General features: G+C 72.4%; 50 protein-coding genes and 1 riboswitch (2 of these 51 cut by a window edge). Of the genes, 30 read left to right on the plus strand and 20 right to left on the minus strand.

Going from position 1 to position 57671, the window contains the following annotated elements; genetic code table 11:
* Positions 1-580, plus strand: the 3' portion of a protein-coding gene (locus ACFO60_RS29965; protein WP_380846782.1) for a Gfo/Idh/MocA family oxidoreductase. 482 nt of this gene lie to the left of the window's left edge; 580 of the gene's 1062 nt are visible here — the last part of the coding sequence; its start codon lies beyond the left edge, outside the window; the stop codon is at positions 578-580.
* Here the strand turns inward: ACFO60_RS29965 and ACFO60_RS29970 are convergent.
* Positions 531-1319 (minus strand): ATP-binding protein, encoded by a 789-nt coding sequence (locus ACFO60_RS29970; RefSeq protein ID WP_380846785.1) that lies wholly within the window; start codon positions 1317-1319, stop codon positions 531-533. The two genes, ACFO60_RS29965 and ACFO60_RS29970, sit on opposite strands and share 50 nt — an antisense overlap.
* Before the next feature lie 380 nt (positions 1320-1699).
* Between ACFO60_RS29970 and ACFO60_RS29975 the strand changes: the two genes are divergently transcribed.
* Complete coding sequence (locus ACFO60_RS29975) at positions 1700-2545, plus strand: hypothetical protein (RefSeq protein WP_380846788.1); 846 nt, start codon at positions 1700-1702, stop codon at positions 2543-2545.
* Positions 2546-2574: 29 nt separating this feature from the next.
* Here the strand turns inward: ACFO60_RS29975 and ACFO60_RS29980 are convergent, their stop codons facing one another.
* A complete protein-coding gene (locus tag ACFO60_RS29980) occupies positions 2575-2817 on the minus strand; it encodes a type II toxin-antitoxin system Phd/YefM family antitoxin (protein ID WP_380846791.1) in 243 nt (80 codons plus the stop codon).
* 190 nt (positions 2818-3007) lie between these two features.
* Entirely contained in the window at positions 3008-4270 is a 1263-nt protein-coding gene (locus tag ACFO60_RS29985) for an FAD-dependent oxidoreductase (RefSeq protein ID WP_380846794.1), read from the minus strand.
* A gap of 53 nt (positions 4271-4323) precedes the next feature.
* On the opposite strand from ACFO60_RS29985, the gene ACFO60_RS29990 reads away from it, so the two are divergent.
* The gene (locus ACFO60_RS29990; protein WP_380846797.1) at positions 4324-5016 is read left to right on the plus strand and encodes a TetR/AcrR family transcriptional regulator; all 693 of its coding nucleotides are present in this window, start codon (positions 4324-4326) and stop codon (positions 5014-5016) included.
* A 126-nt stretch (positions 5017-5142) separates the two neighbouring features.
* On the opposite strand, the gene ACFO60_RS29995 is transcribed toward ACFO60_RS29990, so the two are convergent.
* On the minus strand, positions 5143-6060 hold the full coding sequence (locus ACFO60_RS29995; protein ID WP_380846800.1) for a tyrosine-protein phosphatase: 918 nt from the start codon (positions 6058-6060) through the stop codon (positions 5143-5145).
* 200 nt (positions 6061-6260) lie between these two features.
* Here ACFO60_RS29995 and ACFO60_RS30000 point away from each other — a divergent pair, with 200 nt between their 5' ends.
* The 6 genes from ACFO60_RS30000 to ACFO60_RS30025 all read left to right on the plus strand — a co-directional run bounded on the left by ACFO60_RS30000 (position 6261) and on the right by ACFO60_RS30025 (position 13815).
* Positions 6261-7136 (plus strand): hypothetical protein, encoded by an 876-nt coding sequence (locus ACFO60_RS30000; RefSeq protein WP_380846803.1) that lies wholly within the window; start codon positions 6261-6263, stop codon positions 7134-7136.
* 274 nt (positions 7137-7410) lie between these two features.
* Complete coding sequence (locus ACFO60_RS30005; protein WP_380846806.1) at positions 7411-9069, plus strand: ABC transporter ATP-binding protein; 1659 nt, start codon at positions 7411-7413, stop codon at positions 9067-9069.
* Positions 9066-9629 carry an ECF transporter S component gene (locus tag ACFO60_RS30010; protein ID WP_380846809.1) on the plus strand — a complete coding sequence of 188 codons (564 nt, stop codon included), beginning with the start codon at positions 9066-9068 and terminating at the stop codon, positions 9627-9629. Before ACFO60_RS30005 ends, ACFO60_RS30010 begins: the two co-directional genes overlap by 4 nt.
* Before the next feature lie 4 nt (positions 9630-9633).
* Positions 9634-10458 carry an energy-coupling factor transporter transmembrane component T family protein gene (locus tag ACFO60_RS30015; protein ID WP_380846812.1) on the plus strand — a complete coding sequence of 275 codons (825 nt, stop codon included), beginning with the start codon at positions 9634-9636 and terminating at the stop codon, positions 10456-10458.
* Positions 10446-11771 carry an amidohydrolase family protein gene (locus ACFO60_RS30020; RefSeq protein ID WP_380846815.1) on the plus strand — a complete coding sequence of 442 codons (1326 nt, stop codon included), beginning with the start codon at positions 10446-10448 and terminating at the stop codon, positions 11769-11771. Before ACFO60_RS30015 ends, ACFO60_RS30020 begins: the two co-directional genes overlap by 13 nt.
* Positions 11772-11850: 79 nt before the next feature.
* Positions 11851-13815 (plus strand): sensor histidine kinase, encoded by a 1965-nt coding sequence (locus ACFO60_RS30025; RefSeq protein WP_380846818.1) that lies wholly within the window; start codon positions 11851-11853, stop codon positions 13813-13815.
* On the opposite strand, the gene ACFO60_RS30030 is transcribed toward ACFO60_RS30025, so the two are convergent.
* The 5 genes from ACFO60_RS30030 to ACFO60_RS30050 all read right to left on the minus strand — a co-directional run bounded on the left by ACFO60_RS30030 (position 13816) and on the right by ACFO60_RS30050 (position 18209).
* Positions 13816-14487, minus strand: a complete 672-nt coding sequence (locus ACFO60_RS30030) for an HAD family hydrolase (protein ID WP_380846820.1) — start codon at positions 14485-14487, stop codon at positions 13816-13818.
* A 195-nt stretch (positions 14488-14682) separates the two neighbouring features.
* Positions 14683-15729: a polysaccharide deacetylase family protein gene (locus ACFO60_RS30035; RefSeq protein ID WP_380846822.1), complete on the minus strand. Its 1047-nt coding sequence runs from the start codon at positions 15727-15729 to the stop codon at positions 14683-14685.
* Positions 15730-15938: 209 nt separating this feature from the next.
* On the minus strand, positions 15939-17171 hold the full coding sequence (locus ACFO60_RS30040; RefSeq protein WP_380846824.1) for an MAB_1171c family putative transporter: 1233 nt from the start codon (positions 17169-17171) through the stop codon (positions 15939-15941).
* A complete protein-coding gene (locus ACFO60_RS30045; RefSeq protein ID WP_380846826.1) occupies positions 17168-17695 on the minus strand; it encodes a hypothetical protein in 528 nt (175 codons plus the stop codon). Before ACFO60_RS30045 ends, ACFO60_RS30040 begins: the two co-directional genes overlap by 4 nt.
* Positions 17696-17732: 37 nt before the next feature.
* On the minus strand, positions 17733-18209 hold the full coding sequence (locus ACFO60_RS30050) for an XRE family transcriptional regulator (protein ID WP_380846828.1): 477 nt from the start codon (positions 18207-18209) through the stop codon (positions 17733-17735).
* Positions 18210-18401: 192 nt separating this feature from the next.
* Here ACFO60_RS30050 and ACFO60_RS30055 point away from each other — a divergent pair, with 192 nt between their 5' ends.
* Complete coding sequence (locus tag ACFO60_RS30055; protein ID WP_380846830.1) at positions 18402-19826, plus strand: DEAD/DEAH box helicase family protein; 1425 nt, start codon at positions 18402-18404, stop codon at positions 19824-19826.
* An 84-nt stretch (positions 19827-19910) separates the two neighbouring features.
* Here the strand turns inward: ACFO60_RS30055 and hrpA are convergent, their stop codons facing one another.
* From hrpA to ppgK, 3 genes are all read right to left on the minus strand, one after another.
* The gene (gene hrpA, locus ACFO60_RS30060) at positions 19911-23801 is read right to left on the minus strand and encodes an ATP-dependent RNA helicase HrpA (RefSeq protein WP_380846832.1); all 3891 of its coding nucleotides are present in this window, start codon (positions 23799-23801) and stop codon (positions 19911-19913) included.
* 200 nt (positions 23802-24001) lie between these two features.
* Entirely contained in the window at positions 24002-24433 is a 432-nt protein-coding gene (locus ACFO60_RS30065) for an ATP-binding protein (RefSeq protein WP_380846834.1), read from the minus strand.
* Between the two features lie 165 nt (positions 24434-24598).
* Entirely contained in the window at positions 24599-25351 is a 753-nt protein-coding gene (gene ppgK / locus ACFO60_RS30070; protein ID WP_380846835.1) for a polyphosphate--glucose phosphotransferase, read from the minus strand.
* A gap of 61 nt (positions 25352-25412) precedes the next feature.
* On the opposite strand from ppgK, the gene ACFO60_RS30075 reads away from it, so the two are divergent.
* Positions 25413-26447: a serine hydrolase gene (locus tag ACFO60_RS30075; RefSeq protein ID WP_380846837.1), complete on the plus strand. Its 1035-nt coding sequence runs from the start codon at positions 25413-25415 to the stop codon at positions 26445-26447.
* On the opposite strand, the gene ACFO60_RS30080 is transcribed toward ACFO60_RS30075, so the two are convergent.
* Positions 26423-28393, minus strand: a complete 1971-nt coding sequence (locus tag ACFO60_RS30080) for an aminotransferase class I/II-fold pyridoxal phosphate-dependent enzyme (protein ID WP_380846840.1) — start codon at positions 28391-28393, stop codon at positions 26423-26425. The genes ACFO60_RS30075 and ACFO60_RS30080 overlap by 25 nt on opposite strands.
* 270 nt (positions 28394-28663) lie before the next feature.
* On the minus strand, positions 28664-30097 hold the full coding sequence (locus ACFO60_RS30085; RefSeq protein WP_380846843.1) for a cation:dicarboxylate symporter family transporter: 1434 nt from the start codon (positions 30095-30097) through the stop codon (positions 28664-28666).
* Between the two features lie 179 nt (positions 30098-30276).
* Here ACFO60_RS30085 and ACFO60_RS30090 point away from each other — a divergent pair, with 179 nt between their 5' ends.
* The 17 genes from ACFO60_RS30090 to ACFO60_RS30170 all read left to right on the plus strand — a co-directional run bounded on the left by ACFO60_RS30090 (position 30277) and on the right by ACFO60_RS30170 (position 46506).
* The gene (locus tag ACFO60_RS30090) at positions 30277-31923 is read left to right on the plus strand and encodes an ATP-binding protein (protein ID WP_380846846.1); all 1647 of its coding nucleotides are present in this window, start codon (positions 30277-30279) and stop codon (positions 31921-31923) included.
* A complete protein-coding gene (locus ACFO60_RS30095) occupies positions 31920-32591 on the plus strand; it encodes a response regulator (protein ID WP_380846849.1) in 672 nt (223 codons plus the stop codon). The genes ACFO60_RS30090 and ACFO60_RS30095 overlap by 4 nt, the downstream gene beginning before the upstream one ends.
* Positions 32592-33394: 803 nt before the next feature.
* Entirely contained in the window at positions 33395-36106 is a 2712-nt protein-coding gene (gene lanKC, locus ACFO60_RS30100) for a class III lanthionine synthetase LanKC (protein WP_380846852.1), read from the plus strand.
* A gap of 6 nt (positions 36107-36112) precedes the next feature.
* A complete protein-coding gene (locus ACFO60_RS30105) occupies positions 36113-36238 on the plus strand; it encodes a SapB/AmfS family lanthipeptide (RefSeq protein WP_380846855.1) in 126 nt (41 codons plus the stop codon).
* A 42-nt stretch (positions 36239-36280) separates the two neighbouring features.
* Complete coding sequence (locus ACFO60_RS30110) at positions 36281-36403, plus strand: SapB/AmfS family lanthipeptide (protein ID WP_380824511.1); 123 nt, start codon at positions 36281-36283, stop codon at positions 36401-36403.
* 39 nt (positions 36404-36442) lie between these two features.
* Positions 36443-36568, plus strand: coding sequence for a SapB/AmfS family lanthipeptide (locus tag ACFO60_RS30115; protein WP_380846858.1), 126 nt, complete (start codon positions 36443-36445; stop codon positions 36566-36568).
* 99 nt (positions 36569-36667) lie between these two features.
* Complete coding sequence (locus ACFO60_RS30120; RefSeq protein ID WP_380846861.1) at positions 36668-38710, plus strand: ABC transporter ATP-binding protein; 2043 nt, start codon at positions 36668-36670, stop codon at positions 38708-38710.
* Entirely contained in the window at positions 38707-40428 is a 1722-nt protein-coding gene (locus tag ACFO60_RS30125; protein WP_380846864.1) for an ATP-binding cassette domain-containing protein, read from the plus strand. Before ACFO60_RS30120 ends, ACFO60_RS30125 begins: the two co-directional genes overlap by 4 nt.
* 149 nt (positions 40429-40577) lie before the next feature.
* Positions 40578-41045 carry an Asp23/Gls24 family envelope stress response protein gene (locus ACFO60_RS30130; RefSeq protein ID WP_380846867.1) on the plus strand — a complete coding sequence of 156 codons (468 nt, stop codon included), beginning with the start codon at positions 40578-40580 and terminating at the stop codon, positions 41043-41045.
* Positions 41042-41407, plus strand: a complete 366-nt coding sequence (locus ACFO60_RS30135; protein ID WP_380846870.1) for an Asp23/Gls24 family envelope stress response protein — start codon at positions 41042-41044, stop codon at positions 41405-41407. The genes ACFO60_RS30130 and ACFO60_RS30135 overlap by 4 nt, the downstream gene beginning before the upstream one ends.
* A 79-nt stretch (positions 41408-41486) precedes the next feature.
* Complete coding sequence (locus ACFO60_RS30140; RefSeq protein WP_380846873.1) at positions 41487-41678, plus strand: hypothetical protein; 192 nt, start codon at positions 41487-41489, stop codon at positions 41676-41678.
* Positions 41675-42160: an Asp23/Gls24 family envelope stress response protein gene (locus ACFO60_RS30145; protein WP_380846876.1), complete on the plus strand. Its 486-nt coding sequence runs from the start codon at positions 41675-41677 to the stop codon at positions 42158-42160. Before ACFO60_RS30140 ends, ACFO60_RS30145 begins: the two co-directional genes overlap by 4 nt.
* Positions 42157-42954, plus strand: a complete 798-nt coding sequence (locus ACFO60_RS30150) for a DUF6286 domain-containing protein (RefSeq protein WP_380846879.1) — start codon at positions 42157-42159, stop codon at positions 42952-42954. Before ACFO60_RS30145 ends, ACFO60_RS30150 begins: the two co-directional genes overlap by 4 nt.
* A gap of 3 nt (positions 42955-42957) precedes the next feature.
* The gene (locus ACFO60_RS30155) at positions 42958-43581 is read left to right on the plus strand and encodes an Asp23/Gls24 family envelope stress response protein (RefSeq protein ID WP_380846882.1); all 624 of its coding nucleotides are present in this window, start codon (positions 42958-42960) and stop codon (positions 43579-43581) included.
* Between the two features lie 97 nt (positions 43582-43678).
* Complete coding sequence (locus tag ACFO60_RS30160; RefSeq protein WP_380846885.1) at positions 43679-44143, plus strand: DUF4383 domain-containing protein; 465 nt, start codon at positions 43679-43681, stop codon at positions 44141-44143.
* Positions 44144-44253: 110 nt separating this feature from the next.
* On the plus strand, positions 44254-45243 hold the full coding sequence (locus ACFO60_RS30165; protein WP_380846888.1) for an aldo/keto reductase: 990 nt from the start codon (positions 44254-44256) through the stop codon (positions 45241-45243).
* A gap of 195 nt (positions 45244-45438) precedes the next feature.
* Positions 45439-45522: riboswitch (ZMP/ZTP riboswitch) on the plus strand.
* A gap of 12 nt (positions 45523-45534) precedes the next feature.
* Entirely contained in the window at positions 45535-46506 is a 972-nt protein-coding gene (locus ACFO60_RS30170; protein ID WP_380846891.1) for a bifunctional 5,10-methylenetetrahydrofolate dehydrogenase/5,10-methenyltetrahydrofolate cyclohydrolase, read from the plus strand.
* Between the two features lie 132 nt (positions 46507-46638).
* On the opposite strand, the gene ACFO60_RS30175 is transcribed toward ACFO60_RS30170, so the two are convergent.
* Positions 46639-47334 (minus strand): TetR/AcrR family transcriptional regulator, encoded by a 696-nt coding sequence (locus tag ACFO60_RS30175; RefSeq protein ID WP_380846894.1) that lies wholly within the window; start codon positions 47332-47334, stop codon positions 46639-46641.
* Positions 47335-47433: 99 nt separating this feature from the next.
* Between ACFO60_RS30175 and ACFO60_RS30180 the strand changes: the two genes are divergently transcribed.
* Entirely contained in the window at positions 47434-48444 is a 1011-nt protein-coding gene (locus ACFO60_RS30180) for an aldo/keto reductase (protein WP_380846897.1), read from the plus strand.
* A 641-nt stretch (positions 48445-49085) separates the two neighbouring features.
* Here the strand turns inward: ACFO60_RS30180 and ACFO60_RS30185 are convergent.
* Positions 49086-50642, minus strand: a complete 1557-nt coding sequence (locus tag ACFO60_RS30185) for a gamma-glutamyltransferase family protein (RefSeq protein WP_380846900.1) — start codon at positions 50640-50642, stop codon at positions 49086-49088.
* Between the two features lie 152 nt (positions 50643-50794).
* Between ACFO60_RS30185 and ACFO60_RS30190 the strand changes: the two genes are divergently transcribed.
* Positions 50795-51448, plus strand: coding sequence for a sulfotransferase family protein (locus ACFO60_RS30190; RefSeq protein ID WP_380846903.1), 654 nt, complete (start codon positions 50795-50797; stop codon positions 51446-51448).
* 173 nt (positions 51449-51621) lie between these two features.
* Here the strand turns inward: ACFO60_RS30190 and ACFO60_RS30195 are convergent, their stop codons facing one another.
* The 4 genes from ACFO60_RS30195 to ACFO60_RS30210 form a co-directional block, all read right to left on the minus strand.
* Positions 51622-52413: a DUF7158 domain-containing protein gene (locus ACFO60_RS30195; RefSeq protein WP_380846906.1), complete on the minus strand. Its 792-nt coding sequence runs from the start codon at positions 52411-52413 to the stop codon at positions 51622-51624.
* Positions 52410-56690, minus strand: a complete 4281-nt coding sequence (locus ACFO60_RS30200; protein ID WP_380846909.1) for a glycoside hydrolase family 38 N-terminal domain-containing protein — start codon at positions 56688-56690, stop codon at positions 52410-52412. Before ACFO60_RS30200 ends, ACFO60_RS30195 begins: the two co-directional genes overlap by 4 nt.
* Before the next feature lie 3 nt (positions 56691-56693).
* On the minus strand, positions 56694-57515 hold the full coding sequence (locus ACFO60_RS30205; protein ID WP_380846912.1) for a carbohydrate ABC transporter permease: 822 nt from the start codon (positions 57513-57515) through the stop codon (positions 56694-56696).
* A 76-nt stretch (positions 57516-57591) separates the two neighbouring features.
* Positions 57592-57671, minus strand: the 3' portion of a protein-coding gene (locus ACFO60_RS30210; RefSeq protein ID WP_380846915.1) for a carbohydrate ABC transporter permease. The gene runs 850 nt beyond the window's last position; the window shows 80 of its 930 coding nt (coding positions 851-930); the start codon falls outside the window, past its right edge; the stop codon is at positions 57592-57594.

Below are 57671 nucleotides of genomic sequence, written 5' to 3' on the forward strand. Positions count from 1 at the left end.
CGGCGGCCCCGACGAGCTGGGCGGCCTGCTGTACGACCTCGGCAGCCACCTGGTCGACCAGGCGCTGCGCTTCCTCGGCCCGGTCACCGACGTGTACGCCGAGACCGACGTCCGGCGGGCCGGGGTGGGCGCCGACGACGACGCGTTCATCGCCCTCACCCACGCCGGCGGCGCCCGCTCCCACCTGTGGATGAGCGCGGTCACCGCGCAGCTCGGGCCGAGGTTCCGCGTTCTCGGCTCGCGCGGCGCCTACGTCAAGTGGGGGCTGGACCCGCAGGAGGACCGCCTGCGGGCCGGCGAGCGCCCGGGCGGCCCCGGGTGGGGCGCCGAGCCCGCCGACCGCTGGGGCCTCCTCGGCGTCGACGGCGACGCCCGCAGGGTCGAGACGCTGCCGGGCGCCTACCAGGAGTTCTACACCGGCGTCGTCGCCGCGCTGACCGAGGGCGCGCCGCCGCCGGTCGACCCGCTGGAGGTCGCCGAGGCCCTCGCCGTCCTCGGCGCGGCCCGCGTCTCGGCGCAGGAGCGGCGCGTCATCCCCCTGGACCCGCAGACGAGTCAGCCGAACCCCCAGGCGAAGTAGCCGGACCCGGACCCACAGGCGGAGTGGCCGAACCCCCAGGCGGAGTAACCGGACCCGGACTTGCAGGCGGGGTGGCCGAACCCCCAGGCGGAGTAACCGGACCCGGACTTGCAGGCGGGGTGGCCGGACCCGTAGGCGGGGTGGCCCGGCCCGCAGGCCGGGCAGCGGTACCGATGCCCCGTCCGTCGTGGACCTCCTGGTAGGTGGCCCGCCGGTCGCCGGGGAAGGCGGCCGGGGGCTCGTCGTCCCCCGGAGGCTCGTAGGGGTCGAGGATGAACCAGACCGTGCAGCCGGTCGCGTCCTTAAGGAACCTCCACCGCCTGGACAGCTCACGGACCAGGCGGATCCCGCGTCCGCGCTCGGCCAGAGGGTCGGCCGGTGCGCGGCACGCGCACGGGACCGTGGCCGTCCCCCGGTCGGTCACCTTGACCTCGACGCTCCTGTCCCATCCGGTGAGGACGGTGACGTGGATCTCCGGTGACGCCGCGTGCGTCACGGCGTTGGTGAAGATCTCCGAGAGCAGCAGCACGGCGTCGTCGAGGCGCGGATGGTCGCCGAGGATCTTGCGCGACCACCGCCGGGCCTCCCCGACGGATGCCTCCGTACTGGGGAAAACGGCGCTTTCCTCGCGTCCGTCGTAGGAATAGATTCGCATTTGTCCGGGTGTCCTTCTGCGGGGGAAATCCTGCCCCCAGACAACCCGCCGCCGACGGTCCCACGACGATCTTCGCCGGGACATACGGCACGACTTTCTCGCGCCGACCGCCTTTCTTTTCCCCGGCCTTCCATTACCGTACGCATCAGCGACCTTACGGGAGGTGAGCGTGGTCAACTACGGGACCCTGTTCGAACGGGCGTGCGCGGACCGGGGCTGGGATCGACCGGCGGTGTTCCTCACGGCGTTCGCGCAGGCGGCGCACATGATCGGCGAGCCGGTGACGCTCACCGGCCGCCAGTTCCACCGCTGGTGCCTGCCCGACCCGCCCCGGCCACGCCCCAAAGCGTGGCGCGTCCTGCACGCCATGTTCGGCGTCGATCCCGCCGACCTGGGTTTCCCGCCCCCGCCACACGGTGAAATAAACCCATGTACGTTTCTAATATCAAACAGAGGAAACGGACGTGAACCGTCGTACCTTTGTGACTACCGCGATGGGAGCCACGGCCGGTGTCGCCGTCGGCGTCTTCACCCCTCCCGAGGCCGTCGGCATGCAGCACGTCCAGGAGTTGCGCGCGGGCCTGCGCGCCCTCCGCACGCTCGGCGACGCCCACGGGTATCTCCACTTCGACGCCTGTGACCAGGAGACGGCCCGCCGCTACTGGAACGAGGGCCTGGCCATCGGCACCACGCTGGACGACGCCGAACTCAAGATCCAGTCCTTGGCGATGCTCGACTTCCAGGCCAACTACGAGAATCGGCCACGGCACGCCTCGGATCTGCTGGGCACCGCACGCCGTCAGGCCGAAGCGCTCGCGTCACCGGTTCTGGAATCGATCGTCGCCGGCCGCCAGGCACACGCCATGTCGCTGATGGGCGACCACTCCGGCGCCCGCGCCGAGCTGGCACGAGCGATGCGGCTCATGGAGCGCCCCCAACGCGGCCGACCGGCTCCCGACTGGACGGCCTTCTACGATCGATCCGAGCTGGAGGTCATCCAGGCGCGGCTCTACACCGAAGCCGGACGGCACAAGGCGGCGGTGCCGTACTTCCGGGCATCCGTCGCCCACACCGGAGCCTCTTACGGCCGCAACCGTGCCGTCAGGCAATTCGTCCTCGCCCACAGTCTCGTCCGCGCGGACGAGGTCGACGAGGGCGCCGCCATGGCGGTCACCGCCCTCGGCCAGCTCCACGAGGTCTCATCCGGCCGGGTGCGCCGCCGTGTCGTCGAGGTACGCGACGCGCTCGCCTCGGTCGACTCCCCCGACGCCCGCCAGTCCGTCCAAGCGCTGACAGACCACCTCAACTGACCGCAGCGCCGCCTCAGTCCTCTTGGAACTTACCCCTGGTGTAGGCGCGATCGGTCGTCCAGGCGTGGCATGCCGCGGGACATGGCGGCGAACTCTGCCCGCGAGACGGCCCGGCGTCGACGGCGGATGGGGACCAGATCGCCGATGTGGTGGCCGTTGCGTGTGACGGCGTACCGCTCGCCGCGTTCCAATCCATCCATGATCTCCGCGGACCGGTTACGCAGATCGCGCTGCGAGATCTGGTGGGAAGTGTCGGACTCAGGAGTGCCCACTCGTCGACTTTACCGCCGCCGTGTGTGCCACATGGTGCTACTCGGTAGCACCATGCGCAGCGGACCACCACAAGCTGGGTGAGGGTCACCCCAGGGAGAAGGCGAGCGGTCCTCTGGGCCTGGATGGTGCGGTGCCGTGGGTGGGCGGCCGTCAGTCGAGCCCGACGAGCAGCGCCCGCGTGCCTGGCGGTCAGGAGGGCTGGACTTCGTCGAAGAGGGCGATGGCCTCGCTGGGGTCGGGGCTCACGAGGCGTTCCAGCCCGGCCGCCGTCATCTTCGCCCATTGGCCGGCCCGCACGCACATCCGCTCCTCGAAGGCGCGGACGACCTCGTCCAGATCGCCGGGGGCGGCGGCGACGGACTCGGCGAGTTCGGCGCCTTCCAGCATCGCGAGGTTCGCGCCCACTCCCAATGGGGACATCAGGTGGGCGGCGTCGCCCAGTAGCGTCACCCCGGGGACGTGGGCCCAGGTGTGGCCCACGGGCAGGACGTAGAGGGGCCGGCGGTCGAAGGCCGTGCCGTGGCGGAGGAGATCGAGGACGGGAGCGGCCCAGCCGTCGAACAGAGCCAGCAGGCTTGATCGCACGGCCTCGACGTCGGCCAGGTCCAAGCCCGCGTTCGTGCCCGCGTTCCCGCCTCTATTCGTGCCTGCGTCCGCGCCTGGGTCGGTGGCTGCGTTCGCGTCTGCGGTCAGGTCTGCGGCCAGGTCTGCGGTCGGGCCCTCGCGCCGGGTCAGGCCGAGATGCCGCTCCAGGTTCGTGTGCCAGTCCAGTGGCGCGCGGAACCGGGCGTACACCTTGACGTGGCCGCCGCTGTTGCGCTGGGCGACGAGGGCGCGGTTCACGCCGTACACGGCCATGGAGCCGTCGCCGATCAGCCGGGCGAGGTCGGGGTGGCGGGTGTCGACGTCGTCCAGGGAGCTCTCGACCATGGTGATGCCGGTGTAGTGCGGCGTCGCGGTCGAGATCGCCGGGCGGACCCGGGACCAGGCGCCGTCCGCGCCGACCACGAGGTCGAACGTCTCCTGCCGCCCGTCCGCGAAACGGACCAGCGCGCCGTCCCGGGTGCCCGGCACGACCTCCGTCACGCCCCGCCCCCACCGCACGTCGAGGGGGCCGAGCAGCAGGTCACGGAGCTGCCCGCGGTCGATCTCGGGATTGGCCAGGTCACCCGGACCGGGTCGCCAGTCGCGGAGGACGGTCCCGTCGGCGTCCAGGATGCGCATGGCCTGCCCCTCGGGGCGGGAGAGCGCGTGGAACTCCGCCAGCAGCCCCGCCTTGTCCAGCGCGAGCTGGCCCATCCCTTCGTGCAGGTCGAGCGTGCCGCCCGGGGGACGGGCGTCGGGGGCGGGATCGCGTTCGAGGATGGTGACGGGGTGACCGTGGCGGTGCAGGACGCGGGCGAAGGTGAGGCCGGCGGGGCCGCTCCCGACCACGGCGATACGATGGCTCATGTCGATACACTGTATTTAACAAATACAGTGTATCGCAACAGTACGATGTACCCATGTCTGTATGGGACCGGCCGGAGCCGCCGACTCGCCCTGTGCCGCTCGACCGCGAGCGAATCGTCGCCGCCGCCGTCGCGCTGGCCGACGAGGGCGGGCTGGAGGCGGTGTCGTTGCGCAAGGTCGCCGCCCGCCTGGACGCCGGCCCGATGCGGCTGTACGGATACATCTCCACCAAGGAGGAGCTGTTCGACCTCATGGTGGACGAGGTCTACGCCGAGATCCTCCCCAAGGAGCGGCCCGGCGACTGGCGGGAGGCGTTGCGCGTCCACGCCCACCGCACCAGGCAGGCCACCCTCCGCCACGAATGGCTGGCCGACCTGCTCGGCGGACGCCCGGCCATGGGCCCGAACGCCCTCGTCGTGATCGAGACCACGCTGGCCGCCCTCGACGGCCTCGCCGACATCGACACCGTCATGCGCGCCGTGGAGACCGTCAGCGCCTACTTCACCGGCGCGATCAGGCGCGAGATCGCGAACCTGCGGGCCGAGCGCGCCACGGGCCTGTCCAAGCGCGACTGGCAGCGCGCCTCCGGCCCGCATGTGAGCAGGATGCTGGCCACGGGCCGCTTCCCGGCGCTGGCCAAGCTCGTGCACGACGGCACGGAGGTGGACGCCGAGACGTCCTTCGCGACCGGCCTGGACTGGGTCCTCGACGCCGTGGCCGCCAGACTCGGCCGGCCGCCGGCGTGACACTCCGCGGGGCACGGCGGCCGGCTCGGCCCGCGAGACGGCACGTCCAGGCGGCACCCGGGACCGGGGGTGGTGCGGGTGCCGACGGCGGGGCGGTTCAGTCGAGGAGGCGGGAGTGGGACGGGATCAGTCGAGCAGGCGGGAGCGGAGTGCGGCGGCGTCGTCGGCGGTCCAGCCGTTGCGGTCCAGCCAGCCGAGCGGGCCGTCGTCCCTGGTCTCGAGCATCTGCAGGAAGTGGTCCATGTACTCCGGGCGGGGCATGTGGCTGTCGGCCGGGCGCGAGTCCAGGTCGTCGCGGTAGGTGTCGCTCGCGCGCAGGCGGGCCAGGACCCCCTCCATGCGGTCGCCGGTCGCCGCGTAGTCGGCCACGATGGCGTCGCGGGTGACCCCGGCCACCGAGAGCGTCAGGGCGCACACCACTCCGGTGCGGTCCTTGCCCGCCGCGCAGTGGACGACGGCCGCGCCGTCGCCGTACGCGAGGACGCGGAGGGCGGCGAGCACCGAGTCGGGCCGGTCGAGCAGGTAGGCGTAGTAGAAGCCGAGGACCCGCACTTCCGCGACGTCCTCGCGTTTGCCCTGCCAGGGCAGCACGCGGTCGCCCTGGATGCGGGGGCGCGCGCCGCTCCGCCATCCGCCGGCGCTTCCGGCGGCCGGCGAGGCCCCCGGCGTCCCGGCTTCAGGCGTGCCGTTCCGGGGCGTTCCCGGAGCCGCGGGGTCGTCCTCGTCCGGTATGTCGGCTTCGACGTCGGTGTGCCGGCCGCCTTCGGGGAACAGGGTGAGGTGATGGATGCTCACCTCGGGCACCTGGGTCAGCGGGCCGGGGCCTTCGAGGTCGACCTCGGCGTAGGAGCGCAGGTCCACCACGTCGCGCAGCTTCAGCTCGCCCACGAGCCTTCGCACGTCGGCTTCCGTGAGTCCCTGGAGGTTGTCCGAGCGCAGCACCCGCCCGAACCTCGTCGTCCGGCCGTCGATCGTGGGAAGACCACCGAGGTCCCGCACGTTCACGGCGCCGTCTAGAGCTATCCACCTCGTTAGTTCATTCATCACATCCAAGCCTATATGCGCTATATGTCCACGCGAAGGAGGTGGCAGGGGCAGAGTGTCAAAAGTACACGTCCGTCACGTGGCGGCTGCCACCGCGACTTCGGCCCGCGTGTGATGTAAAGGAACGAGCCCTTTCGGGCTCCGCCCGGCCGAGCCCTCCGGGGCCCGCCCGCTCAACCGCCTTCCCCGAAGGAGGTCATGTGAACACACGCGCGCTCCACCCCCGGCTCGTGCTGGACCCGTCCCTGCCGGCCGAGACCGCCCGCACCCTGCTCGGCAGCCCAGAGACGCTTCGCGCGGTGCGCGCCGGGGCCGCCCCCCGGCCGCTGACCCCGAACCCCGTCCTGCTCTGCGCCGTCATCTTCCTTCTCCTGCTCACCCTCATGCTGACCGGTCCGTGGGCCATGACCATGCTCGGCGCCCTCGTCGCCGGCCTGTACGGCCTGCGGGCCCTGGCCGCGGACCCGAAAGCGCGCGAGGCCCGCCGGCGGCTGCGCGTGGCCCATCGGCACGCCGACCGGTACGTCCTGCCCGAGGACCTCGACGGGAGCTGCCGGGAACTGCTGGCCAGGGCTCAGCGGGCCGTCGAGGAGGTGCTCGGGTCCGCGGTCAACGGCGACGGCCTGCTGGACACGATCGCCAACGCGGTGACGCTCCCGTCCGAGGTGTGGCGGCTCGGCGTGCGGCTGGCCGATCTCACCCGGACCAGGCGCGAGCACGAGCGCATCGTGCCGCAGGACGTGCCCGCCGACATCGCGGGGGTGTTCACCCCCTATGACGAGGTGCTGGAAAGGGCGCACCGATCGCTCGCCGCCCGCGTGGAGTCGCTGGAGGACTACGCCCGCGAGGTGCGGCGGGCCGACGCGGTGTACCGGGCCTATCGGCAGCTCGGGGTGCTGCGGGAGCGCACCCCGCACTACGAGCGGCTGCTCGCGGAGACCGCGGAGGACGGGCCGGCCCTGCCTCCCATCGAAGGGCTCAGCGGTCAGGCGCACGAGGTGGAGCGGGTCTTCCGCGAGAGCATCGACGAGGCGCGGCGGGCCGGGACGCACTTGCTCCTCCTCTCAGCGGCATGACGGGATTCCGCCGAAACGTACCCGGAGTTCGTAAAAAACCAGAAACGTCCCTATCGTCCGAAATAAAAACCGTGCCGTAACCCCCCTGCGACGCCTCGTCATCGGCCCGTAATCAAGCCGCCCGAAACCATACGATTCGGCCATCCCACCAAAATCCCTGCCTTTCACCAGCAATTGCGCAAGACGCTGGATCTCCCCTTTAATCTCCTCTGGACTGCACTCCGGCACGCGCTGACCGGCGCCCGGAAGGCCGGAAGGAGACGAGGCATCCGCCATGACCGCGCTCATCGAGATCCGGGACGCGGGCGTCCGGTATCTCTCGACCGGTCAGACGGCGCTCCAGGCGACGGGGCTGACCGTCCGCCCCGGCGACCTCACGCTGGTCAGCGGGCCGTCCGGCTGCGGCAAGAGCACCCTGCTCCGCCTGATCAACGGCCTCATCCCGCACTCCTACCGGGCCGAGGTGACCGGCGAGGTCCTCATCGGCGGCCGGCCCGTCGCCGGCCGCACCATACGTGAGCTCTCCACCGTCGTCGGCACGATGCTCCAGGACCCGCGAAAGCAGATCGTCGGCACCACCGTGGCCGCGGAGATCGCCTTCGGCCCGGAGAACCTCGGACTGCCTCGCGCGCAGATCCGCGAGCTGATCGCCGAGGTGGCCGGCCGCGTCGGCATCGAGCACCTGCTGGACCGCGCGACCGCCGGGCTCAGCGGCGGCGAGCTGCAGATGGTCGCGTTCGCCGGCGTGCTGGCGATGCGGCCGAAGGTCTTCGTCGTGGACGAGCCGCTGGCCAACCTCGACCCTGCGGCCGGTCTGCGCCTGATGCGCGAGCTGAGGAGATTCGCCGACGAGGGCGGCGCGGCCGTCGTCGTCGAGCACCGCGTCGAGGAGATCCTGGAGTTCTCCCCCACGGAGGTGCTCTACCTGGAGGAGGGCGCGCCCCGCTTCCAGGGCCCGGTCGAGGACTTCCTCCGCGTGGCCCCCGCCGGGCACGTCAAACTGCCCTTCTCCACCCTGGTCTCCCGCGCCGCCGAACTGCCCGCCGTGCCGGAACCTCCCAAGCGCGCGGCCCCGGCGGCCGCGCCGCGGCTGGAATACCGCGGGGTGAGCCTCGGGTACGGCGACCGCGCCGTGCTTTCCGGCGTCGGCCTCGCGCTCGGCTCGGCCGAGCGGGTGGCCGTCCTCGGCCCGAACGGCGCCGGCAAGTCGACGCTGCTGCGCGCCGCCGTCGCGCTGATCACCGCCTCGCGCGGCGAGGTCCTCGTGGACGGCTCCCCCGTCGCCGCGCGCTCGGTGGCCGACCTGGCCACGACCTTCGGCTACGTGTTCCAGAACCCCGGCCAGGCCCTGTTCAGCGCCACCGTCGGCCAGGAGCTGGCGTTCGGCCCGCGCAACCTCGGCAGCGGCCCGGAGGAGATCGCCACCCGGTCGCGGGAGGCGCTGCTCGCCGTGCTGCTCGACGAGGAGAAGGACATCATGGACCGGCCGCCGCGAACGCTGTCGTTCGGCCAGCAGCGCCGCCTCACCGTGGCCCTCGCCCTCGCGATGCGGCCGCGCACGCTGATCCTCGACGAGCCCACCGCCGGGCAGGACCTGTGGACGACCACCGAGTTCATGGGCCACGCCCTGTCCGCCCCCAGCATCGAGAGCGTCTACTTCATCACCCACGACGTCGACCTCGCCCTCACCTACGCCGACCGGATCATCGTCGTGGACGAGGGCGGCATCGCCGCGGACGCCTCACCGGCCGACCTGGCCAGAGACGACGGCGTCTGGTCGAGGGCGGGCCTGGCGGCCACCAGCCTGGTGCGCGCCGTCCGCGACCACCTGCCGGGCGCGAGGCCGATCCCCCACCCTTTCGACCTCGCCCGCCGAGTCTCCCTCCTCGCCCCTTCCACCTCTTCCCCGAAGGAAGGAACCACCCCCTCATGAGCACAGACGCGACCACCCCACGAGAGCCTGTCTTATCGCTGTCCTCCCGGACCGTCGTGTTCGGCGCGGTCGGCGCGGCGCTGTACGGCGTGCTCGGCCTGTTCAGTTTCCTCATCCCGGGCACGCAGGCGGTCACGGTCCGCCCCGCCTTCGCCCTCGTGCCGTTCTTCGGCAAGCGCTTCGGCGTCATCGCCGGATTCTTCGTCGGCCTCGTCGGCAACGCCATCATCGACCTGATCTCCGGCTACGGCCTCACGTACTGGAACTGGAGCGTCGCCAACGGCCTGGTGGGCGCCGTCGCCGGCCTGTTCTTCGCCTACCTGCCGCCGATCGCCAGCGAGGCGCTGCGCCTGGTCGTGACCGCGCTCGGCGCGGTGCTGGCCACCGCCATCGGCCTGCTGTTCGTGTTCACCGACATCTGGGTGCAGAACATCGACGTCGCGACCGTCATCTCGATCAACTACGTGCCCGCGCTGATCGCCGACGCCATCGCCGTCGTCATCCTGACCCCGGCGCTGGACGCCATCTGGGAGCCGCTGTCCAAGCGGGCCGGACGGTAACAGCGTGGACGTCACGCCGCGTTATCTGGGCGCGGGTTCCTTCCTGAGCCGCCGCGATCCGCGGGTGCTCCTGCTGGTTCCCGTGCTGTACATCGTGGCCGTGGCGGGGGTCGACGACCTGCGCGCCGTGATCGCGTGCACCCTGGCCGCCCTGGTCTACTACCGCGCCGCGGGCATCCCGTGGCGCGGTGTGCGGGCCAACTGGGCGTTCATGCTGACCCTGACCACGATCCTGGTCGTGGTCAACAGCATCCTGACCTCGGCCATCACCCGCGCGGGCGACGAGGGCGCCGAGGTCCTGTTCACCGCCCCGATCACCCACACCGCGATCACCTGGACCACGTTGTCGTACGCGGCCACGACCCTGGTGCGCTACATCTCCCTGGCCATGGTCGGCTTCCCCGTGGCGTTCAACATCGCGCCCTCCGACCTCGGGGTGGCGTTCGCACGGCTCGGGCTGTCGCAGCGGCTCGCCTACGGGGTGGACCTGACCTTCCGCTTCCTGCCCTCGACCTGGGCGAGCCTGCACGAGACCATGGACGCCCAGCGCATCCGGGGGTACGAGCACACCCGCAGCCGCAATCCGGTCAAGCGGCTGCTGTCGCTGCGGCCGGTGGTCATCCCGCTGACGGTGAACGCGCTCATCGACGCGGAGGACACGGTGAACGCCATGGACCTGCGCGGATTCGGCGGACGGCACCGCACGTGGATGCGCGAGCTGGCCTTCGACCGCGTCGACCTGCTCATCCTCGCGGGCTTCTCCGCCATCGCGGCGGTCATGGTCACCGCCAAGATCCTCGGTCTGACGGGCACCGTATGGGTGCCGTGATCCACTCGGCGCCGCTCCTGGTCCCCATATCGCGCCCCCCGATCCGCGACGGCGCCCTCGCCGTGCGAGACGGCCTGGTGCTCGCGGTCGGTCACCGGCGGGAGATCCTCACCGACCATCCGGGCGCGCAGGAGCTGCGATGGCCGGGCATGGTGGTGGCGGGGCTGGTCAACGCGCACACCCACCTGCAGTTCACCCGCCTGTCCAAGGTCGGGGCGCGGGTGTACGGCTCCTTCGAGGAGTGGTCGAACACCTTCGACTCGGTCTACTTCTCCTCCGGCGGGGCCGACTGGGCGGCCAGCGCCCGCGAGGGGGCGCTGCTCGCCCTGCGCCACGGCACCACGGCCGCCGCGGACGTGGTGACCGACATCGAGGCGATGCCCGTGCTGCACCAGGCCGGGCTGGCCGGCATCTCCTACCTGGAGGTGCTCGGCGACACCGACGCGAGCTGGGCCGAGACCGGGCGCGACCACCTGACCTCCACGCTGCGCGAGCTGCTCGGCACCGGCGAGGCCAAGGGCGGGGGGATCGTCGGCATCGCCCCGCACGCCCCTTACACGCTGGACACCGGCGTACTGGCCGACCTCGCCGTCCTGGCCCGCAGGTTCGGCCTGCGCCAGCACATCCACCTGCTGGAGTCGGCGCACGAGCGCGAGTACACCCTCTCGGGCACGGGGCCGATCGCCCGCCTGGTCCGCGACCTCGGATTCGACTTCGAGATCCTGCGCGCCGGCGGCTCCGGCCGCGGGCCGGTCGACTTCCTGGACGACCTCGGGCTGCTCGGGTCACGCTGCCACGTCGCCCACGGGGTCCACCTGGACGCCGAGGAACGGGCGCTGCTGCGCGGGCGCGGGGTGAGCGTGACGCTGTGCCCCCGCTCCAACCGCACGCTCGGCCTGGAGGGCCCGCCGGTCGCGGCCCTTCTGGAGGAGGGCAGCCCGATCGCCGTGGGCACCGACTCACTGGCCTCAAGCCCGTCGCTGGACCTGCTGGAGGACGTGCGGCTGCTGCACACCCTCGCCCGGCGGCAGGGCTACCGCGGCGAGGACCTGCCGCGTCGTCTGGTGGAGGCGGCCACCGCCGGCGGCGCCCGCGCGCTCGGGCTGGACACCGGCCCCGGCAGGATCGGCGCGCTGGAGGCGGGCGCGCGGTGCGACTTCGCCGTCTTCCCCCTTGACGCCGTCGAGCACGATCCGTACCGGGCGCTGGTCCAGGACGGGCCGGGAAGGTGCGTCGCCACGGTGACCGGCGGCGGCCAGGCCGGCCGGGTGCACCTGGCGAACTCGGCTCCGGAGCGAATCCATGGGTGCTGACCTCGCCGCGATCTTCACGAGAATGCGCGCGGCATCCCCCCGAAGGACCTCACACAGGTCCCACGCAAGGCGCGGAGACATGGTTTCTCAAAATCGCACTATCCGGTTCAAGCTGTACTCGCTGCTCAGCCTGCCGATCGTGGCGCTCATCATGCTCTGGATCGTCATGACCGGGCACCTCGTGGGCGTCTTCTTCGACCTACGCAGGGGGGTCACGCTGTTCGACCAGGTGGCCACGCCGGCCGGGGTCCTCGCCGACCACGTGCAGCAGGAGCGGCAGCTCTCGGCCATCTTCCTGAGCGGCACCTCTCCCGACGGCGGGCGCCTGGCCGCCGCGCGCGAGGAGACCGACCGGGCCGTGACGCTGTTCAACGAGCGGGTCACCTCGCTCGAGGCGCAGTCGGCGACCGGGCCGGATGTGGTGCAGAGCCTCGCCGAGCTGGACAGGCACCTGCACCGGCTGAGCACGCTGCGCCAGGACATCGACGGCCGCGCGCTGACCCGCCTGGCCTCCGTCCAGGAGTACACGAAGATCCAGGACGCGCTCTACCAGATGTACGACCAGCTCGTCACCGTGTCCGACCTGGCGCTCTACCGCAAGTCCAACGGGCTGCAGACCATCGTCAGGTCCCGCGAGCTGCTGTCCCAGGAGGACGCCCTGCTGTCGGGCGCCATCCAGCAGAACTCGCTGAGCCGGGAGGAACAGCGCAGCTACGCCGACATGGTGTCGGGACGCCGCCTGCTGCTCGCCCGGGGGCTGGAAGCCCTCGACGCCGAGCTGCGACGGCCCTACGACGACCTGGTGGCCTCGGCCGACTACAAACGGCTGACCACCATGGAGAACCAGGTGATCACGCAGGGCCGGTCGCCCGAGCAGGCGGCCGCCTGGCAGCCGCTCGCCGGCACGCTCGGCTCGCGGCTCGACCAGCTCGCCACCGACCGCGCCACGTTGCTCAACACCCGCACCGACGCCGCCGCCTCGGGCATCATCGCCCAGATCGTGGCCGCGGCCGGTCTCGGGCTCGTCGCCATCCTGCTGGCGGTGGTGCTGTCGGCCCGGTTCGGCCGCGGGCTCGCCCAGGAGCTGGCCCACCTGCGCAGCGCCGCCATCGACCTGGCGGACGTGCGGCTCCCCCGCGTGGTGGCCAAGCTGCGCGACGGCCAGCCGGTCGACGTCGAGAGCGAGGCGCCGCCCATCCTGGTCACCGGCACCACCATGGAGGTGCAGGACGTCGCCCAGGCGTTCTCGACCGTGCGCCGCACCGCCGTGGAGGCCGCCGTCGGCCAGGCCGAGTTGCGCAAGGGCGTCAGCCTGGTCTTCCGCAACCTGGCGCGCCGCAACCAGTCGCTGCTGCACCGCCAGCTCACCCAGCTCGACGGCATGCAGCGCAAGACCAGCGCGCCCGAGGCGCTGGCCGACCTGTTCCGGCTGGACCACCTGACCACCCGCATGCGCCGCCAGGCGGAGGGCCTGATCATCCTGTCGGGCGCGCCGGCGGGCCGGGCCTGGCGCAAGCCTGTGCCGATGCACGACGTCGTCCGCGGAGCGGTGGCGGAGGTCGAGGACTACACGCGGGTCACCGTGCCGCCCATGTCCGACGCCTCGCTGATCGGCACGGCCGTCGCCGACGTGATCCACCTGCTCGCGGAGCTGATCGAGAACGCCACGGTCTTCTCCCCGCCCAGCACCCGGATCAACATCCGCGGAGAGCTGGTCGGCCGGGGCTTCGCCGTCGAGGTCGAGGACCGGGGCCTGGGAATGGGCGAGGGGGACCGCGACGAGCTCAACCGCCGGCTGGCCAACCCGCCGGAGTTCGACCTCGCCGACAGCGACCGGCTCGGCCTGTTCGTGGTCAGCCAGCTCGCCCGGCGGCACAAGGCCAAGGTAACGCTGCGCCGCTCGCCCTACGGCGGCACCACCGCCGTCGTCCTCCTGCCGCACGACCTGATCATCACCACCGCCGACGACCTCCCCCCGGACCCGGACCACAGCCCGGGCACGCGGCACACCCCCGCCCCCGAACCGGGCGGCCACCGCATGTGACTAGGGCCGTGCGCCGTCGACGCGGCCTTCGGACAGGAGGGTGGCGAGCTGGAGGAGGTCGTCGATGATCACGTCGGCGACCGCCGCCTCGGGGCGGCCGGCGTGCAGGTGGCCCCAGGGGCCGCGGCGGAACAGCGCGGTGCGCATGCCGGCCGCGCGGGCGGGGAGCACGTCGTTGTCCATCCGGTCACCCACGTACAGGATCTCGCCGGGCTCGCGGCCGGCGACGGCGGCCACCTTGGCGAAGAACTCCGGGTGCGGCTTGCTGACGCCCCACCCGGCGGAGGTGTGGACGGCGTCGACCGGAAGGTCCATGGCGACGAGCGCGTCGTAGGCCTGCGGCGGCTGGTTGCCCGCGATGATCAGCTGGTATCCCGCCTCGCGCAGCGCCGCGAGACCGGGCCGCGCGTCGGGGTACAGGTCGTCGGCGTCGAAGTTCTCGCGCAGGCTCGCGGGCTCGTCCAGCCGCCAGGCCTCGATCTCGGCGTAGGGGTCAAGGCCGGGGCGGACCAGCTGGAACGCGTCGTCGTAGGGCCGGTCGAGCGCGGCCATCGCGCCGAGCACACCGAGCATGGTGAACCGCGACACCCCGAGCCGGTCGGCCCACCGCGACCAGATGCGGGTCTCGTCGATCAGCGTCTCCCCGACGTCGAACACCAGCGCGCGAATCACGACACTCCTCCCGTATGCGTGTGTCCGACCTTACTGGCCGCGTGCAGCGGGCCGGGAGGCGCGGCGGCCCGGGCGCCGCGCATGACGAAGGACGGGCATGCCGCGTGGGGGACACAGGCAGTGGCGTGACGGCCCGCCGAGACCGCCACGCCACGCCTTCGCTCCGCCGTCCCGCGTCAGGACGGCGGAGCCGATTCACCCCGCCTGGCAGGAGACCGAGGGCCAGTTCCAGTTGCCGTTGTGCTGGATCGTGACGCCGAAGTTGTTGCCGCTGCCGTTGGGCCTGGCGGTCAGCACCTGGGCGCTCGGATAGCTGGCGCTGATGTTCCAGGTGTTGATGATCTTCGCGGGGGACGGGACGTTCATCGTCACGGTCCAGTTGCTCGAACCGGAGACCGAGACGTTGAGGTTGTACCGGTCGCTCCACGACTGGCCCGCCGACAGGGTCGCGGTGCAGCTGCCGCCGCCGGGCGGAGGGCTGGAGGGAGGAGGGCTGGAGGGAGGAGTGGAGGGGTTGCCGCCACCGTCGGGCGCCACCGCCCGGCCGGTCGACGGTGAGATCATCCCGGCGCACAGGTTGCGGCTGCGCAGGTTCGCCGCGATCTGCGAGATCGCCTGCACCGTGGTCGCGTACTGGTCGTGCATGAGGATGATCTGGCCGTTCTGCAGACGCCCCGCCGCCTGCACGATCTGGGACGTGCTCGCGCCGTTCCAGTCCTGGGAGTCGACGTCCCAGATGATCTCGCGGAGGCCGAGCTGCTGCTCCACCGACTTCAGCGTGCCGTTGGTCTCCCCGTACGGCGGCCGGAACAGCTGCGGCGCGGTCCCGGTGGCCTGCTGGATGGCCTGCTGGGTGCGCTGGAGCTCCGACTGGATCTGCGAGCTGCTCATCTGGGTCAGGTGCGGATGGGTGTAGCTGTGGTTGCCGATCCACATGCCGGCGTCCCGCTGGGCCCGCACCAGCGCCTGGTTGTTCTGCGCGTTCTGCCCGATGTTGAAGAACGTCGCTCGCAGGCCGTTGGACTTGAGGGTGTTCAGCAGGTTGTTGGTGTTGCCGGCGTTGGGCCCGTCGTCGTAGGTGAGGCCGACGTAGCCGGCGCTGCAGTCGGCGGCGCTGGCCGAGGACGACAGGCCCACGGCGAAGCCCGCTCCGAGGACGGCGGCGACGCCGGCGATGAGCAGCTTGCGGGCGCCGGAGAGGCGCCCACGCGTACGGCCGTGGGGGACGGCGCTGTCGATCATGTCTGTTCCTCCACTGGAACGCTGATCGTCGACATGGCATGTGCGTGCGGCGGCCGGCCTGCGCGCCATTCTGCGCACCCCCACTGAAACATGTCAATCACATGAAGAAACGTTTCAGGCAGGTGAACCGTTTAAGGACTCCCTGAGATGGTGAAACATGAATGAAATTACCGAAAAGTTTCGAAGTTCGATGGCCTCAACGCACCGGCTCAGCCGGTCGGCTGGCGCGGTGAGCGGTCGGAGGTGCGGACGGCGGAGAAGGCCCCGGCCGGCAGGCGATCGAAGGCGCGGGCGATCTCCACAAGACGCCGGACTTCGCCGTTGATGTCCGGGGAGGCGGGATGGACTCCGGGGGCCGCCTCCGGAGCGCGCGCGTTCTCGACGCGGTCGCCCCTCACGAGGAGGGCGCGCCTCATCTGGACGGCTTCGATGGTCGCCTGCAGAGCGTCGCCGGTCAGCCCGTGCCGTTCACCGAGTGTCCGCGCCTCGGCGGCCACCTCGGCACTGTAGTGGGGACGCAGCACGAGCATGGCGTCCGTGATCTCGATGACCCGGCGGTACAGGCGGAAATCGAGATCACGAAGGCTCGCGAGCAGGTCGCCGGCCAGTGACGAAGGAGGGTCGAGAGCGATGTCCGGCATGGCGCGATAGAGCACGGCCCACAGCCGGTACAAGCGCGTGTAGTCGAGAAGGCGAGTCCCGCGGCCACGCATGGCCGTCACCTTCGGCCCCCAGGAAGGGGCGGTGCACCCGAGGGAGGCGAGCACGACCCCGGAGAAGATGACCATGCGTGCGCCGACCTCCCAGACGCGCACGTCCAGACCGGACCACCCCGCGAGAAGGTCCGCGCCTCTGATCGCGGAGTAGACCAGTCCGAGAAACGAGGCGACCGCCACCATGCGCAGCCCGCGCCGCAGCCAGGGCCGCCCGCCGGCGTTCGCGTACCGCCAGCACAACGCGGTGTTCCGCACCTGGACGGCCGCGAATATGACGATGTAGACCCCCAAGTAGGTGACGGCGTCGGGGTCATCGGCGTATCGGACCACGAAGTCGGTCGGCGCCTCCTCGCCGGGCGGTATCCGCAGGAACAGGAGCACCATGATCGCCTGGATCATGATCGCCACGGCGATGTGCCGTCGGACCGTCCTGCCGGCCTCCGTTTTCGGCAGGTCGATCAACGACACCATCAAGTGGATGCTGAGGCCGAACATCGCGGCCATTCCCTGCGAGAGCAGGGCCGAGACGTTCGGCACGCCCACGAGCGTGTCGACGCGCACCCAGACCGCGGGAATGGCGACGGTCATGGTGCACGCCATGAAGAAGAGCGCCGTGCACAGCGCGAGTCGCGCAGGGTCGGCGCCGGACCGGACGGTGATGGCGACCTTGTTGAAGACCGCGAGCCAAGCGAGGACCGCGCAGATCGTGTACAGCACCGTGTTCATCGGTCACCCGGGGGGCGGTCGAGCGTACGCTCAAGGCGTCCGACGAGGCTGTCGTCATCGGGGTGGAGCCGGCGTACGGGCTCGGACGCCCGGGACGAGACGCGGTGCAGGATCAGAGAGGCGATGTACTCCGCCTCCTGCTCCTCGACGGCCGAGTACCTGCTGCGTAACAGGACCTCGCGCACCTTCTGCGGATCCAGGGAGGGGAACAGCGTCCCGAGCATCTCCTCCTGCATGGAGGCGCTGCCCTCGTGCCCGCAGAGCAGGTGCGCCAGCTCATGGAGGATGATGTGCTCCCTGTGCAGCGGGGTGGTGTCCTCCTGGTAGACGATGTAGTCCACCTTCTCGGTGGGGACGCACAGCCCGCCCAGCCCTCCGCCCAGCGCGGGGACGGCCTCAAGACGGATCGGACGGCCACGGCGCGCACTGACGACCTCGCACAACGCCCGCGCGCTGAAAGGAGCCGGCAGCGGCAACCCGTCGACGATCGCGTCGCATCGCCGTCGTACTCGCATCAGGCTCATGCTCGCCCCTTCCACTCACATGAGCGGAATCACATGACTACGGATCTTCGTGCTCTGGCTCGCGTCGTGCGGCGTCACCGCGAGGCAGGCCTTCGAGATCTCTTACCCGGTCGACTATCTCGACGATCGTGTCGAGACTCGCGCTGGACAGGCCCGCGGCCCGCAGCGCGACCATCTGGACACGCGCGTCTTTGAGCGCGTTCAGAACGCCGAGCTCGGCGCCGATGCGCGAGGCGGCCTCATCGTCGAAGAAGTAGGCCGGTGGGACACCGAAGAAGCGGGCGAGCGCCTCGACGTGCTTGACCGTGGGGTTGTCGCGCTCACCCTTGCGCAGATACCAGATGTACGTACCCGAGATCGTCGGGCCACCCTGCTCGCGTATCGCCGAGGCAACCTCCTCGTTGCCGTAGGGGCCTCGGCCGGCGGGGTGCATCGTGTCGAACAGATGGTTCAGCTTGTCGGCGAGCGTCGATGGACGCCGTCGCGCCTCATCGACCATGACGGCCTCCAGCAAGCTCAATCAACTGACGTGAAAAGCCTACCATGGGCACCCTGACAGCAGTTAACGGCCGGAACACGCATCCACCCCTCGGTGTTGGCGTCACTTCAGCTGTTATAACTGAGATGAATGAAGGATATCATGAATCTGAATACCAGTTAAGATCACTGCTGCCGCAGTCGGTCAGACGAGGAGGACTCTCGGCCGATGCACACGATCTACCACCTGGCTCACATAGCACTCGCGACCGGCCAGAACCTGGCCGTTCCCTCCTGGCAGAACTATGTCGTACCCGTGACGAGCGGTGTCCTCGTCGCCGTCCTGCTCGGCGGCGTGCGCATCGCGTGGAGCCGCCGCCGCGTGCCCTCGGCGTTGTCCCGCGGGGTCCGCCGCAAGACCTATCTCGGCGCCGTCCTGTCAGAATCGGAACGCGGGTGCCCGGCACGGCTCGACGTGCTGGCACCACGGCTCTCTCCCGCCACGGAAAGCACGATCTTCGTCAAGATCCAGGACGCGTGGAAGCGCATCAACGGCCGCAAAGGGGTCCGGGTGGTGATCCTGGATTCCCAGGAGAGCCTGATCGGCGGCATAGAGCTCATGGCCGAAGGCATCGACGTGCGCGTGACCCGCCGCGAACTGGGCACCGAGAGTCTGAGCTTCCACCTGTTCGAGCGGGAGGGGCGGTCGGCCCCCAGCGCGATCGTCAACCATCGCGAGGACCTGGTCGACAGGCCGGTCCGGCTGAACGGCATGCCCGCGACCCGGCTGCTGTGGGACCACTTCGAGAAGATATGGGCCGACGCCCAGCCGCTGGAAGCCGTGCTCGCGGAGAAGATCTGCGAGAAGGTCAGCGAGCAGGGAGAGCCGCGCGCGGTCTGGCGAGCGCTCCATGAGGTCGAGGTCTCGCTGAACGTCGACCTGGACGGCGCCCCGAAGGTCCTGCCGCACCTGGCCTTCCGGAACAGCGCGCGAGTCGTGTTCGTGGTCGGCCTGCCCGGGTCGGGCAAATCCCACGTCCGGCGCGTGCTGGCCCGGCACCTGGCCGGGCTGGGGATCAAGACGAGCGAACTGTCCGACTACACCTACGCCTACCGCGACTTCCTGCACGCGATGGCCAAGCTGGAACCCGTGCGAGCACCCGGGTTCACGGCATACGCCGGGGGCGGGTTCTCGGTGAACAACATCGAGGTCCTGAGGCCCGCGCTGCAGGCATTGGCGCAGGCGGTCCGCGACAGCGTCAAGGAGCCTCGGGTCACGATCGTGGAATTCGCCAGGCCGGACCTGGTCGCCGCGCTGCGGGAGTTCGAGGATCTGCGGCTGGAGAGCCAGGTCATCCACGTGAACGCGCCCGCACCCCTGCGGACGCAGCGCCTGAACCGCCGCATCGAACCGCCGGAGGTGTCCGTCGATGACACGTCGGTCACCTTCACCCTGTCCGACAACCACGTGCTGCCGCCCGCCGCCAAGCAATCGATCTACAAGATGGACAACTTTCCCGAGCTGATGGCCGACCCTCACTGGCGCGGCCGGGTCTTCTCGATCGACAACGACGTGGACGACGGCGGCGCGACGATCGAGACCAGGCTGGGAGCGTTCGTCGAACGCGTCATCCAGCCCTACCGGCAGCCGTGAACCCACTGGCAGGGCGGCGGCTCGCGTCACGGCGCCCGGCGTGGGCGCGTCCAGGGCCATCCGGCCATGGCGCTCGCCGGGCGCTCAGACCGACAGCTGGGCCATCGCCTTGTGGATGCGTTTGTCGGAGATCGGGTAGGGCGTGCCGAGGGTCTGGGCGAAGTAGCTGACCCGCAGCTCCTCCAGCATCCAGCGGAGATCGGTGACGGCCTGCTCGGACCTGCGCGCCGGCGGCAGACCGTCCACCGTCTGCTCGTACGCCATGCGGATCTCGTCGAGCCTGAGCATCCGCTCGCGGTCGCGGTAGGGATCGTCGGGCAGCTTCTCCAGCCGCCGCTCGACCGCCCGCAGATAACGCTGCAGGTCGGGCAGCCGCGCGTGGCCGGTGGCGGTGACGAAGCCGGGGAAGACCAGCGACGACAGATGCTCGTCGATCTCCTCAAGGATGTCCTGCGGGTCCTTCATCGAGCCGAGCACGGTGCGCGCCTTCTGCCAGATCTGAAGGATGCTCTCGACCCGGGACACCGCCTCGGCCGTCGTGTCGTACAGCTCGGCGCGCACGTGGTCGTGCACGCGCGCGAACCCCTCGGCGTTCCACGCCGGCCCGCCTGCCTCGGCGATGAGCTTGTCGGCCGCGCAGGTGACGCAGTCTTCGAACAGCTCGGCGGCGTCGCGGTGCGGGCTGTGGCTCAGCGCGAGCTTCTGCTGGGTGCTCAGCCCGCGCAGGATGGCCTTGGCCGGCGAGGTGACGTTCAGCAGCACGAGGCGCCGCGTGCCCGCCCACATCGCCGCCCGCTGCTCGGCCTCGGTCTCGAAGACGCGGACCGCGACGCTGCTCCCCTGGTCGACCAGCGCGGGATAGGCCTTGATGCGTCCCTGCTCGAACAGCCGGGGTAGCTCGCCGATCGTCCACGAGCGCAGGCCCGTGCGTTCGAGACTCTCGCCCGCGCGAGACAGCGTGGCGCGCAGCTTGGGCGCCAGCCTGTGCTTCAGACCGGCGAGGTCCTTGTCCTCGGCGACCGTGCGCTTGTGCTCGTCCACCACGCGGTAGGTCACGCGCAGGTGGTCGGGCAGCCGCCCCGGGTCGAAGGCGTCGGGCGGCACCCGCACGCCGGTGAGCGCGAACAGCTCGCGCGCCACGGCCTCCACCAGAGGCTCCTCGCCGGGGGTGACCCGTTCGAGCACGGCCTTGGCGTAGTTGGGGGCGGGGACGAAGTTGCGCCGCACCACCTTGGGGAGCGAGCGGATCAGCTCGGTGACCAGTTCTTCGCGCAGGCCGGGGATCTGCCAGTCGAAGCCGCCGTCCTCGACCTGGTTGAGCACCTGGAGCGGCACGTGCACGGTCACGCCGTCGGCGTCGGCGCCGGGCTCGAACTGGTAGGTGAGACGCATGCGCTGGCCGCCCTGCCGCCAGGCGTCCGGATAGGCCTGCTGCAGGTCCGCGGCGTCCGCGCCCTGGTTGATCAGCATGTCGGCCGAGAACGTCAGCAGGTCGGGCTCGTCCTGCCGCTTGCGCTTCCACCAGCTGTCGAAGTGGGCCGCCGACACGACGGTGTCGGGGACGCGCCTGTCGTAGAAGTCGAACAGCGTCTCGTCGTCCACCATGATGTCGCGGCGGCGGGCGCGGTTCTCCAGCTCCTCGACCTCCGACAGCAGCCGGCGGTTCTCCTTCAGGAAGCGGTGGTGGGTTTCCCAGTCGCCCTCCACCAGGCCGTGGCGGATGAACAGCTCCCGCGACAGATCTGGGTCGATCTTCCCGTAGTTGATCTTGCGGTCCACCACGATCGGCACGCCGTACAGCGTGACCTTCTCGTAGGCCATGACCGCGCCCTGGTTCTTCTCCCAGTGCGGCTCGCTGTAGGTGCGCTTGACCAGGTGCCCGGCCAGCGGCTCGACCCACTCAGGCTCGATCTTGGCGACGACCCGCGCCCACAGCCGGGAGGTCTCGACCAGCTCGCCCGCCATGACCCATCGGGGCTGCTTGCGGGACAACGCCGACCCCGGGAAGATCGCGAACCGGGCATTGCGCGCGCCGATGTACTCGCGGACCGGGCGCCGCCGCGGCCCCGCCTCGTTCTTGTCGGACTTCTCGACGTCCAGCACCCCGATGTGGGACAGCATGCCCGCCAGCAGGGAGACGTGCGTCTGGTAGGGGTCGGGGCGCGTGGTGTTGAGGGTGACGCCGAGCCCCTTGGCGACCTGCTTGAGCTGGCTGTAGATGTCCTGCCACTCGCGCACGCGCAGGTAGTTGAGGAAGTCGGCCTTGCACATGCGCCGGAACTGGCTGGAGGACAGCTCGCGCTGCTGCTCGCGCACGTGGTCCCAGAGGTTCAGATAGCTCAGGAAGTCCGACTCCTTGTCGGCGAACCTGGCGTGCTTCTGGTCGGCCTGCGCCTGCTTGTCGGCGGGCCGCTCGCGCGGGTCCTGGATGGACAGCGCCGCGGCGATCACCATGACCTCGGTGGCGCACCCGTTGCCGTCGGCGGCCAGCACCATGCGCGCGAGCCTGGGGTCGACCGGCAGCTGGGCGAGCTTGGAACCGATCGGGGTGAGCTTGTGGTGCTCGTCGAAGGCGCCCAGCTCGTGCAGCAGGTTGACGCCGTCCTTCACCTGCCGCTGGTCGGGCGGCTCGACGAACGGGAACGCCGCGATGTCGCCCAGGCCCAGCGAGGTCATCTGCAGGATGACCGAGGCGAGGTTGGTGCGCAGGATCTCGGGGTCGGTGAACTCGGGCCGGCCGAGGAAGTCCTCCTCGGCGAACAGGCGGATGCACACGCCGTCGGAGGTGCGGCCGCAGCGGCCCTTGCGCTGGTTGGCCGAGGCCTGCGAGATCGGCTCGATCGGCAGCCGCTGGACCTTCAGCCGGTGGCTGTAGCGGGAGACGCGCGCGAAGCCGGGGTCGACCACGTACTTGATGCCGGGCACGGTCAGCGAGGTCTCGGCGACGTTGGTCGCGAGGACGATGCGGCGGCCCCGGTGGGCCTGGAAGACGCGGTGCTGCTCGCCGGCCGACAGGCGCGCGTACAGCGGGAGCACCTCCTCAGGGCGGCCCTTGAGCGCCTCCGCGGTGTCCCTGATCTCGCGCTCGCCGCTGAGGAACACCAGGATGTCGCCGGGGCCCTCGCCGCACAGCTCGTCCACCGCGTCGACGATCGCCTGCGCCTGGTCCTCCTGGTCGTCGCGGATGGGGCGGTAGCGCACCTCGACGGGATAGGTGCGCCCGGACACCTCGACGATGGGCGCCTCCCCGAAGTGGCGGGAGAAGCGCTCGGGGTCGATGGTCGCCGAGGTGATGATCACCTTGAGGTCGGGCCTCTTGGGCAGGAGCTGCTTGAGGTAGCCCAGGATGAAGTCGATGTTGAGGCTGCGCTCGTGCGCCTCGTCGATGATCAGCGTGTCGTACCGCGACAGCAGCCGGTCGCGCTGCATCTCGGCGAGCAGGATGCCGTCGGTCATCACCTTGACGAGCGTGTCGTCGCCGGAGTGATCGGTGAAGCGCACCTTGTAGCCGATGGCGCCGCCCAGCGGGACGTCCAGCTCCTCGGCGATGCGCTCGGCGACCGTGCGGGCCGCGATGCGGCGCGGCTGGGTGTGGCCGATCTGCCCCTTGACGCCCCGGCCGAGCTCAAGGCAGATCTTGGGGATCTGGGTGGTCTTGCCCGAGCCGGTCTCACCCGCGATGATGACCACCTGGTGATCGCGAAGGACCGCGAGGATGTCGTCCTTGCGCCCGCTGACCGGCAGGTTCTCCGGATAGGAGACCGCGGGCACCAGGGCGCGCCGGGCCGCGACCCGGACCTCGGCCGCGTCGATCTCGGTGGCGACCTTGTCGGCGATGGACCGCAGAGCCTTGCCGTCGCGCACGCGGCGCGCGCCGTCGATGCGGCGGCGCAGCCGCAGCTCGTCGCGCAGCATCAGCGCAGGCAGGCGTTCACGCAGATCGGTCAGGGGCGATTTCAACGAAGACGTTCCCATGGTCGCTTTCTCGGCCGTCTCGTCGAACGACCGCCACCGGCAAGGATAAGCAACCTTCCCCCGCACTCCGCCAATGGTTTACCGCGCTCGCGAGGCGGGGGACGTCCACAGGGCTGTGACCTGCGACCCTTCCCCGCAGGGCCGGCTCCACGGGTTCCGGCGCCCGCGGGCCCTGCGGCGAACGGCCGGGCTCGGCCGGATCAGTGGGAGCGCAACAGCTCTCCGGGCGAGTCGTGGGTGTACTTCAGCGCCTTCTCAAGGCACACGATGGCGCCCTGCCGGGGGCGGTTGATGAAACGCACGTCGTCGGCCAGCGCCCGCATGATCTGCAGCCCCCGCCCGTGCTCCGCCATCGGGGAGCTCGTGCCGACCTCGTCCGGGTCGAAACCTCGCCCGGTGTCCAGAACGGTGATCACGAACTTGTCGGCGACGAGTTGCGCACTGACGGTGTACTCGTCGGCCTCTGTGGCGTGCCTGATGACGTTCGAGCACGCCTCGGTGAGCATGAGCATGATGTCCTCCTTGATGTCCTGTTCGACACCGAGGACCTCCAGCTCCGCACCAAGGATCTGCCGGGTCACGGACACGCTCGCGGCATCGCGCGGCAAGCGCAATGCGATGGTCACCTCCACACTTCCTCCTTTCCGCCCACGTTGTTAAAGGTGCCCCCATGAGAGATGCCAAACACGGAAAGTGGAAGGTGATGCGATCGCCAAGGGTGTCCGGACCCGGCCGGGGACGGCCAGGCTCCCCGGGCCGGCGAGATCCGGCCCGGGGAGCGGAGGAGGCCGCCGCGGTCAGCGACGCGCGTGCCCGGCTGCCTCGGCGGCGAGCGCGGCCCCGATGATGCCCGCCTCGTTGAGCAGCGTCGCCGGGACCACCGGCGTGCCGGGCAGATCGATGTAGTGCAGGAACTTGTCGGCCTTCTTGCTCACGCCGCCGCCGATGACGATCAGCGACGGCGACAGCAGTGCCTGGATGTGCTCCAGGTACTTCTGCACCCGCCCGGCCCACTGCTCCCAGCTGAGGTCGTGCTTCTCGCGGGCGTTGTCGGAGGCGCGGTGCTCGGCCTCGTGCCCGTCGATCTCGATGTGCCCGAACTCGGTGTTGGGGACGAGCAGGCCGTCCACGATCAGCGCGCTGCCGATGCCGGTGCCGAAGGTGAACATCGCCACCAGCCCCGCGCGGCCGCGTCCGGCGCCGAACCGGGCCTCGGCGACGCCCGCCGCGTCGGCGTCGTTGACCACGGTGACGTCCGTGCCGGTCGCGCCGGAGAACAGCTCGCGCGCGTCCAGGCCGATCCAGGCGGAGTCGACGTTCGCCGCCGTCTTGGTCACCCCGTCCACCACGACCCCGGGGAAGGTCACCCCGACCGGCCCCGTCCAGGAGAAGTGCTCCACGATCTGCCGGACGACCCCGGCGACCTCCTTGGGAGCGGACGGACTGGGCGTCGGCACCCGGAGGCGCTCCTGCGACAACGCACCGCGCGCCGTGTCGACCGGGGCGCCCTTGATGCCCGATCCGCCGATGTCGATTCCCAGCACATTCATGTCCACTCCTCGTCGAACCCGTCAGCCTCTTATTACCGCTATCGTGCGCATGATGCCGTACATGCTCAGACCGCTGACGATGCTGCTGTCCGCCACGCTCACCATGGCATGCCTGCCGGGGCGGGCGGCGGGCGCCGCCGAGGCGCCCGCCGCGCCCGCCGTCCCCCGTGTCCCGGCCGGCACGACCGCGAGCTACATGGTCTTCGACCGGACGACGCGCACGACGCGGCTCGCCCACAACGTGCACAGCCGCTACCGGTCGGCCTCCGTGGTGAAGATCCTCATCGCGCTGGACTTCCTCGAGTCGCGCGCGCCCGGCCGGGCGATCTCCGCCGCCGACCGGGAGCTGCTCAAGCGGATGCTGCGCTCCAGCGACGACGACGCCGCCTCGGCGTTCTGGCGGCGCGGGGGCCAGCGGGCGATCATCGACCGCATGGTGCGCCGGATGGGCCTGAAGGACACCGGCCCGCCGCCCGCCTCCCACCCCGGCTTCTGGGGCTACACCGCGCTCAGCGCCTCCGACGTCGTGCGCACCTACCGCTACCTGCTCGACCGGGCCGACGCCGGTGCCCGGAGCCTCATCCTCGGCCACCTTCGTCAGGCCACGCGATGCGCCAGCGACGACTTCGACCAGTCCTTCGGCATCCCGAGCGCCGTGCCGCGGCCGTGGGCGGTCAAGCAGGGGTGGTCCGGCTATGGCGCCACCCCGGCCGTGCGCTGCTCCGGCTCGCGGGCCGGCGGCTCGGCCACCGCCGCGGTCGCCCCCACGCCCTCCGGCGACGCGCCCGGCGCCGCGATTCCCGGCGACGCGTCCGGGACCGTGATTCCCGCGGCGGCCGACGCCCCGGTGGCGACCGCGGCGACGGACGCGGCGGTGGCGGACGCCGCGGTCGCCACCGGGAGCGCGGGCACGTCCGGACGGCCTCCGGTGAACCTGGCCCGCCCGGTGCTGCACACCACCGGCCTGGCCGGCGCGGGAGACCGCCTGATCATCGTGGTGCTCACCCTCCAGCCGGCGGGCGCCTCGTACGCGAACTCCGCCGTACGGCTGACCGCGCTCACCAAGCAGGTCTACCAGGCGGGCCGGCCGCGCTGACGGCCGTCCGCGCGGGTGCCCAGCACGGCGTCGAAGGGAGCGGTGTTCTCGTCGAACGTCCACCTCGTCGAGGTGTCCAGCGGATCCAGGCGGCCGTGCCGGGGGTCGTCCCTGCCGACCACGAACGGGTCGGTAGGCGCTGAGCCCGCGGAGGTGTCCTCCCGCCGGCCGGGACCCGCCGGGGCGTCGCGCCGGTAGGACGACGGAACCTCCCACTCGTAGGACGACGCCGACGCCGGCTCCGACCGGTACGACGACGCCGGCTCTGTCCGGTACGACGACGCCGGTTCCGACCGGTAGGCCGGTTCCGATCGGTAGGCCGACTCCGGCTCTGAGCGGTAGGCCGACGCCGGGTCCGACCGGTACGACGACGCCGGTTCCGATCGGTAGGCCGACTCCGGCCGGTAAGAGCCGGGAGCCGGATCCGAGCTGTAAGGAGACGGCTCCAGGCGGTAGGAGGCCGCCGCCGGGTCCGACCGGTAGGAGACGGGAGCCGGGTCCGAGCTGTAGGAGGACTGCTCCGCGCGGTAGGAGGCAGGGGCCGGGTCCTTGGTGTAGGACACCTGGGCCGGCGTCACGGGGAGGTAGGCCGACGAGGTCGCCGAGGACGGCTCGGTCAGATAGGCGACCGGCTCCTTGGCGGCGGCCGACGGCGCGGCGTAGGCGTCCGTACGAGACGGCGGCGTCGCATAGGCGTCGGACCGGGACGACGGCGCCGTGTAAGCGTCCGACCAGGAGGACTGCGTCGTATAAGCGTCCGTGCGGGAGGACGGCGGGGCGGAGGTGTAGGCGGAGGAGGAGGCGCCGATGGCGGCGGTGGCCCGGCCGTTGCCGACGGAGAACAGGGAGGAGTGCAGCCCGTCGATCAGGCGCTGCACGTCCTCGCGGCCGCGCACCGCCAGCCGCAGGAAGTCGCTGCTGGAGCCCAGCTTGTCGCCGCAGTCGCGCACCAGCAGGTTGTGCGCCGACAGCAGCTGCCCGCTCAACGCCCGCCCGTCCTTGCCCTCGGGCAGGCGCACCATCAGGAAGTCCGCCTGCGAGGGGTACACCGTGACCCCGGGCAGCGCCGAGAGCCGCTGGAACATCGACCGGCGGTCCTCGGCCATCATGCGCAGGCTCTCCCGGTAGTCCCGCATGTGGTCCCTGAGCATGAAGACCAGCGACTCGGCGTAGGAGTTGAGGTTCCACCGGGGCAGCATCCGCCGGATCTTCTCCGCGAGCGCCGGGTTGGCGACCAGGTAGCCGAGGCGGGCGCCGGGAAGCCCGAACGCCCGGTCCAGGTTCCGCAGCACGATCACGTTCGGCCTGATGGCGGCCTCCGCGGCCACGCTCGGGACGGCCTCGGCGTCCACGAAGTCGGCGTAGGACTCGTCCACCACGACCAGGTCGAGGTCCGCGAGGGTGTCGAGGAGCTCGACGACCCGCGCGCGGGGCAGGTGCCCGCCGTCGGGGTTGTTGGGGTTGCAGATCACCGCGACCCGCGACCCGCGCCTGCGGACGAACCGCGTGTAGGCCTCCACGTCGAGCGCGAAGCCCTGGTCCTCCTGGAGGGGGTACATGTCGACGCGCTTGCCGGTGTCCAGCGGCTGACCGGTCCAGCGGCCGGAGGTCGGGATGGGGACGGCGAGGCTCTCCTGGACGAGGAGGTGGTCGATCCAGGTGATCAGCTCGCTCGTGCCGTTGCCCATGACGACCGTCTGCGGCTTCAGCCCGAGTGCCGCGCTCAGCTCGGCGGCGACGTCGGCGGCGTCGCTCGGGTGGTGCCGCAGGACGGTGGCGGCGTTGCGCCCGAGGATGTCGAACATCTCGGGCGTGGGGAAGTACGGGTTGCACGGGAGGCGGAAGTCCACCGGGGCCTCCGGTGCCCCGCCGGTCCCGCGCTGGTACGAGGACGACGTGCCGTTCGCCTCGGCGCGCAGCAGGCTGAGATCGGTGGAACCTGCCAACAGAGGTCTCCTCCATGACGGCGTTACGACGGGCGTCCGCGGGCGCGACACCCTGAGGTACGCGGCCGGGGCGTCACGGGTTCATCCCGATTCGCGTGCGGCCCCGCCGGACACGGGCCCACTGGACACGGGCCCGCCGCCCCGGCGGCCACGGGTTCGGCGCGGCCCGCCGATGACCGGTTCGACGCGGCCCGGCGATCACCGGTTCCGCCCGCCGTGCACGGATTGCGGACACGCCCCCCGGCCGCTTCGCCGCCCCGGCGGGCGTCTTCAGGAGGTGACGGACCGGTCCCCGGTCCGCGCCGGCCGCCCGGGGGTGGTGTCCGGGGCGTCGCCGTCGCGCGGCCCCGCGGGGTCGTTCCCGTTCCCCGTGCCGGGGCCGTGCGCCTCGTCCGGCCCGTGGTCGTCCACGAACGTGGCCTCGTCGAAGGGGGCGCGCCCGGACAGCACCTCCTTGGCGCGCTCGCGGTCGAAGTCCTTGACCCACGTGCCGATCAGCACGGTGGCCACCGCGTTGCCGGCGAAGTTGGTCAGCGCACGGGCCTCCGACATGAACCGGTCGATGCCGACGATCAGGCCGACGCCGTCGACCAGGCCGGGCCGGTGCGACTGGAGGCCGCCGGCGAGCGTCGCCAGCCCGGCCCCTGTGACGCCCGCCGCGCCCTTCGAAGCGATGATCATGAAGACCAGCAGCGCGATCTGCTCCCCCACCGACAGCGGGGCGCCGGTGGCGCTGGCGACGAACAACGTCGCCATCGTGAGGTAGATGGCGGTGCCGTCGAGGTTGAAGGAGTACCCGGTGGGCACGGTGATGCCGACGACGGCGCGGCTCACGCCGAGGTGCTCCATCTTGGCGATCAGGCGCGGCAGCGCCGACTCCGAGGAGGAGGTCGAAAGGATCAGCAGGAACTCCCGGCCGAGGTAGCGCAGCAGGGACGGCAGGCTGATCCGGGCGCCCAGCCAGAGGATCGTCCCGAGGACGACCCCGACGAACAGCAGGCAGGTCAGGTAGAAGGCGCCCATGAGGACGGCCAGGCTCCGCAGTGCCTCCACTCCGCCCGCGCCGGCCACCGCCGCCATGGCGCCGAACGCGCCGACCGGCGCCGCCCACATGATCATGGCGAGGATGCGGAAGACGAGCCGCTGGACGTGCTCGAGGCCGCGCAGGATGGGGACCCCGCGCGGGCCCATGCGCTGCAGCGCGAACCCGGTGAGGAGCGCGACGAGCAGGGTCTGCAGCACCTGGCTCCCGGTGAGCGCCGCCAGGAAGGTGGTGGGGATGATGCCGACGAGGAAGGAGACGGTGTCGCTCGCGTCGCCCTTGGCCGCCTGCTCCTCGCCCGCCTTCCGCAGCGCGTCGGTGAGCTGCAGACCCTCGCCGGGGTGGATCAGGTTGCCGACGACCAGGCCGATGATCAGCGCGATCGTGGACATGACCAGGAAGTAGCCGATGGCCAGGCCGCCCACCTTGCCGACCTTGGCGGCCTCGGCGACCGAGCCGACGCCGAGCACGATGGTGCAGAAGATGATCGGGCTGATCATCATCTTGATCAGCGCCACGAAGGCCGTGCCGAGGGGCTTCAGGGCGACGCCGGCGTCGGGGGCGAGCAGGCCCACCAGGATGCCGGCCACCACCGCCACGACGACGGCGATGTAAAGATATCGGGTGGGGTCCCGGCGCACCGGGGCTGACGTCGTCGTCACGCGACGCTCCTTGTCTTGCTCCGCATACGTTCGCATGAGGAATGGAAGTTCGATCGAGTGACTATGCGCCGAGGGAGTGACGTGGGTCACCATTGCGTACATTTCGTTTGTCGCCGTCACCGCACGGTGACGCCCCGCCCCTGTGCGCGGCGGACCGGGCGACCCGGCGGAGGTGAGCCTTGACCGAGATCCGCTCCCGGTTGCGACGATGGAGCCTGGCGCGGCAGATGCTCGTGCTGCAGATCTTCGTCGTCGGCGTCACCGTGGCGGGCGGCACCGTCCTGGCGTTCATGCACACCGGCAGGCTGCTGACCGAGCAGGCCGCGAGCACGAGCAGAAGGATGGCGATCAGCGTCGCCGACTCCCCCGCCGTGCTCGCCGCGCTGGACGACCCCGACCCCTCGGCCGTCCTCCAGCCGTACGCCGAGCGGGTCCGGCGCGAGGCCGGCATGGACTTCATCACGATCATGAGCACGCGGGGGCGCAGGTTCACCCATCCGAACCCGCGGCGCATCGGCGGGCAGTTCCTCGGCAACACCGCCGAGGCCCTCGCGGGCCGCACCTTCACCGAGACCTACACCGGCACGCTCGGCCCCTCGGTGCGGGCCGTCACGCCCGTGCGGGACGCCGCGGGGCGCGTGCGCGCGCTGGTGAGCACCGGGATCATCGTCGACAAGATCAGCGCCCAGCTCCGCGAGCAGGTCACCGCGGCGCTGCTGACCGGGGCGGTGGGCCTGTCGGCCGGCACCGCGGGCACCTATCTGGTGGGGGCGCGGCTGCGCCGCCACACGCACGGCCTGCGGTCCTCTGAGCTGAACCGCATGTACGAGCACCACAACGCGATCTTGCACGCGGTCCGCGAAGGGCTGCTGCTCATCGACGGCGAGTGCCGCCTGACGCTGGCCAACGACGGGGCCCGGGAGCTGCTCGGGCTGCCGCCGGACGCCGAAGGGCGTCCCGTGGCCGAGCTGGGCCTGCCCTCCTCGCTGGCCGGGTCGCTGGCCTCCGGCGAGAACCGGGCCGACGAGATCCACCTGACCCGCGACCGGGTGCTCGTGGTCAGCTCCGCCGAGGTGCGCTCGGGGGCCCGGTCGCTCGGCACCGTGGTGACGCTCCGCGACCACACGGAGTTGCAGGCGCTCACCGGCCAGCTCGACGCCGAACGCGGCTTCGCCGAGTCGCTGCGCTCGGCCGCGCACGAGGCGGCCAACCGGCTGCACACTGTGGTCACCCTGGTGGAGCTCGGACGCACCGAGCAGGCCGTCGCCTTCGCCACCGCCGAGCTGCGGACCGCGCAGCAGCTCACCGATCGTGTCGTCGGCGCCGTGCGCGAGCCGGTGCTGGCGGCGCTGCTCCTCGGCAAGACGGCCGAGGCCGCCGAACGCGGCGTGGAGCTGGCGATCAGCCCCGGCAGCGAGCTCGACGACGTCAGCCTCGACAGCCGCGACCTGGTGACCATCCTCGGCAATCTGGTCGACAACGCCGTGGAGGCCGCCATGAGCGGCCCCGCCCCCGCCCGCGTGCGCGTCCATCTGAGCGCCGCGGACGGCGCGTTCCTGGTCCAGGTGAGCGACAGCGGGCCGGGCGTCGACGCCGCGGCCGTCCAGGACGTCTTCCGGCGCGGCTGGACCACCAAGGGGGACGGCCGGGGGCTCGGGCTGGCCATGGCCGGCCAGGCGGTGCGCCGTCTCGGCGGCGCGATCGAGATCGGCCGTGGCGGCCAAGGTGACGAGGGCGGCCAGGGTGACGAGGGCGGGCAGGGGGCCGTCTTCACCGTGCGCCTCCCGCTGCCCGGCGGGCCCGGCGCGCCCGGGGGGTCGCCGTGATCTCCGTGCTGATCGTCGAGGACGAGGAGCTCACAGCCGAGGCCAACCGCGTCTTCGTCGAGCGGGTGCCCGGCTTCCAGGTCGTGGGCGTGGCCCGCTCGGGCGGCGAGGCCCTGCGTTTCCTGCGCCGCCGGCCGGCCGATCTGGTCCTGCTGGATCTGTACCTGCCGGACATGCACGGGCTGGACGTGTGCCGGGCGCTGCGGGCGGCGGGCGTCTTCTGCGACGTCATCGCCGTCACCTCCGCGCGGGATCTGTCGGTCGTCCGCTCCGCGGTGTCGGTCGGGGTCGTGCAGTACCTGCTCAAACCGTTCACCTTCGCCGCGCTCAGCGAGAGGCTCAGGCGGTACGGCGACTTCCGGTCCTCCATGGACGGGGCGGGCGAGGTCATCGGCCAGGGAGAGGTCGACAGGGCGCTGTCGGCGCTGCGGGGGACCGCGCGCACTCCCCTGCCCAAGGGAATGGCCGAGCCGACGCTGGAGGCGGTGGCGGGCGAACTGCGCAGGACTCCAGGCGGGATGTCGGCGCAGGCCATGGGCGCCGCGATCGGGGTCTCGCGGGTGACGGCCCGCCGCTATCTGGAGCACCTCGTCGGCACCGGCATGGCGCGCCGCGTCCCTCAGTACGGAGGGCTCGGGCGGCCGGAGCTGCTGTACCAGAGCGTCTGAGCCCGCCCGGGCGCGGTGACCGCCCGGCGGCGGGTCCGCCACACAATCTCAGCAGCTGCTCGGCGGTTTACTCATGCCGTCAGGACCGGGCCGGTTTCCCTGCCGGTGCCGTTCGCTCCTTCGCCGTCCTCGCCGGGGGGGCCGCCGCAGCGCGCGATCTTCCGGTCATCCGCGTCCTTTGCGTTCGGCGTGCTCCACGAGCCGTTCCCTTGTCATCGGACGGTCGACTCGGCGCCGGAATTCGCGTATGCGGATCAGGCCCATCGGCGTCGCGCTTCCCTCTTTGACCGTGGGGCGGTTCCCGCTCGCCCCAGAGCGGAGAAATTGGACATTTCTCCTCAGCGTCCGGCGGCGCCCGCACTTTTGCCCCGGCACCCGAACCGCATTCTGTATTACATCGACACTCGCGATGTCAACGAGATACGGCGCCGACCGAACTGGCACAACACATCGCCCAAAATTAAGTAAACCGCCGCAAACACCCAGTCCCTGGCCTTGAGGCTCCGAGGTCGATCCCTACGCGCCGGCAGCCCACCGAGAGCCGAGCGCCCGGGACGACACGGCACAGAACCCCCGCCAGCGATCGGCAAAGCATGTCAACCCTCGACTTTTCGCAATGTCATCGACATTGTGTGCTCCAGACAGGATCACTGGTCAAGCCAGATAACTATGACAGTTATCACGATACGAATAGTGACACTCGCATATACCGACTATGGGTCCGGTCACTAGGCACGGCTGGGGCTATCCGTAACTCTCCTCTTAGCGCTTAGCCGGACCGAGCGAAGAGAGGGGTGCGAGACGTGATCGACAGGTACGAGATCTATTGCCTCGCCGATCCACTGTTTTACGACACCCTTGACAATCAGCGTACGAAGTATCCCGACTTTCCCATAGCGAGCAAGGACGTGCCGGTCGGCTGGCAGCATCGCGCCACGGACACCTGGCTGCACTACGGCCCTGAGGACCTCTCCCTTCCCCTTCAGGGATGGAAGATTCACATCTCGGCCCGCCTCGACGACGCCGAGAAGACCCTCGCCACGGTCTGGGACTACTGCGTCGGCCGCCGGCTCAGCTTCAAGTTCCTGCGCGGGCCCCGCGTGGTCATGATGCTCAACTCCAAGTACGCAGAACGCGGCAGCAGCGGCAAGCTGGTCACGATCTACCCGGCCGACGAGGCCGAGCTGGAGCTCGTGCTCAAGGAGCTGGACGAGCTGCTGCACGGCGTCCGCGGCCCGTACATCCTCAGCGACCTGCGCTACGGCGACGGCCCCCTGTACGTGCGCTATGGCGGGTTCGCCGAGCGCTACTGCCTGACAGGCAACCGGGAACGGGTGCTCGCGATCGCCGACGCGGACGGCGCCCTGGTGCCCGACCGCCGCGGGCCGTCCTTCTCGCCGCCGTCCTTCGTGACTCTGCCCGACTTCCTCAAGCCGCACCTCGAGGCCCGCAACGCGGTGACCTTCGCCGGCAGGCCGTACGAGATCGAGAAGGTGCTTCACTTCTCCAACGGCGGCGGCGTCTACAAGGCCAGGGACACCCGCACCGGCCGCGCGGTCGTGCTCAAGGAGGCCAGGCCGCACGCCGGGCTCGACGCCGCCGGCCGCGACGCGGTGGCCCGCCTGGGCCACGAGGCCGACATCCTTCGCCGCCTGGAAGGGCTGGACGTCGTCCCCGCGCTGTACGACTACTTCACCCTCGGCGAGCACCACTTCCTGGTCCAGGAGTTCATCGACGGGACGACGCTGAGCCAGGAGTCGGTGCACCGGCACCCCCTGACCCGCGCCACCCTCACTCCCGAGGACGCCGCCGAGTACACCGAATGGGCGCTCGACATGCTGGCCCGCGTGGATCGGGCGGTGACCGCGCTGCACGGGCGCGGGGTCGTCTTCGGCGACCTGCACCCGTTCAACGTCCTGGTCGAGGACGACCGCGTCGTACTGATCGACTTCGAGGTCGCCAGCCTGGCCGAGAACAAGGCCCGGCCCACCCTCGCCCACCCGGGCTTCTGCCCGCCTTCTGACCGGGTCGGCATCGCGGCCGACCGGTACGCCCTCGCCTGCATGCGGCTGAACCTGTTCGCCCCCATGTCCACGGTGCTGATCCCGCTGCAGCGCGCCAAGGTCATCCATCTGGCCGAGCTCGTGCGCGACACCTTCCCGGTGCCGCACGCGTTCGTCGAGGAGGCCGTGCGCACGATCCTCGGCGGCGACCCCGGCCACGCCGCGCCGGCGTCCTCCACCGCACAGGAGGCGCCCGCGCCCGAGCCACCGGCCTCCGCGGCGCCCACCGGGACCACTCCCGCGCGCACGGCCTCCCCGGCCCATGACCTGAACGCGATGAGCCGGCTGCCGATGCCGGGCCGCGCCTCCTGGACCTCGGTCCGGCAGGCGGCGCGCCGGGCCATCCTCGCCTCGGTGACCCCGGAGCGCGACGACCGGCTGTTCCCCGGCGACGCGGCGCAGTTCCAGCCGGGCGGCGGACTCAACCTGGCGAACGGCGCGGCGGGCGTGCTGTACGCGCTCGCCGAGACCGGCGCCGGCCGGTTCCCCGAGTACGAGGCCTGGCTGCGCGAACGCGCCATGGCGCCGAAACCGGGTACCGGCCTCGGCTTCTACGACGGCCTGCACGGCGTGGCCTACGCCTTCGAGGCGCTCGGCCGCAGGCAGGACGCCCTGGAACTGGTCACCCTGTGCCTGCGCGAGAGATGGGAGCAGCTCGGCCAGAGCCTGTACGCCGGCCTGTCCGGCATGGGGCTGAACCTGCTGCACCTGGGCGAGACGACCGGCGACCGCGAGCTGACGGCGACCGCGTTGCAGATCGTCGACATGGTGGCCGCCCGCCTCGGCGCGGTCGACAGCGTGGCGGAGGTCAGCGGCGGCGGCAATCCGCACGCCGGGCTGATGCGCGGCTCGTCGGGCCCCGCGCTGCTGTTCCTGCGGGCGTACGAGACGACCGGCGACACCGCCCTGCTGGAGCACGCGGACGTCGCGCTGCGGCAGGACCTGCGCCGCTGCACCCGGCGCTCCGACGGGCAGCTCCAGGTGCAGCAGAGCTGGCGGACCAACCCCTACCTGGACGAGGGCTCGGCGGGCATCGGCGTCGTCCTCGCCCGCTATCTGGCCCACCGCGACGACGAGGACTTCCGGCAGGCCCTGTCGGACATCGGCCCGGTGGCGACCCTGGACTACTACGTGCAGTCAGGCCTGTTCGCCGGGCGGGCCGGCATGATCGCGGCCCTCACCCTCGGACTGCGGCCCGGCGTGGACCGGGACTCCCCCGAGGTGGCCGGCCAGATCGCACGGCTCGGCTGGCATGCCATGCCCTACGGCGGCGGGCTCGCCTTCCCCGGCAACCAGCTGCTGCGGTTGTCGATGGACCTGGCGACCGGCACGGCCGGCGTCCTTCTCGCACTGGGCGCCGTGCTGCACGACCGGCCGGTGACCGTCCCCCTGATCTCCCCCTCCGGCACTCCCGCCGGAGCGGTGGACCCGACGAGCACAGGAAGGAGGTGATCTTCAATGGCGCTTCTCGACCTGCAGGACATGGAGCTCCCGACCGGCGGTGGCGGCGGCGGCGGCAGCAACCTGAGCCTCCTGGGGTGCACCCCCCACGAGAACAGCAGCCTCAGCATCCTCTGCGGCTGAGCCCGACCTTCCCCCCACGTACGACGAAAGGGCGTGACTCGAATGGCGCTTCTCGACCTGCAGGACATGGAGATCCCGACCGGCGGTGGCGGCGGCGGCAGCAACCTGAGCCTCGTGGGGTGCACCCCCCACGAGAACAGCAGCCTCAGCATCCTCTGCGGCTGACCTCAACCCTCCCACGTACGACGAAAGGGCGTGACTCGAATGGCGCTTCTCGACCTGCAGGACATGGAGATCCCCGGCGGCGGCCACGGCGGCGGCGGCAGCAACCTGAGCCTCGTGGGGTGCACCCCCCACGAGAACAGCAGCCTGAGCATCCTCTGCGGCTGATATCTGAGCACTGATATCTGAGCCAGAGCCTGGGGCGGCCCTCATCCGGCCGCTCCAGGCCTGTCCATTCCCGCTGACCCCGGAGGGGAAACCTTTGCCATGTCGGACGGGCTTCTCTTCGAGGTGCTCCGCCGGAGCGGCCGGTGGCCCGCCGTGTACGCGGTCACCGCGCTGTCCGGCGCCGTCGTCGAGCTGCTGCTCCCGGCCGCGCTGGGCGCGGCGGTGGACGTCCTCGTCGCTCCCGGCGGCCAGGGCGGCGACTCCTCTCCGCCCGGCGGCATCCTGTCCGGCCTCTCCTTCCTGTCCGGCGGCCCCCTTCTGTACTGCGTCTGCCTGGTCGTCGCGCTGGTGGCGTGCGACGCCGTGGCCGTCTTCGCGGCCGGCGCGGGCGGCGCCCAGGCCTCGCGCCTGCTGCGCCTGCGGGTGGTCCGGCACGTTCTCGGCGTCGGCCCCGCCATCTCCCGTCGCTTCTCCGCCGGCGACCTGGTCACCCGGGCCGGCTCCAACACCGAGGAGGTCGGCGCGGCCCCCGAGGCGCTGATCACCGCCGTGTCGCTGCTCGTCCCCGCGGCCGGCTCCCTGATCGCGCTCGCCCTCATCGACCTCTGGCCCGCGGCGGCCTTCGTGGTGGGCCTGACCCTCATCGGGGTGGTCCTGCGCGCGTTCCTCCGCAAGAGCACGGCCGTCGCCACGGGGTACCAGGAGGCGCAGAGCGACATCGCCGCCCGGCTGATCGACGCGCTGTCCGGGGCGCGCACCATCGCGGCGGCCGGCACGGAACGGCTCGAGGTCCGGCGTGTGCTGGGGCCGCTGCCACGTCTGCACGCCCACGGCATGGCCCTGTGGCGGGTGAACGCCCGCGCCGGCGTCCAGGCGGCCATCGTCGTGCCGCTGCTGGAGATCGCCGTCATCGGCGTGAGCGGGTTCCGGCTGGCCGCCGGCGAGATGAGCGTCGGAGACCTGTTCGCCGCCGCCCGGTACGCCGTCCTCGGCGCCGGGATCGGCTCGGCGCTCGGCTACCTCAACCGCCTGGCCCGCGCCCGCTCGGCCGCCCGCCGCGTCCGAGAGGTCCTCGACCGGCCCGCGCTGACCTACGGCGACGCCCGCCTGCCCACCAGGGACGACAGGCACGGCAGGTACGACGCGCTGTACATCGACGACGGGCCGCCCGCCGAGGGCGGCGCGGACGGGGAGCGAGGGCGCCTGGAGCTGCGGGGCGTGACGGTGCGCGTGGACGGGCGGCCCGCGCTGCGCGACGTCGGGCTGAGCGTGCCGGGCGGCGCCGCGCTGGCCGTGGTCGGCAGATCGGGCAGCGGCAAGTCCCTGTTCGCCGCCGTCGCCGGGCGGCTGGTCGACCCCGACGAGGGCGAAGTGCTGCTCGACGGGGTACCGCTGCGCCGGCTCGGCCGTGCCGCCCTGCGACAGGCCGTCGGCTACGCCTTCGAGCGGCCGGTGCTCTTCGGCGGCACGCTGGGCGAGGCGATCGCCGTGGGCCGCCCCGCGGGCGCGGCCACGGCCGCCGCGCGGGCCGCCGCGGCCGATCCGTTCATCCGCAAACTCCCCCGTTCGTACGAAACGCCGATCGGCGAGGCCCCGATGTCGGGCGGCGAGCGGCAGCGCGTCGGCCTGGCCAGGGCCTTCACCCACGGCGGCAGGCTGCTGATCCTGGACGACGCCACCTCCAGCCTGGACACCGTCACCGAGTACCAGGTGGCCCGGGCCCTCACCGAGGAACTGCGCGACCGCACCAGGGTGATCGTCGCCCACCGGGCCGCGACGGCGGCGCGCGCCGATCTGGTCGTCTGGCTGGAGGACGGGCGGATCCGCGCCCGCGGCAGGCACGAGACGCTGTGGCACGACCCCGCCTACCGCGCCGTCTTCCAGGTCGCCGACCCCTCCCCGCAGCCCGGCCCGGCCCGCCCCGGCGACGCCGGACAGCCGGCCCGCGACGCCGTGCACCCGGCAGCGGACGGCCCGGCCCCCTCCCCCGGTCGCCCGTCTCCCCGGACGGCGGCTCGCCCTCACCCGCCCGTACCGCCGCCTCCGCCGGACGGCGCGACGGGCGGTGGCCGCGTGGAGGCGGACGCGGCCTCCGCCGCCCCGCGGGCGGCCCGCGGCGTCCCGGTGGCTGAGCGCACATGAACGTCCGCGAGCTGCTGTGGCGGGCCGTGCGCGCGCGGCCTCGCCAGATGGCGCGCCTGCTCGGCTGGTCGTTCGCCGAGGCCGCGCCGTCGTTCGCCTCCGGGCAGGCCATCGCGCACGCCCTGGACGACGGGTTCGCGGCCGGGCGGCCGGTGACCGGCCTCGGCTGGCTGGCCGTGCTGGCCGCCGCCTGGCTGGCCGCGGCGCTCGGCGCCCGGCAGGTGCTGCTGGCGATCGCGGGGATCGTCGAGCCGTTCCGGGACGAACTGCTGCGGCGCGTCGTGGACGGCGCGCTGCACGGCGCCGCCTCCTCGGGCCTCCGGCCGGACACCGCCGCGGTCGCGCGGATGAACCGCCAGGTGGAACTGGCCCGCGACTCGTTCGGGGCCGTGATCGCCGTGGTGAGGTCGTTCCTGTTCTCGGTCACCGGGGTGATGCTCGGCGTGCTGACGCTGATGGGCGCCGTGCTGCCGCTGGTGCTGCTGCCGCTGGCGGCGGGCCTGGCGATGTTCGCGCTCTCGCTGCCGGCGATGGCGCGGGCTCAGCGCGAGCTCATCCTGGCCGAGGAGCGGACGTCCGCGTCCCTGGCCGCCGTGGTGGAGGGCCTGCGGGACGTCACGGCGTGCGGGGCCGAGGACCGCGTGGCCGCCGAGGTCGGGCGGGACGTCGAGCGCCAGGCGCGCGCCACCCGGACGCTCGCCCGGCTCACGGCCGTGCGCACCGTCTCGCTCGCCGTGGGCGGCTGGCTGCCCATCCTGCTGGTGCTGATCGCCACGCCGGCGCTGGTGCGGCAGGGCGCGACCGCAGGGGTCGTCCTCGGCACCCTCACCTACATCGCGCAGTCGCTCACCCCGGCCCTGGGGAGCCTCGTCCAGGGCGCGGGTGTGAACGGCGTGCGCCTGGTCACGGCGCTCCAGCGGATCACGGCGACCAGCGCCCGTCCCCCGGCGGAGGCCGCGACCGGCCGCGCGGGCGTGCCGAAGGGCACGTCCCTGCGGCTGCGCGAGGTCACCTTCGCCTACGGGCCCGGCGCCGACCCGGTGGTCTCCGGCCTGGACCTGGCGGTGGCGGAGGGCGACCATCTCGCCGTCGTGGGGCCGAGCGGCATCGGGAAGTCGACGGTGGCGGCGCTGGTGGCCGGGATCCTGCGCCCGAGCGCCGGCCGGGTGCTCATCGACGGGGTGGCGGTCGAGGAGATGGACCGCGCCGCCATGTGCCGCGCCCGGGTCCTGATCCCGCAGGAGGCCTACGTGTTCCGCGGCACGCTGGGCGACAACCTGACCTACCTGTCGGGCGCCCGATCGCGGGCGGAGCTGGACCGGGCGGCCGAGGCGGTCGGCATGGCGGACCTGGCCCGAAGGCTCGGCGGTTACGACGCCGAGGTGGACCCCGGCGAGCTGTCGTCGGGAGAGCGCCAGCTCATCGCGCTCACCCGCGCCTACCTGTCGCCCTCGCGGCTGGTCCTGCTCGACGAGGCGACCTGCCATCTGGACCCGGCGGCCGAGGCGCGGGCCGAAGAGGCGTTCGCCGCCCGCGGCGGGACGCTCATCGTGATCGCCCACCGGCTCACCTCGGCACTGCGCGCGAAGCGGGTTCTGGTCATGGACGGCTCGCGTGCGCGGGCGGGGACGCACGAGGAGATGGTCGCCGCCTCGGGGCTCTACCGGGACCTGATGGGCCGGTGGGACGCCCCTGCCGGCGCGGACGCCCGGAGCTGATCGAACCCACGCAGATAATCAGACATTTACCGTAAATAACCATATATCTCCTTATTCACGGGTACGTGCTCACTTACGCCGGTTGTGCCTTCCTATTCGGCGACGCAGGCCAGTCCTGCTGGAACGGAGGCGACGAGGTGAGCACACAGATGAACCAGACGAAGGCCCAGGCGCCCGATGTCACGACCGCCCGGCCGATGGCGCACCGAGGGAGCGCCGAACTCGACAGCGAGCACGGCAGGACGATGATCGCCGACACCGTGGTGGCCAAGATCGCGGGTATGGCGGCCCGCCAGGTGTCCGGGGTGTACGCCCTCGGCGCGGGCATGTCCCGGGCTCTGGGCGCGGTACGCGAGGCCCTGACCGGAGGCGGCGGCACGGCCAGCACGCAGGGCGTCGCGGTCGAGGTCGGCGAGCACCAGGCCGCGGCCGATCTCGATGTGATCGTCGAGTACGGAGTGTCCATCCCCGACCTCGCGGCCGGGGTCCGCCGCAACGTGATCGACGCCGTGGAGAACATGTGCGGCCTTGAGGTCACCGAGGTCAACATCACCGTGGACGACCTCCACCTGCCCGGCGAGGAGGCCGGCGAGCCCCAGGAGGCCCGGGTCCGATGACGCCGCCGACGGGCGTCCGCGAGAAGCCCGGCGTGGAGGGGTTGGCCGACCGCGTCGCCCGGGCGGTGCAAGGCTGCCCGGACGTCGCCTCCCTCGCCGGAGGGCCGGTCGCCACCTACCTCGCCGGCCGCACGGTCGCCGGGGTGGCCGTGCGGGACACCGAGGTCGAGGTGGCCGTGGTCGCGCGGTACGGCCGGCCGCTCGCCGAGATCGCCGCCGAGGTGCGCGCGGCGGTCGAACCTCTGGTGCCGGGACTGCCGGTCCACATCCGCATCGACGACATCGCCCTGCCCGGGCAGGAGCCCACCGCCCCGGAAGGCGCGGAAGGCGGGCAGGCGGATCGTCCCGAGACGGGCGGGTGAGGACCGGGCCGGCGGCGCCGGCGTGCGCCGCCGCACAGGCGGCGGCGCTCCAGACAGTGGACAGTGGAAGGTGAGCGAAATGGGAGAGAACCGTCTATGGCCGGCGGTCGGACTGCTGTTCGGGACCGCGCTCGGGTTCGCCGTGGTGGTGGGCGGCCTCCTGGCGTTCCTGGTGGTCCTGGTGCTCGGCGTACTGGGCTTCCTGGTCGGCCGGGCGATGGCCGGCGACCTCGACATGAGCGGCATGCTGGGCGGCCGGAGACGCACATGAACACCGAGCCGAGCCGGCCGGGACCGGCCCACGGTCCAGCGGCGCCCGGTGGCGTCGGAACGGCCGCGCCTCCCGCCAGGACGCGCGGCGCCGCGCCGGAGACGGCCGCGGGCGCCGGCGCGTCCCTGGAGGGACGCGGGCACACCGGCATCTCCGACCGGGTCCTGGAACAGGTCGCGGCCCGCGCGGCCGGCGAGGTCGAGCACGTCGGAGGGGCCGCGCCGCGCATGCTCGGCGTCCCGCTCGGACGCGACACCGAGCGGACCGCTCCGCGGGTCAGCGGCCATGTGGAGGGCCGGCTGGCCATCCTGCGGGTGACCTTGTCGGTGACCTACCCCGCGCCGATCCGCCAGGTCGTCCACCGGGTGCGCGAGCACGTCGTGAGCCGCGTCAGGGAACTGACCGGCCTGGAGGCGCGGCAGGTCGACATCGACGTCGCCCGCCTCATCCACCCGGAGGAGCAAGGGAGGCGCGTGCGGTGACCACACCAGGCCCCGGCGACCGCGACCCCCGCCCGCGTCCCGCGACGGGCGGCCCGGCGACGGGCGGCCCGGCGATGGGCCACCCGCCGACCGGCGACCCCGCGACGGGCCACCCGGCGATGGAGGCGCCCGGCCGCGAGCCGGCGGCGGGCGCCATGTCCCGGCATGAGCCGGCCGGCCCGCCGGCGACGGACGACACCGTCCCCATGGCGGGCGACCAGGAATGGGCGCCCGGCGACCGGGCGCGGCGCAGGGCGGCGGCGCGGGCGTTCCGCTCGCACCGGACGCTTCCCGCCACGCTGGTCGCGATCCTCATCGCGGCGGCCGCCGTCGTCACGCTGGTCGGCGCGGTGGCGGCGGGGGCCGGCGCGCGGACGCGGCTGCCCACGCTGTCCTGGCTCGCCCCGCTCGGCCGGGCCCGCTGGGACGACCCCGCGACGCTCACGACCGCGGCGGTGGCCTGCCTGCTCGGCCTCCTGCTGCTGATCGCCGCGCTGACTCCCGGCCGCGCCCGGCTGGTCGCGCTGGCGTCGGAGGACCCGCAGACGGTCACCGGCATCACCCGCGCCGGCCTGCGCCGCCACCTCGCCGCCGTGGCGGCGGCGGTGGACGGCGTCTCGCGAGCGCGGGTGCGGCTGCGGCGGCACCGCGCGGAGGTGACGGTCGCGACCCCGCTCCGCGACCCGGAAGGCCTGCCCGGCCAGGTCGGCCAGGCCGTCGAGGACCGTCTGACCGAACTGCGCCCGCTGCGGCCCATGCGCGTACGGGTCGCCGTGCGCCGGAAGGGGGAATGAGCGGTGAACCGCTCCAGCACCGGCCACGCCCGCGTCAACCGCACCGGGCTGGCGATCACCGGCCTGGTCCTGATCCTGGCGGGCGCCGCCGCGCTGGCCAAGGGCCTCGGACTGCTCGGCGCGCCCGGCGAGCGGGTCGTCTCCGGCGGGGTCACCGCGTTCGCGGCACGCAACGCCTGGTTCTGGCCCGCCGTCGCCGTCGCCGCGCTCGTGATCGGACTGCTCGCCCTGCGCTGGCTGTTCCTGCAGGTGCGCACGAGCGCCATCCGCCACCTGGACCTGGAGGAGGACCCCGGGCACGGCGCCACGCACCTGTCGGCCAGGGCCGCCGCCGAGGCCATCGAGGACGACCTGGCGCAGACCATGCACGAACCGGCGGCCGTGGGCGGACAGCCGACCGGCCACGGCCGGCACGGAAGGCACGCGCCCGGCGAACGGGTGCGTGCGCGCCTCGGCGGCGCCCCCGGGGCGCCGAGCCTGTCGCTGGCCGTCGTCCTGCCCGACGAATCAGACCCCGCCGCCGCCCGGCAGGGCATCCAGCGCGCGGTGACCCGGCTGCGGCGGTCCCTGGAGACCGAGCGGCTGCCCGCCACGGTACGGATGCACACCGTGCGCACCCACCACTGACGCCGCTTCCCGGCGGTACGCACCGCGCGCCGGACCGGCGCCCGGCCCGGCATCGTCCACCACCATCCGTAACAGCAAGATCCACGCAGGAGGCGTCATGAGTGCGCACACGCGTCAGATGACCAGGACACCGCTGCAGACCGCCGCGCTCGTCATAGGGATCATCTTCCTCGCGGTCGGCATCCTCGGGTTCATCCCCGGCATCACCACCGACTACGGCGCCATGAAGTTCGCCGGGCACCAGTCGGGAGCCCATCTGCTGGGGCTGTTCCAGGTGTCGATCCTGCACAACATCGTGCACCTGATCTTCGGCGTCGCGGGCGTCGCGATGGCCCGCAGCTGGACCGGAGCCCGCAACTTCCTGATCTGGGGCGGCGTCATCTATCTGCTGCTGTGGATCTACGGCCTGCTGGTCGGGCACGAGAGCATGGCCAACTTCGTCCCGTTCAACACCGCGGACAACTGGCTGCACTTCCTGCTCGGCGTCGTCATGATCGGCCTCGGCATGGCCCTGTCCCGCGGCGGAGCAGGACGCTCCGGCAAAGGCCCCTTCCCCATCTGACGGACATCCCGTGCGTCGTTGTCTCGCGGGTTGACCTGGAGTGCGCTCCAGGAGCCACAATCCTGCTCAGGCGTCACGGAAGGTGACCGGACGCCGAGAGGAGACCCCCCGTGAAATACCGCACGATCGGCACCGACCCGAAGACGCGCCGCGAGGTGAGCGTGATCAGCCTCGGCGCCATGCTGTTCGGCACGGCCACCGACGAGGCGACGTCGTTCGCGATCCTCGACCGGTACGCCGAGGCCGGCGGCACCTTCATCGACACCTCCGACAACTACGCGTTCTGGGTCAACGGCACCCAGGGCGGCGAGAGCGAGGAGCTGCTCGGCCGCTGGCGGCGTGACCGCGGCGTCGGCGACGAGATCGTCATCGCCACCAAGCTCGGAGCGCGGCCGCTCGCCCCCACCACCACCTTCGGCCCCGACGTCGAAGGGCTCTCGGCGAAGGTGATCCGCGAGGCCGCCGACCGCAGCAGGGAACGGCTCGGCGTGGACCGCCTCGACCTGCTGTACGCCCACATCGAGGACCCCAGGGTGTCCCTGCGGGAAACCGTCGAGGGGTTCGCCGACCTGGTCGCCGAGGGCGCCGTCGGGCTGCTCGGGGTGAGCAACCACTGGGCCTGGCGTGTGGAGCGCGCCCGCAACCTGGCGGCGGCGGCCGGGCTTCCCGGTTACGAGGTGCTGCAGTACCACCACAGCTACCTCCGGCACCGCACCGACATGCCCAGCCTGCGCTCGCCGGACGGCAACCAGGGCGTGACCGGCCCCGACCTGCTCAGCTACCTGCGGGCCGAGCCGGAGCTGGCGATGGTGGCCTACTCGCCGCTGCTGAAGGGCGCCTACGTCCGCGACGACAGGCCCCTGGGCGACGGCCACGACCATGCGGGAACGCCCGCCCGGCTGGCCGCGCTGCGCGAGGTGGCGAAGGAGACCGGGGCCACCGCGAACCAGGTGGTGCTGGCCTGGCTGATCGGCGGGGACGTCCCCGTGATCCCGCTGGTCGGCGCCTCGTCGGTGGCCCAGCTCGACGAGACCCTCGCCGCCGCCGACCTCGAGCTCACTCCTGAACAGCGCGCCAAGCTCGACGCCGCCGGCCACTGACGGGCACGCGGCGACGACTCCGTCCGGCCGCTGATGGGCACGGGGCAACGGCTCCGTCCGTTCCCGGCCGCGCGTGACCCGCCGCGTCCGATGATCCATGCCGAGTCCGGCCCTCTGCCGTGGATCCGATCACGCCGCTCCCCGGCCGGGTCCACGGAGGGCGTGACTCGCATGGGAGCGGGCCGATCGGGCATGCTGGAGTCACGCGACTGGCGGCAAGGGGATGGCAACGACCATCGGGGAGCCTGCTCGTGGGGGTCGACCGCCTGGGCACCCACGGCGAGGAGTGCCATGTCCCCGTTCCCCGGCGAACCCAGCACGCCCGGCCACCGCTCCGCGGGCCCCGGCGACGAGATCTCCGCGGAAGAGCCTTCCCCCGGCGGCGACGCCCGGCCGTCCGCGCGGGTGCTCGCGGGCGGGCCGGTGGCGGAGGCGATCCTCGCCGACGTCGCCGAGCGCGTGTCCGCCCTCAGAGGCCGGGGTGTGACGCCCGCGCTGGCGACGATCCTGGTCGGCGACGACGACGCCAGCGCCGGCTACATCCGCATCAAGCAGCGGCAGGCCGCCGAGCTGGGCTTCGCCTCGCCGCACGAGCACCTGCCGGCGGCCGCGACGCAGGCCGACCTGCACGCGGCCGTCGCCGCCTTCAGCGCCGACCCCGCCGTCCACGGGCTGCTCGTGCAGCACCCCGTCCCCGGGCACCTGGACTACGACCGCGCACTGCAGTCCATGGACCCCGACAAGGACGTCGACGGCATGCACCCGCTCAACATGGGACGCCTGGCGCTCGGCATGCCGGGTCCGCTTCCCTGCACGCCCGCCGGCATCGAGGCGCTTCTGGCGCACTACGAGATCCCGGTGGCCGGCAAGGAGGTGGTCATCCTCGGCCGCGGCGCCACCCTGGGCCGGCCTCTGGCGATGCTGCTCGCGCAGAAGCGCCCGACCGCGAACGCCGCCGTCACCGTCGTCCACACCGGAGTGCCCGACTGGCCGCGCTACACGCTGCGCGCCGACATCCTCATCGCCGCGGCGGGCGTGCCGGGCATCATCACCCCTGAGCACGTCAGGCCGGGGTCGGTGGTGGTCGGCGGCGGCGTGCGGTACGCCGGGCGGCGCCTGCTGCCCGACGTCGACGAGTCCTGCGCGCGCGTGGCGGGCGCGATCACCCCCCGGGTCGGCGGGGTGGGTCCCACCACCGTCGCGATGCTGTTCCAGAACGCCGTGACGGCCGCCGAGCGCGCGAGCGCCGCCACGGCGGGGTGACCCGCGAGCACGACGCCGGCGTTCCCGGGCGGCCGGGGCGCCCGGGAGGACATCGACGAGCCGGGCGGCGCGGCCGCGGGCGGACGGCGCTGACGTGCCGGGCGCCACGGTGACGGCGGCCGGGGCGGGCGGTCAGCGTGCCAGGCGGTCGAGCCACTCTGTCAGCAGGGCCCGTTCGGCGGGGCTGAGGCGGGGGTCGTCCCGCGGGAGCAACGCCTGGAGCGCCACGGCGTGGCCGGTCACGCCGGCGGCGTCACCGGGGCCGGCCGCGCCGGTGGTGATCGCGCTCAGCACGGCCTCCCGTGTCAAGGCGGACAGCTCAGGGTCACGTTCCTCCAGAGGGGTGGCGATCAGGTTGAGCGTGACGCCGACGCCGGCGGCCTGGACCATCGCCGCCGCCCGGTCCACCGGCAGGCTCAGCCGTCCGGCCGCGGCGATGCGCTCGATCAGCCCTCTGAGGATCTTCGCGGCCTCGCGGGCGGCCGGGGAAGTGGCGCCGGGCCGGGCCTCGCCGTACATCAGCACGTAGAAGGCGGGCCGTGAGAGGCCGAAGCCGACGTGCAGGTCCCAGCCGTGGCGAAGGTCGGCCATCGGGTCCCCCGACCGCTCCATCGTCAGCTTGGCCGACAGGTACTCCTCGAACCCGTACGAGGCCACGGCCTCGAGCAGGCCTCCTTTGTCGCCGAAGAGCCGGTACAGCGTGGGGGCCTGGACTCCGGCCGCAGCGCCGACCGCGCGCGTGGAGACCGCCTCCCTGCCTCCCCGCGTCAGCAGATCGGCGGCGGCGCGCAGGACGCGCTCTCTGGTGCTGAGCGTCTCGACCGACATGAATGAAAGCTAACAGATGTGGGGTAGCGCCGTTAAGGTAGCGGTGATACCTTTCACTTGTTAGCAACGCCATCACGCAGAAAAGATTGGACGAACGCCATGCGCACCCGCACCCTTGGCACCACCGGGCCGGCCGTGTCCGAGCTGGGTCTCGGCCTGATGGGCATGTCCGACCTGTACGGACCGGCCGACGAGGCCGAGTCGATCGCGACCGTCCACGCGGCCCTCGACGCCGGCGTCACCCTGATGGACACCGGCGACTTCTACGGCATGGGCCACAACGAGATGCTGCTGCGCGACGCGCTCAAAGGGCGTGACCGCGAGCGGGTCGTCATCAGCGTGAAGTTCGGCGCCATGCGCGACCCCGACGGCGGCTGGGTCGGCAACGACGGCCGGCCCGCCGCCGTCAAGAACTTCCTGGCCTACACGCTGCGCCGCCTCGGCACCGACCACGTGGACGTCTACCGTCCCGCCCGGCTGGACCCGCAGGTCCCCATCGAGGACACCGTCGGCGCCATCGCCGAGATGGTCCAGGCCGGGCACGTCCGGCACATCGGCCTGTCCGAGGTCGGCGCCGAGACCCTGCGGCGCGCCCACGCCGTGCACCCGATCGCGGACCTGCAGATCGAGTACTCGCTGCTGTCCCGGGGCATCGAAGAGGACATCCTGCCCACCGCCCGCAAACTCGGCATCGGTATAACCGCCTACGGCGTGCTCTCCCGGGGCCTGCTCAGCGGGCACTGGCGGCCCGAGCGTCAACTGGCGGCGGGCGACTTCCGCGGCATGAGCCCGCGCTTCCAGGCGGACAACCTCCAGCGCAACCTCGACCTGGTGGAGGCCCTGCGCCGCATCGCCGAGGCCAAGGGGGCCACCGTCGCGCAGCTCGCCGTGGCCTGGGTCGCCGCCCAGGGGGAGGACATCGTCCCGCTCGTCGGAGCCCGCCGCCGCGACCGCCTGACCGAGTCGCTGGCCGCCGCCGAGCTCGCGCTGACCGCCGGCGACCTGGCGGAGATCGAGCGGGCCGTCCCCGCGGGAGCAGCCGCCGGCGACCGGTACGCCGCGCCCCAGATGCACCACCTCGACAGCGAGACGCCGAAGAACGCGTCCTGAGCACCTCCGCGCGAGGCCCGGCCCGGGCCTCGCGGAGGGGCATGGCCTTGGCCCAGGGCCTCGCGGAGGGGCATGGCCCCGGCCCGGGCGAGGCCGCCGGAGACGAAGAAGACCCCGCCAGGCGAACCTGGCGGGGTCTTCTCACGAGTGCGAACCGGTGTGCGGGTCGCCTCTCGGCGAAAGGCTCAACGCGGCTCCAGCCGAACGGTATTCCGCGAAGGCAATAGGTGAGGCCCGGGGACACCGGACACACCGGTCACGGTTGATAGAACCGCGCCCCCAAGACCGTTGTTCCCGTCCCGGGAAAAAAATCCGAAGGATCGCGGGCTCACATCCAGGGACGTGGCGCGTGAGCCTCCTTCGCGCGAGCACGCCGACGCGAAGCGAGAGCGGGGGTGGTGGTCCCACCCATTGCCCATGCCGCCGGTCACCATCGCCGCGCCCACCCGAAACCGGGCACTGGTCGCGGTGCCGAGGTAGGCCGGCACCGGCCGCGGTCGCCGACGGGGCCGGTAGCGGCCGCCGGCACCCAGGGGCTTCAGGTGGGCGGTAGAGGCAACGGGTGGAACCACCACCTCCGCCGGCGCGAAAGAGGGTCGTACAGACCACTCCGCCGGCGGTGCCCGACCGTGGTCAGGGCGTCAGCGGGCGGCGACGCTGGAGATGAGGGCGCGGGGGTCGGCGGCGCCGGCGAGCACGCCGTCCGGGCGCACGTCGATCAGGTGGGCGTGCCCGAACGACCCGCCGTAGGGCAGCGACCGGACGTCGTGGCCGCGTTCGCGCAGCCCGTCCGACCAGGGCCCGCCCTCCTCGACGTCCACGGACGCCTCGTCGGGCTCGCTCCAGGCGTCGAAGCCGGTGTCGCCCGGCCCGAGCCGCCACCGGGGAGCGCCGATGGCCTCCCCCGGAGACTGGCCCGCGACCAGCAGGCGGGCCAGCACCTGCAGCATGATCTGTGGCTGGGAGTCGCCGCCCATCGTCCCGGTGACCGTGCGCAGCGCCCCGTCCGGCCGGGTGACCAGGACGGGGGCGAGCGTGTGCGGCGGGCGGCGTCCCGGCCCGTACTCCGCCGGATGGCCGGCGGCCAGCGAGAAGCCGAAGCCCCGGTTGTGCAGGTTGATCCCGGTCGCCGGCTCGAAGAGCATGCTGCCGAAGCCGGCGGCGTTCGACTGGATGAGCGAGACGCCCATGCCGCCGTCGTCCACGGCGCACAGGTAGGTGGTGTCGCCCGGCGCGACGAGGTCGCGCAGCCGGGCCCGGCGTTCGGGGTCGACGCCCGCGCGGCGTTCGTCGGCGGAGGCGAGCACGGCGTCCACCGAGGCGCCGTCGAACAGCACCTCCAGGCGGTCGTGGCCGGCGGCTCTGGCCGCCTCGGTGAGCAGGTGGGCCCACAGCGGGTCGGCCGGGTCGGCGGGCAGGTCCAGCCCGTCGGCGATGGCGAGGGCCAGTAGCACCAGGTAGCCCTGCGAGTTCGGCGGGATCGTCCACACGTCGTGCCCGAAGGCGCGGGCGCGGAGCGGTTCCACCCAGTCGGCGTTCACGCGGGCCAGGTCGGACTCGTCGTACTCCCCCGTGGCCGAGCCGCCCGCGGAGCGGTCGCGGCCGAGGGCGAGAAGGCCCTCACCGAACTCGCCCAGGTAGAAGCCGTCACGTCCCTCGGCCGCGAGCGCCCGCAGCGCGCGGGCGACGCCGGGCCGCCGGACCAGGGCGCCGAGCTCCAGCGGGCCGCCGACCCCGGGCAGCACGCCGGCCGCCGGAGCGAGCCCCGGGGCCGCGGGGAAGCCCTCCTCGGCGTACCGGACGGCGGGGGCGAGCAGGTCGCCGAACGGCAGTCGCCCGTACCTCGCGTGCAGGGCCAGCCATCCGTCGGCGCATCCGGGCACCGTGACCGACCGGATGTCGTGCTGGAAGGGCATCCGCTCGTGTCCCTCGGCGCGCAGGCGGCCGGGGTCGGCTCCCGACCCGGAGCGGCCGGAGGCGTTCAGCGCCTTCGGCGTGCCCTCGCCGTCGTGGACGAGGGCGAACAGGTCGCCGCCGAGGCCGCAGTTGTGGGGGGCGGTGACGGCCAGCACGGCGTTGGCCGCGATCGCCGCGTCCACCGCGGTGCCGCCCCGGTCGAGCATGGCCAGACCCGCCCCGGAGGCCAGGTGGTCGATGGTGCAGACCATCCCAGACGTCGCGAAGCGCGTGGGCATCATGCCGGAACCGTACGGCCGGCCGAATGCGTGATCCGGTCCGGCGTCCCCGAAGAAGCCGCCATATCATCACCTTTCGTCCAAGACATGCTATGACCGGCACGGTCGGCTTGCCGGAAGACTCCTGGCTCTGATGTCGTGGCCTGGGGGTTTCCATGTTGCGAGTCATCGGCGCCGGCTTCGGCCGGACGGGCACAATGACGCTCAGAACGGCGCTGTGCGCGCTCGGTTTCGGGCCGTGTTACCACTTCACCGAGGTGTTCGCCCATCCTGAGCACCTGCGTCACTGGGCCGCGGCGGCGCGCGGCCGGCCGGGGGCCTGGCGCGTGCCGCTCACGGGGTACGCGGCCACCACCGACTGGCCGGGGGTGGTGTTCTGGCGCGAGCTCGCCGAGGCGTATCCGGAGGCCAAGGTGATCCTCACCACCAGGGACGCCGCCGAGTGGTACGAGTCGATGCGCTCCACCGTGTTCGCGGCCATCAACGGGCGCTTCCCCGAGACGGCCGATCGGTTCCGCGCGTTCGAGGCGGCCGAGGAACTCGCCGACTTCCGGGAGGCCGGCCTGATCGGCCGGTCCTTCGGCGGGCGCATCGACGGCCGCGACCACGTCATCGGGTGTTACGAGCGGCACAACGAGGACGTCCGGCGCACGGTGCCCGCCGAACGCCTGCTCGACTTCCACGTGGCGCAGGGCTGGGAGCCGCTCTGCGCGTTCCTCGGCGTCCCGGTGCCCGGACTGCCGTTCCCGCGTTCCAACGCCCGCGAGGACTTCCGCTCCACCGTCCTGAACGATCCGGCGCCGTCCTGAACGATCCGTCGTCCCGTCGTGAACGATCCGTCGTCCTGGCCTGTCCGGCCCGCCGCCGCTGACCGGGCCGCCTTCACGGCGTGCCCGACGGCGCGCCGCGACCGATCCGCCGCCGCTGACCGGCCCTTGCCCGCGCGGCGGCGGGCCGATCGGCGGCGGCGGAGGGCCATGGGTCAGTGGTGGTGGGTGGCGTCGGGGTGGCGCGGGTCGGCGGGGTGCTCGTAGCCGGGGTGCAGCCGCACCTTCTCGACATACCGCCGCTCCAGCCACCCGGCGAAGGCCTGCTCGACCGCGACGGCGGTCAACTCGGCCGTGATGCCGGCCCGCACCGCCTCGTACGGTCGCCGGCCGCCCGGCTCGACGCGGTCGACCCGGAGGGTCCACGGCCCGCCCGGCCCTTCGACGGGGCCGACGGTCTCGCCCTCCTCCGCCGCGAAGACGGCCCCTTCCAGCGGGCCGGTCAGCTCGCCCCGCCGCACCGGCCCGAACGACGACACGCGCTCGCCGTCGATCCGGCTGACGTGGCGGGTCTCCGGACGGGTGAAGCGGTCGAGGTTGCGGTCGTAGTAGGCGCGCACGGCCTCCTCCGGCACCTGGAAGCCGGCGGTGACCGCCTCGCGCAGCGCCCTGGCCTGCGGCATCGCGGCCGACACGGCCGCGATGACGCCACCGGTGCGCAGCGCGGCCGACAGCGTCAGCGCGGGCGCGGGGCGCGGGGCGTCGCCGGGGCCTTCGATGCCGAGGGCGGCGGACTCCTGCTCGACGAGGGCCTCGGTCACCAGCACCTGGACCAGCCACCGGCGCAGGTTGCGTCCCTCGGCGCTGTGCGGGCGCGGCAGGCGGGAGGCCAGCGGCCCCGCGCGCAGCTCCGCCTCGCGCGCGTCGACGTGCGCGACCGGGATGACCTGTTCCCCCACCTCCGCGGCGACGGCCGCCGCGGAGGTCATGACGCTGCCCACCGTCACCCGACCTCGATCCGGATGGCCTCGGTGTAGTGCAGGCGGCCGGCGGAGGCGAGTTTGACGACGGCCCACCAGTGGCCTGGCCGGGCGCCGGCGGGGGCCTGGACGTCGAAGCGGAGCCGGGCCTCTCCCCGTGCGGGGACGTCCACGCCGGTGTTCCACCCGGGCACGAGCTCGAACGTGTGCCAGGGGCTGATGAGCTGGGCCTGGACGGACACCTCCGTGCGCGCCGGGGAGCGCAGGAGCACCTCGACCGTGCCGCGGGCGGCGGGACCGCCGGGGACGAGCCGGACGGCGGGGGTCTCGACCACCACCTCCAGGCCGGCGTCCTGGCCGTCGCCGACGCGCAGCCGGGTGACGTCCTCGTACTCCTGGCCGCCGTGGGCCAGGCGGGCGCGCAGCCAGTACTCGCCGGGTTCGGCGCCGCCCGGGGGCGTCACCGTGACCGGGAAGGCCGCGTGACCGCCGGGCGGCAGCGCGTACGGGCGGGCGGCCGGCTCGCAGGTCCAGCCGTCGGGGGCGATGAGCGTGACGACGCCGGTCGCCTCCCCCTCGGTCAGCCCGGAGGCGACCGACACCTCCAGCTCGACGGGCCCGGACACGGGCACGCCCGGCTGGGTGAGGTGGACGGCCACGGGCACGTTGCCGATCGGCGCCGGGCCGGTGTTGTTCAGCCAGTAGCGGGAGTAGACGGGCTGGTACGGCTCGCCCTCCGGCCCGAGCCCGGCCCCCGGGGCTTCGGCGGCGCCGTCGGCCGTGCCGTCGGCGGCGAGGGACGCGGTCAGGGTGGCGATCTCCATGGGGGTGAGGGGGAACGAGGCGGCGGACAGCGGGGTGAGCGGGCGTTCGAGGAGGTCGGCGCGGTGGACGCCGCCCAGGGGCACGGTGGTGTGGACGCCCGCGGTGACGTGCTCCCCCGCCGCCTCGTACAGCCGCAGGGTGACGCCCTCGATCTGCCCGCCGGCCGGGCGGCCGGAGGCGAGCGGGTTGCCGGCCGCCTTCAGCGCCGCGAGCACGACCTTGCCCGCCGGCTCGACCGACAGCAGGGACGCCGCGGCGGGCAGTTCGCCGTCGTGCGCGGGCGCGAGCACGGCGGCGAGCGGGTGGTTGACGTCGTGGCCCTGGCACACCAGCCCGGCCTGACGCCAGTCCCCCGCGCCGGTGACCAGCGAGTACTCGAAGGAGTGCGTCCAGTGCTGCAGCTGGAAGCCCGACCCGTCGGGGGTCGTGCGGCGCGGCGGGTCGATCCACACGCCGGACGGCCAGCCGGTGCACGAGCGCAGCAGCGACAGGTGAAGGGCGCCGCTCGCGTCGACGGCGAAGCCGGGGATGCCGCGGTTGACCACGCCGATGGTGTAGTCGTCCAGCGCCGGCTCGGTGAGGGCGGCCAGCTCGGCGGGCTGGGCGACCTCGATGACCGCGTCGTCCAGGTCGGCGGCCAGCTCCTCGGCGGCGCCCTCGCCCGCGACGATGAGCACCGGGAGCGCGCGCGGGCCTGTGAGGTCGGCGCTCGGCACCCACACCTTCTCCAGCGGCTCGGCCGCCGGGACCCACACGCGGGCCCGCCCGCTCGCGGCGAGGCGCTCGCGCAGCAGCTCGGCGTACGCCGGTCCGGCCGCCTCCAGCACCTGCGCGACGAACGGGTTCTCCTCGGGCGTGCCGATCGCGACCCGCACGTCGGGCAGGTTGGAGTCGACGGCGAGGTCGCCGTACCGGGGCCCGGAGGCGCTTGAGCAGGTGGCGGTGACGCCCTTGCGCACGAGCGCCACGGCCAGCTCGCGCGGCTCGCCTCCGATGATCTCGGCGATGCCGATCGCCCGCTCGCCGATCGGGGCGCCGTCCTCGGCGCGCAGCGCGACCCTGGCGGTGGAGGAGAGCGCGAACCACGCGCCGGCGGGGTTGTCGAGCGTCCACGGGTGCTCGCCGGAGTCGACGTCGATCAGGCCGAAGCCGCGGCCGACGACGGCGTCGCCGACCTCGCTGACGGGCAGCGCTCCGGGGACGCGGGCGGGCCAGCGCAGCCGGACGAGCTGGTCGGCGCCCTCCCACTCGTCGAGGTGGGTGACGCAGTCGACGCGGTCGAGGCCGTGCCAGAGCGTGATCACCTGGGTGTAGGCGGCGGGGCCGACCCGGCCGGTGACGGTGACGCGCTCGGCGAGGGCGCAGCTGTCGACGGTGACCGACGTCGCGGGACGCTCGGCCGAGCCGGTGGTGGTGCCCTTGGGCACCAGGTGCCAGGGGCCTTCGTGGAACTCCGGGTGCGCCGGGTACTCGTCGTGGACGACCAGCTCGTTGCCGACCCGGCCCGGCTGGAGCAGCTCGCGGTCGCGGGCGACGTCGTAGAACCGCGACACGCAGCCGCCGCGCGCCGGGTCCACCTCGACGAGGTGGGTGGCGGTGGAGATGACGTTGCCCTCTCGGACGGTCCAGCCGGTCGGCGCGGCCTCGGCGACCGGCTCGGCCCGCAGGGTGAGGCAGCCGATGGAGGGCACGTCGCGGGCGAGCACGACGACGTCCACGGCCAGCAGGGTGCCGTCCTCGTGGTGTTCGGGGTTCTCGAGCAGCACGGGCAGCTCACCGGACCGCGGGTCGGTGACGCGCACGCCGAGCGCGCCGGGCGCGGGCAGCGCGAGCCGTACGCGGACCAGGTCGGTGCGCGCCCACGAGGAGGGGTTCCACACGACCACCGCGGTGCCGTCGCCGCGGGTGTCGACGCGGGCGGTGAGCTCGCCGAGCGAGGCGGCCAGCACGTCGCGGCCGAGGTCGTGGGCCTCGCGCCAGCCGGTGAGCAGGTCCAGGTACACCTGGTCGGACTCCGAGCCGGTGATCGCGTCGTGGTGGGCGCCGAAGACGAGCTGCCGCCACGCCTTGTCCAGGGCGGCGTGCGGGTAGCGGGCGCCGGTGGCCGCGGCGGCGAGGGTGGCGAACTTCTCGGCGTCGGAGACCAGCGACTCGGCGGACCGCTGCGCCTGCTTGGTGTCGATGAAGGAGACGTCCTTGCCGGTGTAGATCGGGTTCATGTCCCGGGTCTGCGGCGAGGCCTCGGTGAGCGAGGAGCGCACCGCGGCGAAGAACTCCTTGGGCAGCCCGACGACGAATTTCGGCGAGATGTATCGGGCGTTCCAGTCGCGGTGGATCTCGGTGACCCACTTGTTCGGCGGGGTGTAGTCGCTGCCGATGGGCAGCAGCAGGTTGCGGGTGGCCGCGACCTTCTTCAGCCGGACGAACAGCTCGTAGACGGCCTCTTCCGCGGTGGCCAGGTCGGCGGAGGAGTCCATCCACCAGCCGGCGCTGTAGTGGGCGGGCATGTAGTGGGTGAGGACGCCCTTGCCCGACGGCGACAGCCACTCGAACTCGGCGGGGAACTGCATGGTGTCCGGGTCGCCCCAGCCGTCGGCCTCGCGGTCGCGGCCGGTGAGCATCGGCCCCCACTGGTGGTACGGGCCGCGGGCCCAGGAGCTGGAGGTGAGCCCCGCCTCGGCGATCAGCCCGGGGAACTGCGGGTCGTGGCCGAACACGTCGAGCTGCCAGGCGGTGGCCGGGTCGCCTCCCATGACGTCGCGCTGGAACCCGACTCCGTGGACGATGTTGCGGATGGTCGACTCGGCCGAGGTGAGGTTGGTGTTGGGCTCGTTGTAGGTGCCGCCCATCAGCTCGACGCGGCCCTCGGCGAGCAGCCGGCGCAGGTGGTCGCGGTCCTCGGGGTGGGCGTCCCAGTAGGGCTTGAGGTAGTCGACCTCGGCGAGCACGAACTTGTAGTCGGGGTCGCGGCGCGCGGTGTCCAGGTGCTCGCGCATCAGGTCGAACCCGGCCTTCTGCCCGTCCCACCGGAACTCCTGGGAGACCGGGCCCGCGTCGTCCCAGGTGGTGGTGTAGGCGGCCTGGGTGTTCCACCAGACGGGGTCGTAGTGGAAGTGCGGCACCATCCACACCGTCCAGCCCGGCTCGGCCACCACCAGCTCGCCGGCCGCGACGGCGTCCCCGCCCTGCCCGGCCGCCCCTGGCACGTCACGGGCCGGTTCGTCCACGCCAGGCGTGTCCACGCCAGGCACGTCGCCGGCCGGGCGGGAGACCGTCACCTCGATGGGGACGCGCGTGCCGGGCGCGTCGCCGGCGGACACCGCGACCTCGGCCGGACGGGCGGTCGTCCGGGCGGCGCCGGTCACGCCGGGGCCGGTGACGCGGACCTCGATCTCACCCGGCGGTCCGTCGACGTGGACGCGGACGACCTGCCCCGCCTCGACGAAGAGCTCGGTGGATTCGACGCTGGTGATACGCAAGGGTCAACCCTTCACTGATCCGGCGAAGCTGAAGGAGCCGGCGAGATACTTGTTCACGGCGACGTACAGCACGACGGCCGGGGCGGTGTAGATGATCGAGAAGGCGGCCAGCTCCCCGTAGGCGACCTGGCCGTACTGCGAGAAGAAGGTGTAGATCGTGACGGCCGCCGGCTGCTTCTCCGGGGTGTCCAGCAGCACGAAGGGGACGAAGAAGTTCCCCCACTGGCCGACGAAGACGAAGATCGCCACAACGGCGACGCCGGGCGCCATGAGCGGCCCGACGACGCGGACCAGCGACTGCACCCAGCCGGCCCCGTCGACCCAGGCGGCCTCCTCCAGGCTGATCGGCACGCCGTCCATGAAGTTCTTCATCATCCAGATGGAGAACGGCAGCGAGCTCGCCGTCAGGAACAGCACCATAGCCGGGACCGACCCGTACAGGTTGAACCGGAAGAACATGCTGTACACCGGGACCATGATCGCCGTCACCGGCAGGCCGGTCGTGAACAGCAGCGTCAGCATGAAGTGCCGCTTGAAGCGCAGCTTGTACCGGGACAGCGGATAGGCGGCCAGGCCGGAGACCACCACGGTGAGCAGCGCCGTGGCGCCGGAGATGACGATCGAGTTGAGGACCGGCCGGTAGACGGTCTCCCAGTTCAGCACGGCGCCGAAGTTGCGCAGCGAGAAGTCGAGACTCGGCTTGGCGGTGAGGTTCGCCTCCGGCTGGATCGAGGCGAGCACCACCCACAGGAACGGGCCGACGAAGGCGAGGGTGATCACGGCGAGCGACACCAGCGCCGCCGTCCGGGCGGCGACGCGGGTCATGGGCGCTCCTGTCCGGCGGGCGGGCGTCCGCACGTGGGGCGATCGGCCGGGACGGCGCGCGCGGCGCGGGCGGCCATCACGCGTCGGCCTTGATCATGCGCAGGTACACAAGGGAGAACACCGCGCCGACGAAGAGCATCACCAGGGCCATCGCAC

It is taken from the genome of Sphaerisporangium dianthi, assembly GCF_042654065.1.
GTDB lineage: Bacteria > Actinomycetota > Actinomycetes > Streptosporangiales > Streptosporangiaceae > Sphaerisporangium > Sphaerisporangium dianthi.

Coding starts and splice junctions, on each gene's coding strand:
- ACFO60_RS29970 (WP_380846785.1), bottom strand. CDS start 1,319: ATGTCCCGGCGAAGATCGTCGTGGGACCGTCGGCGGCGGGTTGTCTGG.
- ACFO60_RS29985 (WP_380846794.1), bottom strand. CDS start 4,270: ATGAGCCATCGTATCGCCGTGGTCGGGAGCGGCCCCGCCGGCCTCACC.
- ACFO60_RS29990 (WP_380846797.1), top strand. CDS start 4,324: ATGTCTGTATGGGACCGGCCGGAGCCGCCGACTCGCCCTGTGCCGCTC.
- ACFO60_RS29995 (WP_380846800.1), bottom strand. CDS start 6,060: ATGAATGAACTAACGAGGTGGATAGCTCTAGACGGCGCCGTGAACGTG.
- ACFO60_RS30005 (WP_380846806.1), top strand. CDS start 7,411: ATGACCGCGCTCATCGAGATCCGGGACGCGGGCGTCCGGTATCTCTCG.
- ACFO60_RS30010 (WP_380846809.1), top strand. CDS start 9,066: ATGAGCACAGACGCGACCACCCCACGAGAGCCTGTCTTATCGCTGTCC.
- ACFO60_RS30020 (WP_380846815.1), top strand. CDS start 10,446: ATGGGTGCCGTGATCCACTCGGCGCCGCTCCTGGTCCCCATATCGCGC.
- ACFO60_RS30025 (WP_380846818.1), top strand. CDS start 11,851: ATGGTTTCTCAAAATCGCACTATCCGGTTCAAGCTGTACTCGCTGCTC.
- ACFO60_RS30035 (WP_380846822.1), bottom strand. CDS start 15,729: ATGATCGACAGCGCCGTCCCCCACGGCCGTACGCGTGGGCGCCTCTCC.
- ACFO60_RS30040 (WP_380846824.1), bottom strand. CDS start 17,171: ATGAACACGGTGCTGTACACGATCTGCGCGGTCCTCGCTTGGCTCGCG.
- ACFO60_RS30045 (WP_380846826.1), bottom strand. CDS start 17,695: ATGAGCCTGATGCGAGTACGACGGCGATGCGACGCGATCGTCGACGGG.
- ACFO60_RS30055 (WP_380846830.1), top strand. CDS start 18,402: ATGCACACGATCTACCACCTGGCTCACATAGCACTCGCGACCGGCCAG.
- hrpA (WP_380846832.1), bottom strand. CDS start 23,801: ATGGGAACGTCTTCGTTGAAATCGCCCCTGACCGATCTGCGTGAACGC.
- ppgK (WP_380846835.1), bottom strand. CDS start 25,351: ATGAATGTGCTGGGAATCGACATCGGCGGATCGGGCATCAAGGGCGCC.
- ACFO60_RS30075 (WP_380846837.1), top strand. CDS start 25,413: ATGCTCAGACCGCTGACGATGCTGCTGTCCGCCACGCTCACCATGGCA.
- ACFO60_RS30105 (WP_380846855.1), top strand. CDS start 36,113: ATGGCGCTTCTCGACCTGCAGGACATGGAGCTCCCGACCGGCGGTGGC.
- ACFO60_RS30110 (WP_380824511.1), top strand. CDS start 36,281: ATGGCGCTTCTCGACCTGCAGGACATGGAGATCCCGACCGGCGGTGGC.
- ACFO60_RS30115 (WP_380846858.1), top strand. CDS start 36,443: ATGGCGCTTCTCGACCTGCAGGACATGGAGATCCCCGGCGGCGGCCAC.
- ACFO60_RS30120 (WP_380846861.1), top strand. CDS start 36,668: ATGTCGGACGGGCTTCTCTTCGAGGTGCTCCGCCGGAGCGGCCGGTGG.
- ACFO60_RS30125 (WP_380846864.1), top strand. CDS start 38,707: ATGAACGTCCGCGAGCTGCTGTGGCGGGCCGTGCGCGCGCGGCCTCGC.
- ACFO60_RS30130 (WP_380846867.1), top strand. CDS start 40,578: ATGAACCAGACGAAGGCCCAGGCGCCCGATGTCACGACCGCCCGGCCG.
- ACFO60_RS30135 (WP_380846870.1), top strand. CDS start 41,042: ATGACGCCGCCGACGGGCGTCCGCGAGAAGCCCGGCGTGGAGGGGTTG.
- ACFO60_RS30140 (WP_380846873.1), top strand. CDS start 41,487: ATGGGAGAGAACCGTCTATGGCCGGCGGTCGGACTGCTGTTCGGGACC.
- ACFO60_RS30145 (WP_380846876.1), top strand. CDS start 41,675: ATGAACACCGAGCCGAGCCGGCCGGGACCGGCCCACGGTCCAGCGGCG.
- ACFO60_RS30160 (WP_380846885.1), top strand. CDS start 43,679: ATGAGTGCGCACACGCGTCAGATGACCAGGACACCGCTGCAGACCGCC.
- ACFO60_RS30170 (WP_380846891.1), top strand. CDS start 45,535: ATGTCCCCGTTCCCCGGCGAACCCAGCACGCCCGGCCACCGCTCCGCG.
- ACFO60_RS30175 (WP_380846894.1), bottom strand. CDS start 47,334: ATGTCGGTCGAGACGCTCAGCACCAGAGAGCGCGTCCTGCGCGCCGCC.
- ACFO60_RS30180 (WP_380846897.1), top strand. CDS start 47,434: ATGCGCACCCGCACCCTTGGCACCACCGGGCCGGCCGTGTCCGAGCTG.
- ACFO60_RS30185 (WP_380846900.1), bottom strand. CDS start 50,642: ATGATGCCCACGCGCTTCGCGACGTCTGGGATGGTCTGCACCATCGAC.
- ACFO60_RS30190 (WP_380846903.1), top strand. CDS start 50,795: ATGTTGCGAGTCATCGGCGCCGGCTTCGGCCGGACGGGCACAATGACG.
- ACFO60_RS30205 (WP_380846912.1), bottom strand. CDS start 57,515: ATGACCCGCGTCGCCGCCCGGACGGCGGCGCTGGTGTCGCTCGCCGTG.